Source organism: Roseivirga seohaensis subsp. aquiponti, from assembly GCF_001267955.1.
GTDB classification, from domain to species: Bacteria; Bacteroidota; Bacteroidia; order Cytophagales; family Cyclobacteriaceae; genus Roseivirga; species Roseivirga seohaensis.
Genome location: NZ_JSVA01000008.1, coordinates 230686 through 288356, shown reverse-complemented (window position 1 = coordinate 288356; position 57671 = coordinate 230686). Strand labels below are relative to the sequence as shown.

The window sequence follows — 57671 nt, the reverse complement described above, 5'->3', positions numbered from 1 at the left end:
ATCACTGAATATAACTGGTTCTTGAGTTATATACCCTATTCGCTTTTGAAGGCTTGGTAAATATAAACCCTCGTAATTATTTCCATCAAGACTAATTGTTCCAAAGCTTGGTCTAATTAATCCGCATAGTATATTAATTAGAGTAGTTTTACCAGATCCACTTTCACCAACAACAGCAATGGATTCGTTCTTTTCAATTGTAAGATCAACTCCTTTCAAAACCGTTAAGTCATCATAAGAAAATGAGACATTCCTCAACTCTATATCTCTGCTAAATTTATCTACAACCACTTCTCCGAAACTCTCTTGTGAATTACGCAACTCATCTCGAAACTCAACCATTTGATCTAAGGCACCTGAATGACCTAAAAATCCATTCCATTGTTTTTGCATGGCCATCACAAAACTCAATGCCCTATACAAAAAGAGTAAGCTCAAAATTATTGACCCTAAAGAGTCACCATAAAGGTTAACTTGAATAAATATTACACCAGCAACGACTAAAATTATCAAAGGTTCACGAGCCGCTTGGAGAATGGAATCTAATATACCTAACCTTTTTTGAACTCTCTCAATTTCTTTGATTTGTTGCTTTAGCTTACCAGTGTACGGTACAATTGAGCTCGTTGATTTTAAATACTTGAAATTATTCACCATTTGCATCAAAATACCATGAAAAGAGTTAGCCTCATTAGATAGTTGGCGAGAAAGTACCTTGGTTTGTTTATAAATCCTCTTGAACAAGACATTAGTTGCAAGCCCTCCTATACTAACCAATAATGCAAAAAGCGGGTTAACACCAAATGCTAGCCCTAGATAAACAGATATCATGATTAGCGCTTGAGCAGATAAAAAATAAGTTTGAAAAGCCTGATTAACCCTTAGCACTTCGGCACTAAACGTATTTTGAATTCTTCCTGCATCAGATAACACAAAATCAGAATATTTATAATAACAGAACATATCTGCATTCTGATCCCTGATCATGCGCATGAATTTTTGTTGATAAGTAACCCTAAAAAACCCTTCAAGATATTTAAACACCCCCTTTAATATGAAAAATAGAAGTAGCACAACAACAATGGTAGATACTTCCATTGGCAAATTCAAGGCTCGCAAAAAATCCAAAACAAAAGATAAGCTCCCAAGCTCATCACCTTCCACTTCACCACCTTTATCTACAACTTCTAACAACGGGACAATCATTGCGAGTCCAAAGCCATCTAGGATCCCTACAAAAACACTTGCTCCTAAGATTATAAATATTCGATACTTAAGAAAGGCATAAAAAAATCTAAAGCTTTTTGTCAAGCCCAATAAATAATTCATCAAATTAGTTTTCAATCCCATTTATTCTAGGAAGTAATCACTCATTAATCTCATAACTTAAAATCGATTCTACTTGTTGTTCAAATAAAGGCAAATCAGTATGATAAAGAAGAGATAGTCTCAATGTTGTCAATACATCTAATGCTGTATCCCCAAAACTGAAGGTTATAGACGCAGCTTTGTGGCCGATCTCATAATCTTGCATGTTAAAAGCTTCCATACGGCCTTCATAAGTTGTCTCTCCAATTAAATATGAATCATATTCCTCTTGCTCTATGATAAAAAATTGCTGTAATCCAGTAGCCTTCTTTGCTATTCCGTTATAGTTATAAAATGCAATATCTCTAGAGGTTGCGTTATACACTTTTGTGCTGTCATGAACAATAATCAAGCTGGCTGTATCTTCGGTCAATTCCTTTGCAAAAATGCCATGTATGGCTTCTTGTTTTAACCATCCCTTTAAGTATTGTAATTGAAAGGCGAGAGTACAAGTAACAAAAACTGAAATTGTTACATAAAAAAATAGCCTCCGAACCACATTATTTTTAATTAAAAGCAAAAACCCAAACATTAAAAGAGAGAACCCCAAGGACAACAAAACTTGATGTCTGGTTTCATAACCTTCGAAAGAAGGAATTTTCTTAACTAAAATATAGGGGAGACTCCCTAATAAAAAAACAATAAAACCTACCACAAGAAATTTCTTGGATGATTCAACCCTACTTTCAACTCTAGCGGCTCTATTAGAAAAAATGAATTTACTTGAGATAACCCCAACCATTAATACCCCTATAAATAACAAACCATAAAATAAGTCTATTGCTATGTAGCTGTAGAACTCAGAAAAAACTCCCAAGAAAGAGTTCTTTACCGTCTCTAAAAAACGTAGTGGGAACTTCAATAGAGCTTTTATACTCAGTTCATTGTAACTCTTATTGAGATAGGCTCCTCCTAATGGAAAAGCCAATTTCTTAACTACCCAAAAAATAAAAGGGAGCAATAAAAAATCTAATATTTTTAAATATTTATGCGTCCTTAGGAAATCAATGTAATAAGAAATCTTAAAGTCAAATAGTTTTTTAGGACTACGGTCACTCACCAAAAAATAAATTGGAACAGCATAAAAAACCAGTAATGAGTTCAATGAAAAAGAAACAAAAAAGAGCATCAATGATAAAAGTCTAAGGTATAAAAGCTTTTGGCTCAAATAGCGCATCAATAGGTAGAAGGCGAATATAAAAATAGCATAACTCAAAGTAGCTGGAAGCATTATTAACGTAACCTTAGATGCATAGAATGGAACTAAGGCAAAAAGCATTAAAACATAGAACCTATCATATTTGTCAGTGACCCGGATATAAACAAGAATTCTGTTCAAAATTAGCACTGATGCAATTTGCAAAGACAGCGTTATAACCCTATACATAAAGACAGGATTATCAAAACTGTTAAGGAAGTTGTGTAATACACCTATATATGGTGCCCCTACATCAGTAAAAACCTGTAGCACAGTTGATTTAGGCATATCATAAAGAATCCAGTCATCCCAAAAAACACCGCCATTAATAAGCATCAAAAAGTTAGATAGAACATAAATGCCTATAATGGTAAAGAGGAATGGTGACCTGTGGTGTTTCAATTTAAGCCTTGCCATATAACCTTCGCTTATGTTTTATATACTGAATACAAAATTCATCTTTTAACAGCCACTACAACCAAGCTACTCCCCAAGCTGTACTTCTTTCCTGATTTTACATTGGCGAGCTCTTTCTTCAGCATTTTGTTTATGAACCTTATCATCAAACCGCCTTCGGTGCCATGTTCATTGGCTGAATTTTCTGGGCTATTTTTTCTTAGCCCTAGTTTTGAAGGAATAGTGCGCATTAAGTAAATAGGGAAATGCAGGGACTTAAATAAATAGTTATCATAAATCAGTTCAAAGCCTGTCTTTGATAGCAATTCCGCCATTGATTGCTTGGTATATCTTCTGTAATGGCCTGCATCAACATCTTCTTTTGACCACAGATACTGAAAAGAGGGCACTGTAATAAATAGTTTCCCATTTTCTGCTAAAGCAGCATGTATTGTATTCAAAAAACCTTCATGGTCTTCTATATGTTCTACCACATCGAAAGCCCCAACATTTTGCAATTCACCTTCCGCCCAATCAATGTCTTCTAATCTGGCACAGACTACATTTTCAATACCTCGTTTCTTGGCATTTAAACAACCCGTCTCACCCGGTTCTACCAATACTACCTTATGTCCATTCTTTTGAAGCATAGCACTTACAAAGCCATTCCCCCCACCAACGTCTGCAAATATGCCCTCGTTTGAGTATTTTTTTATCAAATAGGAAAGGCAGGAGTTTCGATGGGCAAACCAATAACTCTTATCTTCTAACTGGTAACAAAGTGAGTTACCTTCTTCTGGATATGAAATAACATCTGTACCTGGGCTGTACCAAATACCGCCTTCCTCTTTTAATTGTGATAAGAATTGCAAAACTGAATGATTAGTTGTGTGATTTTAGTAATTTGGTTAGCTTCCAATTGATAGTAAAGCGGTAAACGGACTAGGTTTTCTGAATACCTATCCGTCTCTGGCAATTCCCTTCCATCGTGTTTGTTTAGATAGAACGGGCTTTTATGAAGTGACAAATAGTGGAAAACTGCATAAACGCCAGATGTTTTTAAATGATCAATAAGGCCTTCTCTAAACTGGCTGCTTTCACACAACAAATAGAACATGTGAGCATTATTGGAGGCGAAGGGTGGTAGCTGCGGCAGTTGAATCCCTGTCAGACCTCCTCCTTTGAGTTCAGATTCATATTGAGTCCAGTGTTGTTTTCGTTTTTGTTGAATATCATCCAAGTTCTCTAATTGAGCATATAAAAAAGCCGAAATAAGCTCAGATGGCAAAAAAGATGAGCCCACATCCACCCAACTGTACTTATCTACCTCTCCACGAAAAAAAGCAGAACGATTAGTGCCCTTTTCCCATATGATTTCTGCCCGCTTTGCAAATTCTGGCGCATTAACAACCAACATTCCTCCCTCTCCGCTAATGATGTTTTTGGTTTCATGAAAAGAAAAAGCCGCCAAATGACCAATACCGCCTAAAGGGCGACCTTTGTAATAGCTATCAATGGCCTGCGCTGCGTCTTCTACTACATACAGATTATGCCTGTTAGCAATATCCATTACCAAATCCATATCACAGGCAACTCCATCATAATGAACCACTACTATCGCCTTAGTTTTGAGTGTAATTAAGGCCTCAATTTGTGACTCATCCATGCCTGGATGATCAATTCTAGAATCACAAAAAATAATTTTCGCACCACGAAGTACAAAAGCATTGGCCGTAGACACAAACGTATAGGAGGGCATAATCACTTCATCGCCCTCCTTAATATCTAAAAGAATAGCAGCCATCTCTAAGGCATCTGTACATGAGGTAGTCAACAGGCACTGCTCAAACCCATATTTATCATTAAAGAACTCATGACATTTCTTGGTATAGATACCATTGCCTGATATTTTCCCTGAATAAACAGCTTGATAAATATAATGTGCTTCTTTACCAGTTAGATATGGTTTATTGAATGGGATATTATTCATCACTTTTAATATCAATTGAGACCCAATATTTCTTGCCATTTCTACCGATAAAATAAGCAGAAGAGGTACCGTCTTTAAAAGTATATCCCCTTAAGATATTTAGAATATCACCTATCTTCATATTCTCTTGTAAAGAGAGTTTTGCTTTTTCATTAAACTTAATTCTTGAATAATAAGCAGACTCATCTGGCAAAACATTAATAAAACAGATATTTCCAGACAATATCTGTTCAGTAATTATTGCTTGAAATAAATCAAAAGCAATAATATCTAGTTTTTGTAATAAGCTATAAGAAGTATCATTCTCAACAATATCTACTTCTCGTTGAGCCAACAGATGTCCTCTATCAATACAGTTATTAATAGAATGAAATGTAACTCCTGTTTTTTCTTCACCTTCAATTATCGCCCAATTAACAGGATAAACACCTCGAAACTTAGGCAAAAGACTATAATGAAGGTTAATAATAACATCATAATGGTTTACAAATGATTTTGGCATTAGGTATTTCCAAGAAATTAGAAAAACAAAGTCAATATCATCAAATATGAAATCATCAATAGGCTTATCCGGTTCAAAAATCAGGATTGATTTTTCAGAAGCAAGGCTGGCAAGAGATGGCCACCAATTATTTTCATTATTAGAGGTAGTAACCAAAAATGGAATTTCTACTTTACCAATTCCCTCTAAATGCAATAAATACTCCACACAATCATAACCAATCTTATGGTCTGCAAAGGGTATAATTCTCATTTCCTAACAATAATGGTAAATTCATAAAGGTCATAATCATGTAAGAGGGCAACATTTTTAGAGAATTTTGTTTTACAATAATTAAATAACTTATGTGGGTCAGCATAAAATAGATAGTCTTTCATGAACTCTGGATCTGAATATGATGTGAGAGCGTTAAAAGCAAAACCTTTTTCTGAATAATTATCCAATGTTTTTATAGTTTCTAAAATATAATCATACCAAGTTGAGTCATCGGTAATATTTAACCTAACATTAAACAAACCACTTGCAATGGCATAGTCATGTTTCAAGTTACTTAAAGCAGACTCAAATTGAACACCTTTCAAATGACCAAACGATGTCTCCGCTTTGAGAATCATTTCTCTGGAAATATCATAGCCGGTATAGCTAATTCTACAGGAATCAATGTTATCAGCACCAATAAAATTCACATACTCACCATAGCCGCAGCCATAGTCGAGTATAGAATAGTGCTGTGCTTGAATTACTTTGCTTAGTTGTTCAAAACGTAAATATTGAGACTCTTTAGAGTTCCAATCAACTCCTAAGGCTGTCCCGCCATGTTTAACTACTTTTTCCGTATAGTAATCATTCACAGCAGATAGAATATTATCCTTCATAATTCAATTCTTCTTCTATAATGAAAAGCGGTCTATCCTTAACTTGATCAAAAGTTTTACCGATGTAAATGCCAGCAATTCCGATACTCAATAAAATAAGACCTGTTGAAAAGAAAATAACAACAATCAAGCTTGGCCATCCTGGTTGGAATGACCCGATAAAAGTAGCAACAAGAATAACCAGTGAAGAAACAAATGAAAAGAGTGCCATGAAGAAACCAATATAAACGCTCATTTTCAAAAGCTTATCCGAATGCGAAGTCCAGCCTTGCAAACCCAGCTTAAGTAAATCCAGAAACTTATAACTCGATTTACCTGAATATCGAGGTTCGTGTTCCACTTCTATGGTCGTATTGCGAAAACCGAGCCATTTAAAAATTTGTAAATAAAGTCTATCCTTGTCTTTTATTTTCAGAAACTCAAGACCAATCCTCTTGGTAAAAAGTATTAATGATCCTGCATTCACGTCATATCTTCTATCCGAAAACAGTCTAAATAATAAATTATACAAATTAGAATTGACGCTTTTGAAAAAGCCATGCTTACGTTTTTCCCTTTTTGTAAATACAATATCAAAACCAATTTCGGCTTGCTCAATTAATAATGAAAAATATTTTGGGTTATCTTGTAAATCACAATCCATGAGTATAATGTAATCACCTTTTGCTCTTTGGATTCCTGCAGTTATTGCGTAATGCTGCCCGAAGTTTCTACTTAGTTTAATTCCAACAACATGTGAATTGTGTTTACAATGATTCTTGATTTTTGACCAGCTATTATCTGCACTCCCATCTTCAACTAAAAGTATTTCAAAGTCATCAGTGATTTTAGATGCCTCTTGAGTAATCCTCAAAATGAGTTCATCAACAATTTCTTCAGCTTGGTATACAGGGCTTATAATTGATAACTTCATGATTGGATCTTTAAATAATGTCTAGTCTCATCACCCAGATTGAAAATCATATCAAGAATACTAACACCATGTTCAAAACCACCATGTAATTGTAGGTACTCGGGATAACCACTATAATCAAAATAGTTTAAGCCAATACCAGCTTCTTCAAAAAGGCCTTCGTTCATATATGCCCTTGCTGCAGCTCCAGTGTAATATTGTTTACCATCTAGCTGTTTACAAATATGTATCAATCTTTCCGTCTTGTCTTCAAGCAGTTCAAAATCTTTAGAGAATAGAAATTTCGTTTTGAATCCCAAAAAATCGGAAATTCCACGGAGAAAAATCAAGTTTACCTCAGTAATAGTGTTCGCTAAAGCGGCTTGCTTATACCAGTCCTCAACCATTTCCTTGGTTTGTTGAAAGAAAGGCGCTTTGGAGTAATTATGACATATACTTTTCCAATGTAAAGATGTCCAACTCGAATCCACAACTGTTGTTTCATTGATTTTCTGATAGAATTTACCCTTTACTTCAACAGGAACTGTTAGCCATTTCAACCCTTGAGGGGTCTTGATTTTGTTACGATTCCTCCAGTCCCTACGGGTATATTGCATTTCATCAAAAACCACAAAATAATCAGCGATCGCTATAGCGTCAAAGTATCCTTTCCAAGGAATATAGTTCGATTGTGTAATTACGATATTCAAATGTTAAAACTTAAAAGTAACAATTACCCCTAACCCAATTAATAAAAGTCCAACCAATTTCCCATGTGAGTAACTCTCATTCAAAAACAAAATACTTAAGAAAAACACTAACGCTGGCGCCAAACTCATTACAGGGTATGCTTTGGAAAGTTCAAGTTTAGTCATGGCTGCCATCCAAAGTACAGAGGCTAATAAGGCAGCGAAAAAACCTGATAAAATATATGGATCAAGAAATAGCTTAAATAAAAATAGAATTTTTGGTTTTAATTCCTCTGGTAAACTTCCATATTTCAAAATTCGCCACTTCAAAATAAGCTGACCATATACCGTCAAGAATAGTGTAACAATAACTGCAAAATAGGCGTTCATTACTTTTTGGTTAACCTTTTGATCAAACCCTTTGACTTACTATTAGGCGATTCTTCATAATACCCACCACCATATTGATTTCCATAGCCGTAACCATAACCATAACCGTAACCATAACCATAGCCGTAGTTATAGCCATAACCGTAACCCGTACGAGATTTAAAATCGTTGAGGATTAATGCCATATTTTTGATAATTCCTTTTTCTACATACTCGTTAAGTGGTTTTAGCGAATCTTGTTGGGTATAGAGGTGGCGCACTAAATACAAACTAATATCGGCATATTTAAGCAGGTTAAAAGTATCGGAAACAATACCAATTGGAGGGGTATCTATGATAATGATTTCATACTTAGACTTTAAGTAAGCCATCAGTTTTTCCATTTTCTGCCCCATTAAAAGTTCCGCAGGATTGGGTGGTACTGGCCCTCCAAAAATAACATCTAAGTTATTGAATTCAGTGTGGATAATAATATCCTCCATTTCAACAAATCCCCCAAGGTAATTCGAAACTCCTATATCGTTGGTTAAGCCGAAATCGTCAAAAAGTTTAGGTTTCCTTAAATCCAAACCTAGCAATACGGTTTTCTTGCCGCTAATGGCCATAATAGAAGCTAAATTGGTAGAACAGAAAGATTTACCCTCGCCCGATGAGCCAGAGGTAACTAAAATGGTTTGCAGCTCCTTTTCACTACTAAAATACTGAAGGTTAGAACGCAAGGAACGGAAAGTTTCTGCAATAATAGATTTAGGCTTATCAAATATGGCCAAATTAGATTTTTGCTCGTTATGCCCAATCACCCCTATAATAGGAATGGAGGTAATGCGCTCAATTTGGCCTCTGGTTTCGATTCGGTTGAACGTAAGTTCTCTGATAACAATAAACAATAATGGAAGAATCAAACCTAATGCGCCTCCCACCAAATAGTTTAACTGATAATTAGGAAAGAATGGTTTTGAAGGTAAAACAGCAGGGTCTACCACTTCAGAGTTGGCCACATTCGAAGCCGATACAATCGCTGCTTCCTGCCTGCGCTGAAGCAAGTTGGTGTAAATTCCATTAACAATATTAAACCTTCTCTCAATTTCCAAATAACCTTGTTCTATTACAGGGTAATCTTTAAAGTCAGATTCAACCAACTTATTCTCATCTTGATAGGCCTTGAGTTGTCCTTCAAGCTCCTCAATCTTAAGCTTCACATAACTTTTCAAGTTCCTTTTAACTTGGTTAATTTGTTCATCTAAAGTTTGAATTGCACTGTTATATGGTTCTAGGTATTGAAGTAACCCCGATCGCTCTAAGGTAAGCTCACTGATTTGGTCTGTAAACTGATTCATGTATACATCCTCAATACCATATAGAGACGGAGAAATCAAATCTTGAAGGCCATCGTTACTTTCAATTTTATTAAGCGACTCATTTAAAAACTCAACCTGACGCTCCAACTTCCTTATCTCAAAATCGGATTCATTTATCTTTGACAATAGTTCAGTACCCTTGCTTCCCAAATCTAAAAACCTGTTATCAATTCTATACTTAGATCTTTCTTCGCTTAAAGTCGCCAATTGACCTTCAAGGGTATCCATTTGGCTATCTATAAATTCTATGGTTTTCTCTGCCTTACTGTTTTTCAAGGCAAGTTCCCTTTTCTGGTATACTTCCAATAGTTTATTAAGAAAGTCAACACCCTTCTGTGGCACATCTGTAGTAAGCGTAAGTACCGCAATGGAACTAAAGGCTTTTAAATAGGTTACATTCAATCGACTCTGAAAGCTATCAATCAGGTTTTCTGTACTATGAATTTTGAAATAGTAAGTCTTACCAGCTAAATCAGTATAGTTTTTAAATTCCAGTTTGAATCGATATTGGCTGCTCTCAATCCAACCATCGGGACGGAATCTGATAGGAGATTCTTGAACCTCTTCTCCAGCTTTAGATACACTAAACTGGTTTCCCTCGTAGAAAGTAAGTCTCCATTCCTGGTCATAAGGCTGAGGATGACTCTTATCGTAATGTATAACAAAAGGTAGGGTTCTGTATTCTTCAATCGTTTTTATTCTACCCTTAGAATAATAAGACACATCAAAATTAAGGCTATCTAAAGCATCCCTTGTGAGTGGTTTTGATTTTAGAATTTCAATTTCATTTAAGAAAACTGCTCCGAAATCGAAACTAAACTGGGCTAAAATACTTTGGTCAATATCTCTATTCTGTTCAGGAATTAAAATGGTATTGCTTACACTGAACTTCTCTGTAGTATACCTATGATAGATATATACAGTAAGTAATAGCATAAATATGGAGATGATAAAAAGAGGCCATAAGCGGATGTACTTAAAAACCACCTCTTTTGGGTTAAAAGCTGCCGTTTTTGTTTTACTCTCTCCCTGACCGAAAAGGTCTTCAAAATCTTCCATGCTGCTAGTTACTTGTTAAACTGATAAGAAAAATTCCAGTGGAAATCAATCCAACAACCACACCCAATTGGGAAAGAAAGTTATCTCCAGCTCCAATTTCACGCAATTTTAAAGGAGGTGCATAAATAATATCTCCAGGTTTAACGTACCAAAACTCTGTAAGCATTAAATCTCTTTGGGTTACATCTATCTCATGCCATTTCACTCCCCCCTCATAATTTCGTAACACTTGCACTTTCTGCCTGTCGGCATTAATGGTAAAACCTCCAGCATTGGCTATGGCTTCCAAAAGATTTGCCTCACTCCCTACTATTAGCTGTTGTCCTCCTCCTATTTCACCGGTGGTAGTATACCTAATACCAGCTAAACTCACATTCACAGAAATATCTTTCACACCCTTAACTCTTCTAATTACACTTTCTAAGCTATCCTTCAAAGCTTTGGTTGTTAAACCGCTAGCTCTAAGTGGTTCTAGCGTGTTGATGAGTAAAAACCCATTATTATCAATAACAAAAGTCTGCCCTAATGACTGACGACCACCTTGCGCCCCCCCCTGTCCGCCTCCTTGCTGACCTTGACCTGAACCTGTAGTTGCGATAACATCCGCAGTGGATTGCCTAAAAGGCTCCACAGCTGTTTCTACATTAGAGAAGAAATTAATGGAAAGAATATCTCTAGGCTGCAAATAATATTCAGACCTAGGTGGAGTAATTAATGTATCTAGTCCTAGTTCATCAACTCCTTCCTTATTTTGAAAAAGAATAATCTTCTCATTCGGAATACAAGAAGACACAATCGCTATTAATACAACCAAACCTAAAATTTTCTTCACCATTTGTTCAGTTTAATCAATTTATAGAATGGTATTATTTAGACTATTGCCGTACTCAAAGCCTGTTTTAAGCATTTCCATAAAGCCTTTCATTTTATCTAACGGAATTAAATTTGGCCCATCACTTAAGGCCTTTGAAGGATCTGGGTGAGTTTCGATAAAGAACCCGTCTACACCAGTGGCTGCCGCAGCACGGGCCAAATAGGGAGCAAACTCTCTTTGGCCTCCTGATTTTCCATTCATTCCTCCAGGCTGTTGTACACTGTGGGTAACATCAAAAATAACAGGAGCAAATTGACGCATAACAGGAAGGGAACGCATATCTACTACAAGGTTATGATAGCCAAATGAAACACCGCGTTCGGTTAAGCAAACCTTCTCATTACCAGTAGATTTCACCTTGTTCACAGCATATTCCATATCTTCTGCAGCCATAAACTGACCACGCTTTATTTTGACGGTTTTACCAGTCTCACCAGCAGCTACCAATAGGTCGGTTTGTCTACACAGGTAAGCGGGAATTTGCAACGCGTCCGCCACTTCACTCACAGGAGAAGCTTGATATGATTCGTGAATATCAGTCACAATTGGTACGTGGTAATTTGCTTTGATCCTTGCTAGTACGTCTAAAGCCCCTTCGAACCCTACTGATCTAAATGAATCAACAGAAGTTCTATTGGCCTTATCAAATGAAGCTTTGAATACGTACTGGATATCCAGTTCAGAGCAAATTGCTATTAAGGTCTCCGCAATTTGTGCACAAATATCATAACTTTCAACTGCGCATGGTCCAGAGAACAGTACCATCTTGCCATTCCCTACTTCTACACTATCACTTAAGCGAAAACCTTGTTCAAACTTATTCATTTCTTAACTGTCTTTCAATAATTAACTCATAAAAACCTTGAGACTCTAAAACCAAATCGGCCAGTTCTCGTAGTGCTCCTTCTCCTCCTTTGGCTTGAAGCACCAAATCAACGTGTTCTTTCACTTTGTAGTGCCCATCTGCTGGTGTGGCAGCTAACCCACACTGTATCAGTACAGGAAGATCGTTAATATCATCACCTATAAAGGCCACTTCATCTGCATTTAGCCCGAATTCCATCAAAATATCATCAAACTTTTCTCCTTTTCTTTTCACCCCGTGGTAATGGAAATCAAATTTTAGCTCGTTGCATCGATTACGCACCACCTGAGAATCGCGCCCAGTGATAACACCTGTTAAGATTTCGTGAAGTTTTAAATGTTGGATAATCTGACCGTCTTTCACATTGAATTCCTTGGACTCCATGCCTTCATTATTATAAATGATACGGCCATCGGTAAGTACGCCATCAACATCGAAAATAATGGCTTTTATTTTTTTTGCTTTCTCAGCAATCTCAGTGGATATTCTCACAGCTTTAGATTTAGACAAATGTAGAAGGTTTTTTTTGTCTGGCATAATGCTTCGATTTTGAATAAAGCCGTAAAAACACTTTAAAACCATTGCCCTACTCCTCTTCTGAATCCAACATTAACTACTAACCTGAACTCGACTTTAAATACAGCAAGAACCGTATAGTTAAAACCCTCCAAAAGTTCTTATTCATAATACAGATGAACTCATTTGTTTTTCAATGAGAATATAGCGCCAACTTTTGGAGGGTCGTTCAGCTATAATATAATTTATGGCTATTTTATTAATCGGGTTCAGGCCACTATATTTAAAGTCTACATCAATTCACTACTTTATGAAGTCAGTCAAGTTTTTAGTCAGCTTACTTTTTACCCTTGGCATTTTTTACGGACTAAACACCAAGTTTGGAGATATTCCCCCGATGGGGAAATTTCTAAGTCCGAACCAAGGTTTCTGGAAAAACGAAGTCACTGAATCTGATGTGGCAAAAGAAACTTTAGAAATTTCTGGACTGAAAAGCCCTGTAACTGTGCATTATGATGAATCTCTGATTCCTCATGTATTCGCTCAAAATGATGAAGACTTGTACAGAGCTCAAGGTTACATCACGGCCCAACACCGACTCTGGCAACTTGAATTCCAGACCTTTGCTTCGGGTGGTAGACTTTCAGAAATAGTAGGCGAAACGGCCATTGAATACGACCGCGGCCAACGCAGAAAAGGAATGGGCTTTGGAGCTGACAATGCTTTAAAGGAAATGATGAAGCACCCTGAAGAAGTGAAACTACTTGAAGCTTACCGAGATGGAATTAATGCATACATCGAAAGTTTGAGTGTAGGAGAACTTCCGGTGGAGTACAAAATATTAGATTATCAGCCCGAACCTTGGACGACCAAGAAAACTGCCCTTCTACTGATGTACATGACGGACATGTTGGCTGGACGCGATGTAGATTTGGAAAATACGAATTTCGTGAAGCTATTTGGGCAAGAAACTTTCGATTTGCTCTTCCCAAATTTTTATGCTGACCAAGACCCTGTAATACCCCAAGAAAGAGATTGGAGTAGTTTTGATTTGGAAACCGTAGAAAAGCCAGACGTTGACTTCCCTAGTGATTTCATTAAAGAAACCATGGACAAGCCTAATCCGCACAACGGAAGTAACAACTGGGCTATAGCGCCATCCAAATCAGTTTCTGGCAATCCAATTTTAGCCAATGACCCGCATTTACAACTCAACTTGCCTTCGATCTGGTATGTAATGCAATTGGCCACTCCTGAGAAAAACACCTTTGGCGCTACACTTCCTGGGGCGATGGGAATCATTATTGGCTTCAACCAAAACATAGCTTGGGGCGTAACCAACGCCACCCGTGATGTAAAAGATTGGTACAAAATCGAATTTCAAGACGAAAACAGAAAAGCGTATAAATATGATAACGAGTGGAAAGCCACTACTGAGGTAATCGAAGAGATCAAAGTAAGAGGTAAATCTACGGTATACGACACAGTGACTTACACCCATTATGGCCCTGTAACCTACGACCACACTTTTAAAGGAAATGGTGAGAAAGTAGGCTACGCAATGAAATGGACGGGCCATTTGCCTAACAATAACCAACAGACTTTTCTGGATTTAAATAAGGCCACAAACTATGCAGAGTATGCGGCAGCACTAAAGCATTTTACCGCACCAGCACAAAACTTTGTTTTCGCTTCGCGCGAAGGCGATATTGCTCTCTGGGTTCAAGGAGAATTGGCCAATAAATGGCCAGAACAAGGTAAGTTTTTAATGGACGGTGCCGATTCTAGATATGAATGGCAATCATTCATTCCTCAAAACCAAAATGCTTATGTAAAAAATCCTGAAAGAGGTTTTGTGAGTTCAGCCAACCAACACCCCACCGATGAAAAGTATCCTTATTATGTATATGATGACGGTTATGAAACCTATCGTAACCGCATAATCAATAACTTTTTCAGAAGTAAGAAGAAATTCGATATTCAAGATTTTAAAGATTTACAAGCCAATAACTTTAATCTAAAGGCAGCAGAGTTAATTCCTACCATGCTCGACAATATGGACAGAAGTTCGCTTACTGCCAATGAAGAACAGATGCTCTCTACAATAGAAGATTGGGACTTCAACAATAACATAGATGCCGAGGGCGCTTCGATTTCGGAAAAGTGGTGGGATAACTTGTACCGAATGACTTGGGACGAACTGTACAACCTCGATGTCGCTATCAATCGCCCAAGCGATTACCAAACCATATGGTTACTAAAAAATCAGCCGAACCACCCTTGGTTCGATAGGAAGGAAACGTCAGAAATAGAAACCGCTAAAGACCTTTATTTTCAGTCGTTTAGAGATGCCGTGCAAGACCTAACCGTTTGGCAATCTAGAACAGGAAAGTCCCTGAAATGGGTGGATTATAAAGGTACTTTTGTTGGGCATTTGCTACAAGCGCTACCCGCTTTTTCAAGGTTTGATTTACCTATTGGAGGAAATTCAGGCATTGTAAATGCCACGAGTGAAAATCATGGCCCTTCGTGGAGAATGATTGTAGAATTAGGCAATGAGCCCAATGCTTTTGGAATTTACCCAGGTGGACAATCTGGAAATCCTGGCAGTAAATTCTATGACAATATGATTGATCGTTGGGCAGCTGGAGAATATATTCCACTCTTCTTTATGAAGTCCGCTAACCAAAGTTCAGACCGTATCATTTTTTCTCAAAACCTAAGCCCAGCCAAGTAATGAAAACGTTCATCAATATTATTCTAACTATAGTTATCGCCTTTATTTTAGGTCTGTTTCTTCCTTGGTGGTCTGTGATGATTGCTGGCTTTATTATGGGAGCCGTTGTAGGACTAAAAAAGGCCTCTTCTTTCTTTGTTCCCTTCTTGGCAATCGCCTTACTTTGGATCGTAAACGCATGGTTTCTGGCGCAACCCAACGATTTCACCATGACCAAGAAAATAGCGGTACTATTACCATTAGAAGGAAATACCTTTTTGCTATTTCTGATTACTGGAATTGTTGGGGGAATTGCTGCTGGAGTGGCCGGTGTTTTTGGTAACCAATGCAAGCAATTAATCGCAGGGAAAAAGTAGGATGAAAATTGAAGAGGACGAAAAACAGTATTTTGTAATTGATTTTGACAGCACATTTACTCAAGTAGAAGCACTTGATATTTTAGGGGAAATCTCACTTTCTAACCATCCCGAAAAGAACGCTCGACTACAGAAAATTAAAGACATTACCGACTTAGGAATGGCTGGAGAAATGTCGCTACGTGAATCACTCATTGCTCGTATTCAGTTGTTGAATGGCAATAAAGCACACCTTCCAGAATTAATCTCCCGTCTATCGAAACTGGTATCAAAGTCTATTGAAAGAAATAGTGTTTTCTTTAATGAGCATCCTGAAAACACTTTTATTATTTCGAATGGATTCAAAGAGTTTATAGTGCCTGTAGTCACCAATTTTGGCATTAAAGCCGATCATGTTTTTGCCAACGATATGGTTTTTGATGAAGATGGCAACATTATCGACCTTAACCGCAACAATGTTCTTTCCATAAATGGAGGAAAAGTAAAGCAGATTGAAGCGCTAAAATTAAAAGGCCAAATCAATATGATTGGCGATGGTTACACCGATTACGAGGTGCGTAAAGCCGGAATGGCCAATAACTTTTATGCTTATACCGAAAATGTAGAACGCGAACCCGTAAAGAAACATGCCGATCACATTGCCCCAAGTTTTGACGAAATTTTATACCATAAGAAAATGAGCGGAGCCCTATCCTACCCCAAAAACCGAATCAAAATGCTTTTGCTAGAAAGCGTTCATCCCAATGCGCTGGCCAAATTAAAAGAAGAAGGATTTAGTGTTGAGAGCTACCCTGCGGGTTTAGACGAAGATGAGCTTTGCGAAAAAATTAAAGGCATTCACGTTTTAGGGCTGAGGTCGAAAACACAAGTAACAGCCAAAGTGATTAGAGAAGCCGATAAATTGATGGCCATAGGTGCTTTTTGTATTGGCACCAACCAAATTGACACTGAGGCAGCCTTAGAAGCTGGAATCCCTGTTTTTAATGCCCCTTTCAGCAATACACGCTCGGTAGTAGAATTGGCCATAGCCGAAATGATTAGCCTGATGCGTGGCATTTCTGACAAGAACAGAGATATGCACCAAGGCATTTGGTCGAAAACGGCTAAAAACAGCTATGAAATTCGAGGAAAGAAATTAGGTATTATTGGTTACGGAAGTATTGGCGCACAACTTTCTGTTTTGGCCGAAAACCTTGGAATGGATGTTTACTATTACGATTTGGTTGAAAAACTAGCGCTAGGTAACGCCACAAAGTGTGATACCATAGAAGAATTACTATCCATTGCAGATGTTGTTTCTTTGCACATTGATGGCCGACCAGAAAACGGAAACTTCTTTCTAAGAGAGCATTTTCAGATGATGAAGGATGGCGTTATTTTCTTGAACTTGGCCCGTGGCCCAGTGGTTGATATTCTTGCCTTGAAAGAAGCCATTTTGAGTGGCAAAGTAATTGGCGCGGGAGTTGACGTTTTTCCAGAAGAACCTAAAAGCAATAACGATCCTTTTACTTCGGAACTCATGGGTTTACCCAACACCATTCTTACCCCACATATTGGCGGAAGCACTTTGGAAGCTCAAGAGAACATTGCTGATTTTGTGCCGCGTAAAATCATGGACTACATCAATACAGGAAATACAGAAAACAGTGTCAACTTTCCGAACATTACCTTACCTCCACTGAAAGATGCGCATAGACTTATTCACATCCATAAAAACAGGCCTGGAGTGTTGGCTAAAATCAATAATACTTTGGCCGAATTTGAAGCCAACATTGTAGGTCAGCACCTAAAAACCAACGAAACCATAGGTTACGTAATTACCGACATTAACAAACAGTATGGCAAAGAACTTAGCAAAGCCATGAAAAAGATTGAGCACACCATAAAATTTAGGATGCTCTATTAAATCTCCCTTAAAAGCATCATAGGTTTCAATACGGATAAAAGTCAATTTGCAACTGGCAAGGGAAAATGTACGATTTTAGATGTTTGAAGTACGAATGTCCAAAGCCCCGTACATTGTATATCCAACATCGTATATTCTATATTCTATTTAAGAAGCCAAAGTGAAATGCTCTAAAGCCTATAGCTTCAACTCTTATTTGTGGCTAAAAAAATGGCTTAGAACCAAAAAAGTCTGGCAAGCCAGACTTTTTTGGTTCTATTTAAAAGAGACTAATTACTTAGCTCTCCAAGCTTCTTGTTTAGCATTTTCACCAACCGTTACCAATAAACGGGTTGGGCCTGGCACTAATACCAATTTCACTTCTTGGTTAGGAAAATCGTCTACCTCTACAGGCACTCCTTCACCAAATTCAACATCATATCCGTACTTACCATCTTTATCTCGTTGCAAACGAATATAATTTTTGGCAAAATAGGCGATAGGCAGAAGCACATCATTATCAGGGCAAAATTCATCGTGCACTAAAGCAATGGCTTCTTCAAGTTCAGAACCGAACTCTTCGATAAACGCATCTTCTAGATCATGGAGCTCTTCCTCCAAGTCATCGTAACGTTCATCACTATAATCCATGTCGTCCAACTCATTGATTTTCTCTGCAATGGCAGCAAAATCATCATTCAGTTTCTCTACATTCATATTCTAAATACTAGGCGTAGCACAAAGAATGTAAGTTCAATTAAAACATGCAAGGCATAACAGAAAAAGGTTTACTAGAGGTCAATTTCCTTTTTAAAAGCAAGTAGAAAACCTAACTTTACCCAACGTATTTCTTAATACCATACTATTACATCTCACCTTAATTAATTATGACAACCAACATTCAAGACAAGGTAAATACTTGGTTAAATAGTAGCATTGACGAAGCCAGCAAAGCGGCCATTCGTTCGCTTCCTGCTGAAGAATTGAACGAAGCTTTTTATAAAGATCTAGAATTTGGCACTGGAGGTTTAAGAGGGATTATGGGAGTTGGTTCTAACAGAATCAACAAATACACTATTGGAATGGCTACTCAAGGCTTGGCCAATTACTTAGTTAAAACCTTTCCGAATGAAGCTATAAAAGTAGCCATAGCACATGATAGCCGTAATAACAGTCGATTCTTTGCAGAAACTACCGCTGCGGTTTTCTCAGCTAATGGCATCCACGTTTACCTTTTCGAGAGCCTCCGCCCAACGCCAGAACTTTCATTTGCCATCAGAGAATTGGGCTGTAAAAGTGGTGTGGTACTCACAGCTTCGCATAACCCAAGAGAATACAATGGCTACAAAGCCTACTGGGACGATGGTGCGCAAGTAATTGCCCCTCATGATAAAAATATCATAGCCGAAGTGCAAGCCATAGCCGGAATTGAAGCGGTGAAGTTTGAAAAAGACGACAGTAAAATTGAATTAATTGGGCACGAAATAGATGAGAAGTATCTGAATGCCATTGAGAAGTTAACCTTGGCACCAGAAGCCATCAAAAACCAGAAAGACCTTAAAATTGTATTCTCCCCTATTCATGGAACTGGTATTACTTTGGTACCCGGAATACTAAAGCGAAAAGGTTTTGAAAACGTATTCGTGGTAGAAGAACAGGCCGAACCCAATGGCGATTTCCCTACCGTAGTTTACCCAAATCCTGAGGAACGGGAAGCCATGACTTTGGCACTGAATAAAGCCAAAGAGTTAGATGCCGACCTTGTAATGGCCACCGACCCCGATGCCGATCGTGTAGGGATGGCTGCTAAAAACGATGAAGGTGAGTTTGAATTACTGAACGGAAATCAAGCTGCTAGTCTTCTGATTTACTACTTACTTAGAAAGTGGAAAGAGAATGGCAAACTCAATGGCAAGCAGATGATTATTAAAACCATCGTTACCACTGATTTGCTTACCCGAATTGCAGAAAAATTTGAGGTAGATTGCCCTGAAACGCTTACAGGCTTTAAATACATTGCCGCACTTATAAGACAAGAAGAAGGTAAAAAAGAATTCATTGGCGGAGGCGAAGAAAGCTATGGCTACATGATTAGCGATTTTGTACGCGATAAAGACGCTGTTGCTTCTTGTGCCATGCTTGCCGAAATGTGTGCTTGGGCCAAAGATCAAGGAATGTCTGTTTTCGACCTTCTAAAACAGGTGTATATTGAAATCGGATTCTACCTAGAAACACTGGTTTCAATGACAAAAAAAGGTATGAAGGGCGCAGACGAAATCAAGCAAATGATGGTGGATATGCGTGAAAAAACACCAACTACAATAGCAGGAAGCAAAGTAATTAAAACCATGGACTACCAGAGCTCGGTAGAAAAAGACATGATTTCAGGCTCGGAAAAAGCGATTGATCAGCCAAAATCAAATGTGCTACAATTCTATTTAGAAGATGGTACTAAAATCTCGGCTAGACCTTCTGGTACCGAACCAAAAATTAAATTCTACATCAGTGTGAACACTCCCCTTGCCTCAGCCGTTGACTTTAACGAAACAAAGCAATTTTTAGAAACTAGAATCGAAACCATAAAAGAAGCCCTAAATTTATGAGTATAGCAGCCCAATCCATTTCAGAATTAATCAACCGTGATTTAGATCGCCTTTCGAAAGAAGTAGAAGCTTATTCGAAAGAAGAAAATTTATGGATTACAGATGGAGAAATTACCAATACGGCAGGAAATTTAGTGCTTCATCTTTGCGGAAACTTACAGCATTTTATAGGAGCAGTTCTGGGGAAAACAGGATACGAAAGGAATAGAGATTTTGAGTTTGCAGGTAAAAATATAAGTCGTGCAGAGCTGCTTGGTTCAATTCAAGAAGCAAAAACTGCTGTAACCGACACACTCCAACGTTTGCCGGAATCGGTATTAAATTACCCCTACCCGCTGCGAGTTTTTAATAATAAAGAAATGAGCACGCTGTTCTTTCTTATTCACCTTCAAGGCCATCTAAACTACCATTTAGGACAAATTAATTACCATCGCAGGATTCTAGATAAATGATTAAACTAGAACAGAACGTTTCCCTCAAACCCTTCAATACCTTTGGATTAGAGGCCAAAGCTGCCCATTTTATTGCATTCACTACGGTAAACGAGTTGCTAGAAGCACTCAAAATGATTGAGTCTGACGAACCATTAATGGTTTTAGGGGGCGGTAGCAATATTCTACTCACAAAAGATTTTGAAGGCGTTGTTCTTAAAAACGAACTTCAAGGAATAGACCTTATTGATGAAGACAGAAACCATGTTTGGGTCAAAGCTATGGCAGGTGAAAACTGGCATCAATTTGTTTTACATTGTATTGAAAATGGCTGGGCTGGCTTAGAAAACCTTTCTCTTATTCCTGGAACAGTGGGTGCAGCACCTATGCAGAACATTGGCGCGTACGGAGTAGAAATTAAAGATGTTTTCCACTCCTTAGAAGCGGTTGAAATAGCATCAGGAAAATACCAAGAATTTACAGCCGAGGAATGTGAGTTTGGCTATCGCGAAAGCGTTTTCAAAACTTCCTTGAAAGGAAAATACATCATTACTTCCGTAGTATTTAGGTTAGATAAAACCCCAACCTTTAACACTTCTTATGGTGCTATTCAGGCTACTTTAGACGAAATGGGAGTAACCGATTTGAGTATTAAAGCCATTAGCGATGCAGTTATCAAAATCAGGCAAAGCAAACTTCCCGACCCTGTAGAAATTGGTAATTCTGGCAGCTTCTTTAAAAACCCTACCATCGACAATATTGACTATCAAGGCCTTAGGGCTGAATTTCCAAGTATTCCGGGGTACAAACTACCTGAACAAAAAGTAAAAATTCCAGCAGCTTGGCTCATTGAACAAGCAGGATGGAAAGGAAAAACCTTTGGTGAAATTGGTGTACACAAAAATCACCCCCTCGTTTTGGTAAATTACGGCAATGGAAAAGGAGAAGACATCAAGAAACTAGCTTTGGAAATAAAGGCCTCTGTTGCTTCTAAATTTGGAATCGAAATCACCCCTGAAGTGAATATCATTTAATCCTTCTTCAACTGGTTTCAATTCCATAAATTCGACCCCTCAAATTTATCCAAGATGTCGAAACGTACGCCCGCCATGCCGTTTATTTTGGCAACCATTCTGATTGACATTATTGGAATTGGAATTGTTTTGCCCGTAGTGCCTACGCTTATTTTAGAGTTAGGGGGCGAGTCCATCAGCGAAACAGCCAAAATCGGAGGTTTACTCGCCTTATCCTACGCCTCTATGCAGTTTGTATTCTCCCCTATTTTGGGAGGGCTGAGCGACAAGTATGGCAGACGCCCGATTCTTCTTATCTCATTATTTGCATTAGGCATCGATTATTTTATTGCGGCCTTATCACCAACTTTGGCTTGGCTTTTTCTGGCAAGAATTGTAGCTGGTATTGGCGGAGCAAGCATTACAACCGCCATGGCCTATATTGCTGATGTAAGTCCTTCAGAAAAGCGAGCTCAAAACTTTGGCATGATTGGAGCAGCCTTTGGCGTTGGCTTTATCATTGGCCCACTGACAGGAGGTTTACTTGGTGAAATTGGCCCCAGAGTACCCTTTTTCGTAGCATGCTGCTTAGCACTTCTCAATTGGCTGTATGGCTATTTCATCCTTCCAGAATCGTTAACTCCTGAAAATAGAAGACCTTTTTCGTGGAAACGGGCTAACCCAATTGGTTCATTAGCACAACTAAAGAAATACCCCGTCATCATGGGTTTAGTATTTTCTTTGGTATTGATCTACATTGCCGCCCATGCCGTGCAAAGCAACTGGTCGTTTTTTGTGATTGAAGAATTTCAATGGTCAGAAGCCCAAATCGGATACTCTTTGGCATTTGTAGGACTGATGGTAGCCTTAGTACAAGGACTGCTTATTCGCGTGGCTGTACCTAAGTTAGGACAGAAGCGCGCTGTTTATATTGGCATTACCTTTTATGCTTTGGGTTTATTACTCTTCGCATTCGCTAATAAATCATGGATGATGTATGCCTTTATGATTCCCTATGCTTTGGGCGGTTTGGCTGGGCCAACACTTCAAGCCATTATGTCGTCACAAGTACCCGCCAATGAGCAAGGTGAATTACAAGGCGGTTTAACCAGCTTAATTAGTGTTACCTCAATTATAGGCCCACCTTTAATGACAGGTATTTTTGCCTACTTCACAACCGAAGGCAACTTCTATTTTGCGGGAGCCGCCTTTTTGCTTGGTGCAATTCTTACATTTCTGAGTGTAATTTTTGCTTACCGAACCCTACGCAAAACTAACTTGAGTTAGGTTTACCTTTAAAATTCATAACCAATACCGCTATTCCTCGGTTATACCTAGGGCATTAAATCATTAATTCCGATCTTAGAATTTTATAACCAAAAGGCAGATTTATGAGTGAAGTTGAGTTCACTACTTCAGAAACAGAAAGCAAATACCTTAAGCTAAATGTTAAAAATGAAACCGACAGGCTTGAAGCCGTGGTTTTAGGCATTGGCACTGATTTAGGAGAAGAATCAGAAATAAACCCAACCAGTAAACACCATAAGGAAGAAGGAACATACCCAACGGAAGAGGATATTCAACATGAAATTTCAACTTTTGAAAAAGTGCTTAAAGCTTTCGGAGTGGAGGTGTATCGCCCAAAAAACATCGAAGGCCTAGAGCAGGTTTTCACACGTGATATTGGGTTTGTAATAGACAACACGTATGTGGTAGCCAGTATGCAAGAAGAAGTTCGGCAATTGGAACTTCCTGGGGTAAGGCATATCACCAATAAAATAGATCCACAAAATATTATTCACCCGCCAAAAAACGCCAATGTTGAAGGAGGTGATGTCATTCTATGGAACGATCATATTTTTGTAGGAATTAGTGCTCGCACCAATTGGGAAGGTTATGAATTCGTTAAAGCCTCTTTCCCTCATAAACAAGTACACGCTATTCCTTTAGTGGTTTCCGAAGATCGGAAGAAGAACATTCTCCACTTGGATTGTACCTTTCAACCCATCGGAACTAAAGAGGCCATCATCTATGAAAATGGCTTTGCTGAGTACCCACAAATTATCTATGACCTTTTTAAAGAAGAGGATATGATTAAGGTAGATCAGGCTCAGATGAATAGAATGTTTCCTAATATTTTCTCGCTTTCACCAAAAGATATCGTAGTAGAAAGATCATTCAAGGCGCTGATTGCTGCTTTAAAAGAGCGAGGTTACACAGTGCATGAAGTAGACTATACTGAGAACTCAAAACTTAGCGGTCTGCTCAGGTGTTCTACCATGCCACTGAGACGTTCCTAAGATTCGAGTTTATTTCCATAAATGAAAAGAGGCGATCAAATTGATCGCCTCTTTTAGTTGTAGTAACCCAATATATGGTATGTTATTTTTCAATGAATGATAGCTCTACCCTACGGTTAAAGGCCCTACCTTCTATTGTATAGTTTGTTGCAATAGGTGTGTCTTCACTAAAGGTTTTCACTTCTAGCTGACTTGGATTTACTCCTTTACTTATCAAGTAATTATATACCTCGGTGTATCGTCTGATACCAAGCGCTACGTTATACGGGTTCGTTCCGTATTCATCAGTATGGCCAGCAACCATCACTCTCAAGTCTCTGTTTTCTACCAAAAGTGCCGCAGCCTCATTTAAGCGTTGGAAGAATTCTGATTTGATGTTATGCTTATCGAAATCGAAGAATACATTTGGAAGCTTAATTTTCTTTTCGACTGGTGCCGCAGCAATAATTTCTTTAGGCTCTTCTGCTGGAGGCGCTACTTCCTCTACTACTTCTTCTGTCACTTTAGGTTTTATGCCTTCAATCGATGGCGGGTCAACAGGCAAGTTGGTAGGGTCAAGATCGAAACCGTTAATCATTTTCACATAAATGGTTTCATCATTCTTTTCACAACCCACATAGAAATTTTGGTCTACATCAAATTGATCTCTGAAAAGCACACGAATGGTGTGTTTCTTCTCATAAATTGTTTCTCCATTCAGCACCGCTCTTAAATCGAAAGACCTTTCGATAGGCATCACCATTTTATAAACTCCGTATTCATCTGTAGTTGTTGAAATCGGCCCATCTTCGCCTTCTACAGTAATTGTAGCATTGGCCACAGGTGTTACCCCATCGCATTCTAAAAATTTACCTTGAATCTGAGATTGATTGAACATAAGAATACGGTAAATATCTACTTGTCCATAGCCTTCAGGGCGGCTAGAAGATAGATATGCAAAACCGCCATACATTGTAAAGAAGGTGTCGTCATTGGGCAAGTTTATTGGAGCACCCATATTTTCAGGCGTGTTAAATTTACCGGTAGCGCTATCGTATTTGGTTGAAAAAATATCATACCCTCCCATTGAGTCATGTCCTCTTGAAGAAAAATAGAATGTACCATCTTCAGCTACAAAAGGAGCATCATCATTTAATGGTGTATTCAATTCAGTAATTGGTGCAGGTTTGCCCCATTTTCCTTTTTCATCTTTATGCATAATGTATAAATCAAGGTTTTCAACCTCATGATTAATATCTGATGCATAAATCATTGAATTACCATTATTATAAATGAAAGCGTGTGAATCCCATCGTTTTGAGTTAATAGGCAAAGGCTCTCTTTTACTCCAAGTGCCATCCTTTTTCTTTTGCGAGATGAATAAATCTTCATCATAGAAAGTGATTAGAGTGCTGTCATTATTAAAAAGTTGAATTGGCGCTTCGTTAGCCGTTGTGCTGGCAAATCCTTCCAATGGATTGTCTTTATCCCACTCATCAATATCATTCATGTCGGCAGTAAGTACCTGCTCATAGGCCTCTCCGTCATCAGCTACTTTAGCAGTACCCTTTCTTCTTGCTGTGAAATAAATACCTCTTTGATCGCCAGTTACTACCTGACTATATTCATTTCCGTCCGTATTGATATTCGGCCCAAGGTTTTTAATAATAATGTCTCGAGGGTTGGGTAAATACTTTTTCGCATTTTTGATATTACTACTCACCAACAGGTAGTCTGGCCTTAAAAAATCATCCAAATCCTGCATTCTAACTCTTTGAATGGTTTGTTCGGCTTCGTCTACTTGTTCATTCAACAAGTAAGCTTTAGCAAACTTTACCCAAAAATAAGGCGAATCCTGAGCAAAGGCCGTAGACTCATTGAAGAGACCAATGGCTTCTTCTAGCCTATATCTTTCAGTATGGCATATAGCTGCCAAAAATTTTGCTTCATTGTTCTTCGGGCTCTTTTTAATGATAGGTTCTAGCATTCCCAATGCTACTTCCCAATCGCCCTCTTCCATAGCCGCATAGGCTTTATTGAGGTTTTGTGCTTGACTCACAGTAGTCAGGCACAATAACAGGAATGAAAAAATTATGGCACTCTTCATAATCTAAAGTCTATAGTTAGTTGTGTACTAGAAAAAGCAAAGTCAGTCGGAAGAATGGTGATTGGATTGAGGCAATGGCTGGTAAAACCATCGTGACGAAGTTATGAAGAATTTTCTATATTAAAAAAGAACAAGATAACTCTAAATGACTAAGATATTGTGACCATCGACATAAAAGGGTAGCTTATCTCCAATTTTCAATTGATTTTTAGCAAACACATCAACCGAATGATTACCAACCTTCAACTTAATCAAGTACCCATTTCCCTTAAAAAAAGTAGCTGAAACCACCCCTTCAAGCTTTAAAGCACCAACTTGGAATTCCGTTTCAAAACTTTCTGAACGAACAACAATTTGCTGCCCCTTTTTAATGTTCATTTTTTTATGGAAAACACTTAAAAACTCAGCTTTACTAAAAATATTGACGCTTCCGAAAAACGCTGCAATTTCAACGCTTTTTGGCTTGTTGTAAATATTCAATGGAGAATCAAACTGTAGCAATTTACCGTCAGACATAAAGCCAACCTTATCTGAAAGCATTAGTGCATCTTGAGTATCATGCGTTACCATAATCAAGCTCAATTGTTGATTTCGGATAATTTCACTCACTTCAACAATAAGTTTACTCTTAACAATAGGATCTAGATTGCTAAATGGCTCATCCATTAAAAGAAGCTCAGGTTCTTCGGCAAGTGTTTTAGCCAAAGCCAAACGCTGCTGCTGGCCACCAGAGAGTTCTCGCGGTAATCTTTTTCTAAATTCTTGAAGATGACAAATCTCTAAGAGTTCTTCCACTCGATCATTTTGATAGTCTTTATCAAATAATAAGAGTGGATATTTAATATTTTCCTCCACGGTTCGATTTGGCATTAATCGCAAATCTTGGAACACCATTTTTATTCCTTCTTGGCCAGGAATAAGCTTATCTTCTGGCTTATCCAATTCCTTTCCTTGAAAACAGATGGTTCCTTTTTCTGGCGAAATCAATCCGCCTATCATTTTCAATAAGGTAGATTTACCTGAACCACTGGCGCCTACAAAGGAAATGATTTCGCCCTTCTGCATTGAAAAAGCCAGATCAGAAACCGCTGGCTTTTCACTACCCGAATAGGTTTTTGATACTTTATTTACTTTAAGAAATTTCAATAGCTTCTTATTTACCTTTGGTTTCCAACAGGTTATTTTTCATAAGAAATACGATAAATCACACCAGCAACATCATCAGAAACTAGAATAGAGCCATCAGGCATTTCTAAAATATCTACAGGCTTTCCCCAACCCTTATTGGTTTTTTGATCTAACCAGCCAGAAGCGAAAATTTCACTACTTATTACCTTATCTCCTTCTACCTGAACAAAGCGCAACTGGTAACCAATATGCCCTGCATCTAGCGAGCGATTCCATGAACCATGTTGAGCAACAATAATATTGTTTTTATACTTGGCTGGAAACATATCTCCTTGATAGAACCTTAGGCCTAATGGAGCAGAATGCGGTTCAAACTTATATTTTGGCTCTGTGAAATTCGTTCTTGGAAATTTATCGCCAAAGTCTGGGTCTGGAATATCGCCTTGGTGCCAATAAGGAAACCCAAAATTCATCCCTTTTTCTGGAGCAAAATTAAGTTCACAAGCTGGGATATCATCCCCCATCATGTCTCTTCCGTTATCGGTAAACCACATTTTTTGGGTCTTTGGATCCCAAGCAAATCCTACACTATTTCTTACCCCAGTAGCATATATTTCCATGTTCGAACCATCAGGATTCATTCTGGTTATCGATGCATAAACTTCCTTTTCGCTCTCGCAAACATTGCAAGGCGCTCCTACTGGAACGTAAAGCTTGCCATCAGGACCAAAGGCAACAAACTTCCACCCATGATGAGCGTCTGTTGGGTAATCTTCGAAAATCACCTCTTGTTTTGGGTCATCCAAATTATTCATGATATCAGGAAAACGGAGGATTCTGTTGACTTCGGCCACATATAAATCTCCGTTATGATAGGCCACACCGTTGGGCATATTCCAATCCTTACCTGTTTTTGATGCCCATTTGTACGTCTTATCAGCTACCATGTCTCCATCAGTATCGGTAAGCGCATACACATTCTTTCTTCTTCTGTTTCCAACAAACACGGTTTTCCCATCAGGAGTACTGCTCAATGAGCGTGCGTCTGTAATTCCTTCTGCATAAATAGAAATCTTAAACCCTTCAGGGAGTTTGATTTTCGACAAATCAATTTCGCTTTGCGCCCAAACATTGACGTTAGCGCCCATTAGCGTGAGCAAACCAATTGAAAATATTCTTGAAATACCCTTTATCATATCCATTTCATTTAGTCGCGAAAGGTAGACTATTAACCGCTAAGAGTTAAAAAAGATTTGACAAATGGATATCTACCAATAATACTTTTATAAACGTTTGAATTGGCTTTACAAACACTAATTTTGCGGCATGATTGCAATCAACAACTTATCGTACCTTATTGGAGGGCGAGCCCTTTACGAAAACGCCTCACTTCATATTAAGTCGAAGGATAAAATCGGTTTGATAGGCCTTAACGGAAAGGGTAAGTCAACACTATTGAGAATTATCGATGGGGAGTTCCCTCCTACTTCTGGCGATGTAAGTAAAAGTAAAGATTGCAGCATTGGGTTCTTAAATCAAGACCTTCTCTCTTATCAGTCTGAAGAAAGTATTTTAGCCGTAGCCATGCAAGCCTTTGGTAAAGCGAATGAGCTTCAAGCTACCATAGAGCGGATTCTAAAGGAAATGGAAACCAACTATCACGATCAGTTGGTAGATGAATTGGCCAAAGCGCAAGACCAATTCGAAACGCTTGGTGGCTATTCTATGCAGTCGGATGCCGAGGCAATTCTGGAAGGAATTGGTTTTAGAACGGAAGACTTAAACCGTCCGTTGAAGGAGTTTTCAGGAGGGTGGAGAATGAGGGTAATGCTGGCCAAGTTACTCCTTGAAAAGCCTTCGTTATTAATGCTCGATGAGCCTACTAACCACTTGGATTTACCTTCCATTCAATGGATAGAAAACTATTTAAAAACTTATGAAGGAGCGGTAATAGTAGTTTCTCACGACCGTTCCTTTATCGATAATGTTGCTACTTCAATTGTAGAAGTTGCTAACCAAAAACTGACGCAGTATAGCGGTAATTATTCCTTTTATATGAAGGAAAAACAAATGCGTGAAGAAATTCAAAAGAATGCATTTGAAAACCAGCAACAGCAAATTAAGCAAACCGAACAGTTTATTGAGCGCTTTCGATCTAAAGCCACAAAGGCTCGTCAGGTTCAATCTAGGGTGAAATCTTTGGAGCGAATGGATAAGATTGAAGACATTGTTGATGATTCAATGGTGATGAATTTCAAGTTCGGTTTCAAACAAAAGTCTGGGCGATCTATCATTGAATTGGATAATATTTCGAAATCCTATGGCGACTTAACCATTCTAAAAAATACCACCGCCAAAATTGAGCGAGGCGATAAAATTGCATTGATTGGCGCCAACGGAAAAGGTAAATCAACTTTGCTCCGCGTGATTGCTGGAACAGAAAAAGTGACTGGCGAGAGAAAGGAAGGCTTTAATGTTTTGACTACATTTTATGCGCAGCATCAGTTAGAAGCCTTAAACGTTAACAACGAAATTCTTCAGGAGCTTTCTCAGGCAGGTAGTGAAAAATCAGAAATGGAGTTAAGGGCGATTCTTGGTTGCTTTTTATTCTCGAATGACGATGTTTTTAAGAAAATTAAAGTACTCTCTGGGGGCGAAAAATCAAGAGTGGCTTTGGCTAAAACTTTGATTTCAGAGGCCAACTTCCTGATGATGGATGAGCCTACTAACCATTTGGATTTTCTATCTGTTAATATCCTCATTCAAGCCTTACAGCAGTATGAGGGCACTTTCCTAATCGTATCTCACGACAGGCACTTTATTTCGCAAATCGCGAATAAGATTTGGTACATCGAAGACCATCAAATCAAGGAATACCCAGGTACCTATGATGAATACGTGTACTGGCAACAGAAAAAGGAAGCAGAACAAAAGCCGAAAGTTGCTGAAGTTAAAGTGCAAAAAGAAAAGCCTACTCAGCAACAAAGGCCGCCAAAAGATCCAAATCTACAGGAGTTGAAGAAGCTTCAAAACCAGCTTGGGAATGTAGAAAACGAGATAGAAAAGTTAGAATCGAAAAAAGGAGCTTTAGAAGCTGAGATGGCTAAACCAGAGATTTTTGGAGATTTTAATAAGCTGCAAGAAAAGCAATCGGAATACGATGAGTTGACTAAAAAACTAGAAACGGCTCAGAGCAGTTGGGAAGAAATTGCCGAAATGATTGATACGATTGAGGTGAATTAATTTAATTCTATTTTAATCTTCACCACCTTTTCATCATTTAGGCCAGTGGTAGGGTATGGATTTACCTCAACTAAGGTGACCAAGTACTCTTCCACTTGCACATGGATGTATTCAACATCATTCAAATCAATATCATAAATTTCGTTTCTCGTCCACTTTATTTTCACGGCCGATCTGCCTTCCCATATACAATTTGTATTTTCTGGGCAACGAGAATCTTCAACCCCCACCAGTTCAAGCACCGAGCCATCAATCAATCTTTTAGGTTGATTTAACCTTAGAGAGAATTCACCGCCTTCAAACACCTCGTACTCCTCATCGCAGGAAAAAACCATGGAGGAAATAAAGATTAAAAAAGCCACTAAAATTCTCTTATCGATCATCATAACCTGAAACTAAAGTTCAACTATTACACATTTACCATCCACACAAGTTACTTCTGGAACAGCCATTATGCTACAATCACTTATCAAGCCAAACCTACGATTTACTTCATCTTGCAATGCAGTGTATTCATTACTTTTCTTTTCTAAAAGAGCCTCATCAACATTGCTGCTATAAATCACATAAGTTGAAGGACCACCGCAAGCTTTTTTTCCATAAGCTAATACTTTGCAGTCACCTCCACCATTGCATGACTTATCTGCCACCATACCTTCAATATCACTCTGAATGTCTCCTAACCTAACTAAGGCTTCCTCCAAGGTTGCATTCTTATCTAAACCAAATTCATCAATTTTAGAGCAACTTATTAGTACGTACGCCCCTAGAGCAATGCCAAAAGCAATAACTAACTTTTTCATATTAATTCTATTTACGATTTAAAAAATAATTTAAGCTAAAGCCTACGCCCACCACAGATGGACTAGATGGAGATGAAGTTTCTTGATTGGTAGAGTTTAAAAACTTCCTGTAATAGCCTTCGGCAGAAATGCCCCATTCTTCGCTCAACTTGTAATTTAATGCCAAAGCACTTAAGCCAGCCACATTAAAACGGTCAAACAAACCATCATTTGAAAAATTCACTTTACGAACCTCAAGCGACTCTAATTCACCTTTTATTTGATAACTCAGGAAATAATCTGCACTGAGCCCTGCCTTCATTTGCATATTGAATTTACCTAATTCTAATAACTTAAATGATGCTTGAACCGGAATAGAGATACTCTTAATTGTATTGGTTATATCATAATTACCCGTAAAATACACTTCGCCAGAATAGCCTGCGGGAATATAAATAGGGTAAGAAACGCCATTTTCAACAGAGTAAGCATTTGATTGATTGGCAAAACGATACTCAGAATACCGAGCCCCTAAATTCAAGCCCCATCTATCTGTTAGTTCAAAGCCTAAGCCCGCGCCAAAACCCAATGAGCCTAATTGTTTATCGCTACCATTACTTACTGAAGATAAAGCCACATCGTTAGTACCAGTAGGAGAATCAGTCCTTGAAAACATATCTAATGAATTACGTGAAGGATTTGGGTTAAAGCTTCCTCCACTCAAACCTCCAGTTAAGGCTAAAGCTTTCGGTTCATTTTCCATGAAACCTTCAGTTTTATAATCTTTCAAATCCAATGAAGCTACCATATGCTTCATGTCCCATAATCCCTTTAATATATGAATACTGCGCTGCGGGGCTCTCAGTTGAGCATAATCTAGCTGCTCACTATTTCTTTTAAATTCAGACGATTGAACCAACGCCAATACCGTATTTTCTTCTTTCTGAAAGGGTTTTGAGCTAGGGTATAACTCAGAATTATGGCTTGAATTTGAAGCTTGGAGCCTAGTACTTATTTCCTCATCCAACTGGTCATTTGTTGAAGGTTTATCAATAGGTGCTAAAACACCATCTTGATCCGTGGTGTTTTGTTTATCTGTATCACTTTCAGATGACTTATTCTGTACCTCAGCTTTACTTTCCTTCGTTAGACTTTGTTCATTTCCCTTAAAGCGATCAGAAAAAAGAAAGCCAAAACTTAAAATCAAAGCTATACCAGCCGCTATACCATAAGTTTGCCAATAGAAGAACACTCCTTTCTTCTTTTTAGCTTTTAAACCAGCTTCAACACCAGCCCAAACGCGATCAGAGGGCTTAAACTCAGCCCCTTCAAACATTTCCTTTAACCCGTTCTCAAAATCGCTCATCTGACAAATAATTAGTTTGAACAACTTTATTGGCATCATCAATCATTGATCTTAAGAGCACTCGTGCTCTAGAGTATTGTGACTTAGATGTGCCTTCACTTATCTCCAACATTTCTGCAATTTCCTTATGCCCATATCCTTCAATTGCAAACAGGTTAAAGATGGTTCTTGACCCCACTGGCAACTTCTGCATCATGGCTAGAATTTCTGTAAAATGCATATTAGAGAGTGTCAAATCAGACTCAACATGCATTAGAGCCACTTTCTCTATATCTAGCATGGGTTGCTGATACATTTTCTTTCGGTTATGATTTATGGCCGTATTGATTACAATCCTTTTTAACCATGTAAGAAATTGTGCTTCCTTTCTAAAAGAATCTAAACTGTTGAAAATCTTAATGAATGCATCTTGCAAAATATCCTCTGCATCTTCTTGAGACTTGGCATAGCGCATTGCCATGGGCATTAGTTTTTGCGCATACCGGTCATAGAGCTCTCGCTGAGCCTTATGATCCCCTTTTATGCTACGTTCAATTAGATTTTCGTCTAGGTTCATTTATGCAGAAGTACCGGTTTCCTTCTTCCGATTTGTTAGACACCAAACACAAAGTTAGGGTTGTAAACGTTATGTGGTTAAAGCTTAAAAATTAAGAACGGCACAATCTTCGCACCAAAATAGACAGAAACTCTAATTCAATTAATAATTTATGTTGAAAGCGAATGATATGTTAATTTGCATCAAAAGCATCACTTTGAAATTAAAATCAATCTTAGTTTTAGTATCATCTGTTCTCCTTCTGCAACCCTTAATGGGTTTTCAGGCAAAGAAGGAGTTGAGATTTGAGGACGAAACGTACGAAAGCACAATTAAAACTGTCCGGATGTATCCTGAAGGCAGCTCCATTCAAAGCAGCCTTGCTCCTGCCATTGCTGAACTAGATCAAACCACAAAACTCTTACTTGAATTTGATGACCTAAGAGATGATGCCGATTATTACTTTGTGCAATTTATTCATTGCAATTCCGATTGGACGCCCTCTGATTTAAGACCAAATATGTATCTGAATAACTTCAATGAATTTGAAATTGAAGATTTCGAGTTTAGTAGCGAATCCAAAATCAATTATGTCCATTATAAATATCGATTGCCTCAATTTCAGTCTACCGGTAATTATATAGCCGTTGTTTACAGAGACAGAAATAAAGAAGACATCATTTTAAGCAAACGATTTAGAGTTTATCAAAATGAAGTGGGTGTGGGTGGAAATATATCTCGCTCTAGTTCGGTAGGCGATAGATTAACCCATCAGCGCATAGAAGTGACCATAAACTATGGCAACCTTAACAGCATTGACCCAAGAGAAGATTTCAAAGTGATTGTTAGGCAAAATCAAAGGCCAGATATGCAATTGAAGCTTAACCCCACTTTTATTGATGAAAACAGCAAGGTAATCCGTTATCAAAACTTAGGTAGCGAAAATGATTTTCCCGGAGGAAATGAGTTTAGGTATTTTGACCTAAGTACGGTAAACTTTAAGGGTAGAAATGTGATAGATGCAGGTTTTGAAAACAATAAACCATTTGCTCAATTGGGAATAGATGAGATGAGAAAAGATGGTTATTTCCAGAATCTGGATCTTAATGGTCAATACTATATTCGTGATTTAGAAGGAGGTGGCACTTTTGCAATAACTTCGGAGTATATAGCTACCACCTTCAGTTTAAAAACCGAAAAACGGCTTACAGATATTTACTTGCTTGGCGCCTTTAACAATTGGAAGAGAGATCGTGAATCGAAACTAAAATGGAATACCCAAAAAGAAGTTTACGAAACAGAATACCTTCTGAAACAAGGCTGGTATGACTACTCCTATTGGAGCGCAGACCCAACAGCGCCAAATGAATTTGAACAAAGCTTTTTTGAAACCGAAAACCTCTACGAGATTTATGTTTACTTCAAACCCATTGGTGGACGTGGAGATATTTTAGTCGGATATTCTAGAATTGATTACAACGGCAGACGCTAATCCTGCTTGGCAGAAATATTCTTTGAAAAGGTATACTGTGTTGATCTATCAATCGGATTTGCATTGGCCAAGTCGACCATTCCAAAACCCTTGTAAGTATAATTTCCGATTCCGCAATTAAATATAAATTCTTGCACTTCCTTAGCTGCATATAATTTAAAAGGCAGCGTATATCCTCTTACTTCGTACTTTACATCCATATCGAATAAAGAGTAAATTCGAGCAAACTTCTTGTCCTTCTCCCTTAGTTTGTTCAAGTATTCTTTATCCGGAACAGCCTGAAATTTATTAAAGCCCTCAATTTGCTCAATATTATATTGGCCAGATTCTTCCATTCTTTGTACAGTAGAGTCAAATAGAAAGTCAGAGAACTCGTCCTTCTCGGGTTCAATAAAACGCTTTCCTTCAGGACCATTGTAAGTGGCAGTAACAGGAATAATTGGGGATATACATATATACTTCATCTCTGAAGTAAACTCCGGAAGTTTCTCCAACTCCGTGTTCTGGGGAATCAATTGAAGATTACCCAATTCAAACTGGTCGAACTTAAAAATTTCGGTGAGCACATAATCGATAAATTCCTTATTAGGTGACGACAAAACAAGTGTTACCAAATTTGAAAAATAATGCAAACCTGTTCTACTTACCTTAGTTTGGCCCTTCAACCCCGAAAAACTGTAATATGGATAATCAATAAATTCCTTCGATCCACCATTCACAATCACGCCCTTTATAAACTGAGCTAGAATATATTGGTGATGAAATGGAAGAACTGCCCCTCTATTCTTAAGTTTAAAAATAATCCTTACTCTCACAACAACTCAACTTTAATTAAAAAACACTCAATGACTTATACGGCTATAAATCAATTGGGTATAGCGATAACTTAATGTCGTCAAAGTTTGTTCAATGACAAGCGAAATTTTTATTGAATTGTTTTATAGCTGCAATTAAACATTGAATCTAAAGTGCATCACATCACCATCTTTAACAATGTATTCTTTGCCTTCGATAGACATTTTACCTGCTTCTTTTACAGCCACCTCGGTTTTATACTGCTCATAGTCAGCAATCTTAATTACCTCAGCTTTAATAAAGCCTTTCTCAAAATCGGTATGAATTACACCTGCAGCTTGCGGTGCAGTCCAGCCTTTTTTGATGGTCCATGCCCTCACCTCTTTAACACCTGCTGTAAAGTAAGTAATTAGGTCTAAAATTGAATATGACGCACGAATCAACTGGCTTAATCCAGATTCTGTCAATCCATATTCCTCAAGGAACATCTGTTTTTCATCTTCTTCTTCCAGTTCAGCAATTTGAGCTTCAATAGCAGCAGAAACAATAATCACCTCAGCGTTTTCTTCCTTCACTCCTTCGCGAAGCGCATCAACAAATTTATTACCAGAGTTAACTGACGCTTCCTCCACATTGGCTACATAAATTACTGGCTTAATGGTAAGTAATTTCAAATCACTTACTGCGGCTAAATCTTCTTTAGTAGCTTCTACAGCCCTAGCGTTTTTACCGGCCTCTAGTGCTGCTTTAAATTTCTCTAAAATTGCGAGTTCTCTTTTGGCTACCGCATCTCCTGATTTCGCGATTTTCGAATTCTTCAGAATTTTCTTCTCAATCGACTCAAGGTCTTTCAGTTGTAATTCTGTATCAATTACTTCCTTGTCGAACATAGGGTCTACTGAGCCGGCCACATGCACTACGTTATCGTCTTCAAAGCAACGCACTACGTGAAGAATGGCATCTACTTCTCTAATATTGGCCAAGAATTTATTTCCTAAACCTTCACCTTTTGAAGCCCCCTTTACCAAGCCAGCAATATCTACAAACTCAATTACCGTAGGCAACACTCGTTGTGGATTTACCAATTTTTCTAACACCTTCAACCTCGGGTCTGGCACGGTAACCACCCCTACATTGGGTTCAATAGTACAAAAAGGAAAATTTGCTGCCTCTGCTTTGGCACTGGATAATGCATTAAAAAGGGTGGATTTGCCCACATTTGGCAATCCTACAATCCCACACTGAAGTCCCATGGTAATTTGCTATGATCTGAAAATACTGTACTGTTTATATCCCCTTCTAAGTTCGACTACCGACACCCTGATAATAGTATATGCAGGAATAGCAGCGATCATTCCGGAGATGCCCGCTATAGAAGCGCCCGCAAAGATAATAACAAATATTTCTAACGGATGTACTTTAACAGATTTGGAGAAAATCAATGGCTGAAGTAGAATATTATCTGTAAGCTGAATTACAGAGAACACCGAAACAACTTTTATAATTAAGAACATATAATCATTTGAAGTGACTAAGTCGGGCGAAGTAGAAAGCCCTACAATAATACCAAATGCCGAACCCAATAGCGGCCCAGCATAAGGGATAAGGTTGGCCAAAGCTGCAAAGAGAGCAATAGTAAGAGAGTATTTAATGCCCATAATTGTAAGCCCAATAGAAGCCATAGTAAAGATGACAATTACTTGAAAAGACAGGCCAAGAAGATAGTTTGAGAGTAGCTTTTCAATTTTATCTAAGGCTGCAATAGAAACTTCAAAATACTTATTTGGTATGGCTACAATAATACTATTCCTTAAAAGTCCCTTTTCATAAAGCAATAGGAAAGTGATAAAACTTAGTGCTAGCAAGCCTACAAAAAAGCTACTCAAAAACGACAAAATAATATTGAGAATACTCTGTACCTGAATCTTACTTATAGCTTCAGTAATGGTATCGCGCAAGCCCTCCACCAAAAAACCTGGCGATTCATTCGACAACCTTTTTTCAAGCAAAAACTCTTCGAACGACCGAATCGGCTCAAGAATGCTCTCGGTAACAGAATCGATATCTAATGTAGAAAGTAAGGATATTTGATCATCAATTAGCGGAATGAACAAAATAACGAATAAGGTAAGTACCAAAATCATAGCGCCAAAAGCCATCAGAATAGCTAGCCATCTTGGTACTTTGAGGTTGAAAAATCTAGCACCACTAATTTTTTCAACCAAAGGCCTTAAAATAGAAGCCAACACCAACGACAATACCAAGTAAGTAAAAATGCTGGTGAAAAAATATATGAACAGAAGCAAGGCTGCTATAATCAGAGCGATATATATGGCTGTTCTTTTCATATCAAAAAAAAGAGCTCCTGAGAAATCAAGAACTCTTAAGTCTTCTTATTTAAAATTTCCTTAATCCCACTTCAAATCAGATCCCTCAGAAGAAGACTCGACCAATGCTTCATCTTCTTCGTTATCAAACTGATCAAAGTCAAATTCGGGCATTAGTTCGGTTTTTACATGATCCACCGCAGAACCAAATGCCTCCATAAATTTATTAAAGTCTTCTTTGTAAAGGAAAATCTTATGCTTTTCATAAGTAAAACCATCGTCCTTATACTTCCTTTTGCTTTCCGTAATGGTAAGGTAATAGTCGTTTGAGCGTGTTGACTTTACATCAAAAAAATAGGTTCTCTTACCTGCCCTTACCCTCTTCGAAAAAATCTCATTCTTGTCACTATCCTTGTTCTCTTCCACTATTCAACATTTAGTTTGGTAAATTACCACGTAGATATAACGCTAAAAACTTATCCAATATAAGCCAATAATAATTACTATTGCAATAGCCGAATGTATAATTCCGTAAACTTAATATATAGAAAACAGTACTCTATTTGGCATGAAGATTCGCATAAAGGCGTATTTTAGACCTTAATTCAATTTTGCTTATGAAGTTTTCTCTAGATGACGTAAAACAATTTACAAACATTGAACTCCTTGCCAAACAGATGGTTGAAGGCTTTATTACGGGACTTCACAAATCGCCATACCATGGTTTTTCGGTAGAGTTTGCAGAACATAGGCTTTACAATACAGGGGAAAGTACGCGCCATGTAGATTGGAAGATTTTCGCTAAAAACGACCGTTTATATACAAAACGATACGAAGAAGAAACCAACCTTAGATGCCAAATCGTAATAGACCAGTCGTCTTCCATGTATTACCCTGAGCACAATTATGGAAAAATGCGATTTAGTGTGTTGGCTGGTGCGGCCCTTACTTACTTGCTACACAAACAACGAGATGCTGTTGGGCTACATACATTCAGTGACAAATTAGAATTAGAAACCCCAGTAAAATCGTCTGCTTCACATATTCATAAGTTGTTCATTCAGTTTAATAGTTTGCTTGAAAAGCAGAAAACCGAAAAACGAACCAATGTCGCTACCATTCTCCACCAGTTGGCGGAAAAAGTACATAGAAGATCGCTGATTGTTATTTTCAGTGATATGTTCGATAATGAAAATAATGAGGCTGAAATATTAGCAGCGCTTCAGCATTTAAAGCACAAAAAACACGAAGTTCTGCTCTTCCATGTTACAGATCATAAAACAGAATTCGACTTTGATTTTGAAGATCGCCCTTATGAGTTTATAGATTCAGAAACCAAAGAAAGAATAAAACTCAACCCAGCCGCCATTAAAAAGGACTTCAAAATTCAAATGGACAGCTATTACAAAGAACTCTACTTGAAGTGCGCAAAACTGAAAATCGACTTGATTGAAGCCGACATTAATTTGGGTTTCGATCAGATTTTAAATTCATACCTAATCAAGAGAAGAAAAATGGCTTAGTGTTCAAAAAATAAAGACACAAAAAAAGCCTTCATTTCTGAAGGCTCTGACTATATTTTAACAAAGCAACGACTTAAACGTGTAACCACTCTTTTTTGGCCATTAACTCTTCTTCCGTTTCTCTATAATCTGGGTCATCTACACAGCAATCAACTGGACAAACAGCCGCACACTGAGGCTCTTCATGAAAACCAGTACACTCTGTGCATTTTCCTGGAACGATATAATAGAATTCGTCTGAAACAGGCTCCTGCATATCATTAGCGTCCAACACAGTTCCATCTTCTAATTCTACTTCACGAAGGTCAGTACCGCCTGCCCAGTTCCATTCTTGGCCACCTTCATATATAGCAGTATTTGGGCATTCTGGTTCGCAGGCCCCACAATTGATACATTCGTCAGTTATAATAATTGCCATTTCTGATCTCCTTTGTAGTTTGTAATCAATTCATAAACAAAAACTATCTGACGAAGTTTCTTCGCCAAAGGTTTTTATTTGCTGCAAAACTAATCACTATTTTGACTTTGAAGTAAACATAAGGTGTATTTTTGCCCAAGATTTACAGAATATGATACTTAAGGAAAGAATTCAGGCCTTTGCCCAGTTAGGAGAACGAATCAAATCGCTAAGTGATACAGAAATCGACAACTTGTGTTTTCGTGCAGGTAATGAAAACTCGTGGTTTACAGCGGAAAGCGTTCAACAGGCGCTCAATGCTTGGAGCGAATCTCTAACAGAGGAATCACTTTCTACTTGGGTTAAGGATTATGTACTTGAGCCCTCCACCCCGAAAAAAGTTGGTTTGGTAATGGCAGGCAATATTCCATTGGTCGGTTTTCATGACCTGCTTTCAGTACTTATTTCTGGGCATATCGCCATGGTAAAGCTGTCTTCTCAAGACAAAATCTTGATGCAGTTTATGATTTCAGAAATCAACGTCATCTCTGAAACGCTCGGGGTTAACATTATTCATGCTGAAAGAATGAATGAAGCGGACGCCATTATTGCTACGGGTTCCGATAACAGTGCCCGCTATTTTAAACACTATTTTGCTAAACATCCGCACATAATCAGGCAAAACCGCACGGCTGTTGCAGTGATTAAGGGTGACGAAACGGCAGAAGAACTCACCAATTTTGGTAAAGATTACTTCCAATATTTTGGTTTAGGCTGCAGAAACATCTCTAAAATATATGCGCCCAAAGGTTATGATTTCGTAAAATTGATCGATGCACTTATGGGTTATGAAAAGGTGCTCGACCATCATAAATACCGTAATAATTACGATTACAATAAATCTATCTATCTCGTAAATGGCGAACCACACCTCGACTCTGGTTTCTTTCTAATGAGAGAAAGTGAAGCGTTGGTCTCTCCTATTTCAGTGCTCTATTATGAATATTACACCAGCCAAGCAGATCTAGACCTAACCCTTGCCCAACATCACAACAAAATTCAGTGTGTGGTTTCTGCCAATGGCTGGTATGAAGGCAGTATCCCCTTAGGAAAAGCGCAACAGCCCGAACTTTCAGACTATGCCGATGGGGTTGACACCCTAGAATTCTTGAGTGGCATATAAAGCCGTTGTAGGTTTCAAACAAAAGGATTAGATTCATCAGCAAAATCAATTCTTAACTATGAAAACCACTTCTAAACTCCTTTGCCTAGGGCTATATCTTTTGCTCACGGTACTCTCTTGCAATTCAGCCGACACGGCAGATGCCATTTATACCAATGGACACATTTACACTTCAGATATTAACAACTCTAAAGTTGAGGCGGTTGCTGTAAAAGATGGGGTGATCGTAGCCACAGGAAGTCTGACCGAAATTGAGGCTATGAAAGGCAAAGAAACCAAAGTAATAGACCTTAATGGCAAAACCATGACTCCAGGCTTTATCGAATCTCATGGGCACTTAATGGGCATTGGCTATAACAAACTAGAACTGGATTTAATGTATGTTAAAACCTATGATGAACTGGTGGAAAAAGTGGCAGAAGCAGTTCAGAAAGCTAAGCCAGGCGAGTGGATTACGGGCCGTGGCTGGCATCAAGATAAATGGATAGAGCGCCCCGACAATATGGTAAAAGGCTTTCAAACGCATGATAAATTAAGTGCCGTTTCACCAGATAACCCCGTTTATCTTCGACACGCCAGTGGTCATGCCACCTTTGCTAATGAAAAAGCGATGCAGCTGGCAGGTGTAAACCGCTTGAGTATTGAACAACTGTCAAGTCAAGTAGAAGGTGGCGAAATAATTAAGGATGACCTAGGCAACCCAACAGGAGTATTTACAGAACGTGCCTCTGGTTTGGTAGGGCGTTTAGTGCCTGGAACTACCGAAGATAAAGACGACCAAGCTTTAGAAATGGCCATTCAAGAATGTTTGGAAAAAGGAATTACTAGTTTTCACGATGCTGGCTCAGGCCAGAACTTTATCGATAGATTAGAGCGATTTAAGACTGAAGGAAAGCTTGGAATCAGAATGTATGTTATGCTTACAGGAAGGTCGCCAGAACTGCTTGAACGATGGTATGAAAGAGGTCCTATGATCGATCCAGACCATTATGTAACTGTCCGCTCTATCAAATTAAATTGCGATGGCGCTTTAGGCCCTCGTGGTGCTTGGCTTTTAGAAGATTATACCGACAGAGCTGGCCATACTGGGCACGAAACACTGCCAATGGAGATGGTAACTGAAGTTTCAGAAAAAGGGCTTCAGCATGGTTTTCAGGTTTGCTCTCACGCCATTGGCGACCGTGCTAACCGAGAAATCCTAGATCGCTATCAAGCTGCTTTTGAGAAACACCCTGATTTGGCCACAGATCACCGTTTTAGAATTGAGCATGCACAACATTTGAGTGGCGCAGACATTCCTCGTTTCGGGCAATTAGGCGTTATTCCGGCCATGCAAGCCATTCACATGAGCTCAGACCGACCTTGGGCAATTGACCGACTGGGTAAAGCTAGAATAGAAGAAGGTGCTTATGTATGGCAAGACTTACTTAAATCTGGGGCAATTATTCCAAACGGAACCGATGCACCAGTAGAGCCTGTTGATCCCATCCCTTCTTTTTATGCATCAGTTTCTCGAAAAACATTAGCAGGTTTACCCGAAGGTGGATTCGAGCCTAATCAGAAAATGACACGTGAACAAGCCTTGAAATCATTTACCATTTTTGGGGCTTATAGCGAGTTCGAAGAAGACTTTAAAGGCAGTATTGAGGTGGGAAAAGTAGCAGACTTTACTGTTTTCGATAAAGACATTATGACTATTCCCGAAGCAGAAATTCTAAAAACCAAAGTTGCGATGACCATTGTAGGTGGAAAAATTCTTTACGAAGCCAAACAGTAAGCTGATCAATTAAAATGGATACAGAACCTAGAATTGTAAGGATTGAGCAAAAGAGAATTGTTGGTAAGCGACTAGAAATGTCGCTTGCCAATAATCGAACTGGGGAACTTTGGGGCAGCTTTATGCCCAGACGAAAAGAAATAGGGAATACGCTCAACTCCAACCTCATTTCTCTGCAGGTATATTCTGAACCTTTAACTCTTGGTCGGTTTGACCAAACCTTTGAAAAATGGGCTGGGGTTGAAGTTTCTGACTTTAATACTATTCCCGAAGGAATGGAAAGTTTTATGTTAGAAGAAGGGCTTTATGCAGTATTCGACTACAAAGGCTCAAGTACAGATCACAGCATTTTTGCTTACATCTTCGGAACATGGTTACCTAAATCAGATTACAATTTAGACAACAGACCTCACTTCGAAATTTTAGGAGCTAAGTACAAAAATGCAGACCCCAATTCTGAAGAAGAAATATGGATTCCAATTAAGCCAAAAAACTAAGTTATAGGCCGGGTTTGCCCTGTCAAATTATTCCTTTTTCCATTGAAAAGGAGATCAACTCCGCGGTGTTTTTCACTCCCAGTTTGTGCATGATGTTTCTACGATGGGTTTTAACTGTATGCTCACTAATAAAAAGCGCTTCCGCAATGGCCTTACTGTTCATTCCCTTGCCAATACAGCCAATAATTTCCTTTTCTCTATCTGATAGTTGATCTACTAAGTTCCCCTCGCTGGGGTTTTTATTACCTCGTAAATAGTCAAAAATTTGATTATTGATTTTTGGGTGAAAATAGTTTTCTCTTCTACTTACCTTTTCAATAGCTTCTGTCAACTCTGATTTTGAAGCATCTTTAAGAATATAGCCTTGCGCACCTGTTTCCAATGTTCTTCTAATGTACTTCATGTCTTGGTGCATGGTGAGCATTAATACAGGAACATCCAAACCGTTCTTTTTCATCAACTCTAAAACCCCAACGCCATCAATCAATGGCATACTAATATCCATTAGAATCATATCAACCTCTATTTCAGAAAGTATGGATGGAACGTTATTGCCGTTGGTAGTAATTTTCACAATTTCAATTCCATCATTGGAATTAAACATAGAGCGAACTCCTTCACCAAATAATTGATGATCATCTACAAGCAAGGCGCGTATCATACTTTTAACAGGGTTTGTTCAATAGATATGGGTAAATCAATAATAACCGTAGTTCCTTTTTCAGGTCTGCTGTCTACTTCAAATTCCCCATGCAATTCGGTAATTCTTTCTTGTAAACTCTTAAGCCCCATTCCTTGCGAATTCTTAATTAAAAAATCAGCATCGAAACCACGACCGTTATCTTCTACAATAATGTTGATAATATCTTCTAAGCAGGTTAATTGAATGGTAAGCTTTGTGGCCTTTGCGTGTTTCAACACATTACTTACAAGCTCTTGAATTACTCTATAAGCCGTAATTTCAATGGTAGAATCTAGTTTTTCTGCACAGTTAGAAGAATGAAATGACACTTGAATTTTCCCTGATTGAGAAATGGAATTGGTCAAGTCCTTTAACGCAGGCACCAAACCAAAGGCTTCTGAAATACCTACATGCATGGAATGAGAAAGGCTTCGAATGTCTATACACGCTTGATCTACAAGTTTGGCCAAATGCTGCATTTGTTGCTCGCTTTCGGGTGTAATTTGCTTATTAGCCGCCACCGTAGTTAAATTCACTTTTACCGTAGCCATTAAGCTACCAAAATGATCATGTAGTTCTTTGGCGATTCGCTTACGTTCTTGCTCCTGCCCTTCTACCATTGCCTCTAGGGTTTTGGTTTGTTGTTGAATCATTAGTTGATTTACTTCCTTGTTTCGCGATTCCTTCTCTTCATTTATCTTCAATTTAGTCAACACAAGGCGCTGCCTAAAATAGAAGTAAAATATGAGTACCAAAACAAATAGAGCAATCGCTAAAATAATGAACACTAACTTATTTGCTGCTTCCTTTTGGGCCAATGCCGCATTTGCTTCACTTTTTGCATTTACCACTTCGTTCTCAAGTTCCAGTTGCGAAATCTGCTTGTCCTTCTTTTCCGACTCATAGATTTCTCTGATCTCAGCCAGTTGACTCGCCTTTTCAACATTATCCAAACTATCCTTCACCACTTCGTATTGAAGACGATAGTCGTAAGCTTTGGATGAACGACCTAAAGCTTGATTAACTTCTGAAAGCCCTAATAAAGACCTACGAATTAGCGAAGGCAGCTTAAGCTCCTTACCAATATCATAAGCCTTCTGATAATTTCGTAAAGCTTCGGCATACTCTTTCGTATCGTAATTGGCTATGGCTAAACTGTTGTAAGTTTGACCTAGAGCATCAGAATCCTTTAACTCTTCTTTCCTCAAAATACTTTCCTGATAGTAAGCTTTGGCCTTGTCGTACTCGTTTAACTGCTTGTATGCAATTCCATAACCATGTTGAACCATAGCCAAATCGCGGGTTCTGTTTCTATCTGTATAAATCTCTTCACTCAACTTTAAGTACTCCAAGGCCTCACCCGGTGAATTTTGAAGAAGGTAAACATCAGCCATACTTAAATAAACTTGCGCCTTATCAATTTCACTATCTAGTGATTCATAGATGGCCAAACTTTTATCGAAGTACTCTAAGGCAAGCGGTAAATCAGACAACCTTTTATACAGCAACCCAATATTGTGTAGAGTGCTCGCTTCATTTGCTTTTACATCTTCCAAAGACCTATATATTACCAAGCTTTTAAGGTAAAAGTTGAGCGCCAATTTAAAAAAGCCCATATTATTATAGCAATTACCTATATTATTAAAATTATTAGCTATCCCTTTCTGGTAATTGGTCTTTACATGAAAGACATTGGCCTCATTGTACTTTTCAATTGCCTTTTCGTAGCGCCCTATTTCAGAATAATAAACCCCAAGGTTAGTAATAGTAATACCGAGCGATACCGTATCTTTTAATTCCTGCTTTATATCAATACTTCTTTGATAATAAATAAAAGCACTATCTGTAGCTCCTGTATCTCTAAAAATATTCGCTATGTTTTGGAGCGTTTTGGCCATTCCTGCAGAATCTGATAACATTTGCCTATTTTCCAAACTCTTGCGATAATGCGCTTCAGCTAAGCTAAGGTCGCCATTTCTCTTCTCTAAAACCCCCATTAAGTTATAGGCCTTAGCTAGCACTTCGTAGTTTTGGGTATTAGTAGCTTTTTGAATGGCTGTTAAGGAGTATTGCTGCGACTTGACATAATCCTTTAATGCATAATAAGTCTTTGCTTTTACCCATTCGCTTTCGGCCTGAACATTTTCAAGGGTTTTAGGAGAAGCTAAATTCTCTGCCATTTTTAGCAATAGCAACACTGAATCAATATTGCTTTTACCCATTTCTTCTGCCTGGGCTTGAAGAGCGGTTATTTTTGATTGATCTTGATAAGGACTTGCCTCTATTAAAAAAGTTAAAAAAAAGGCCATGAGACCTAGCGGTAACGTAAAAAATAATGGCCGAAACATATGCCTTAATCCCATGGTCTAAATTTACAATTAATCTACTTCTTCCTCTCCATCGTCAGTTGCTTTACCAACCTCACCCTCTTCTGGGTCTCCGTGTACGGGAATCACAAAAATATTTCTCTTTATCAGTTTTCTTGAAAACTCTTTGGTAAAACACACTTTAAAATTAAAGCACTGAAGCATACTATCTGGAGTACCTTCCTCACTTAAATTTATAAAAACAAAAAGCTCTGTTCCCATGTAAGTACACACTATGGCTGATTTAGCATCGAGCACAAAGTTAGAGGGGGCATAAAACACTATGCTGAGCTCAGAACATTTTGTAGTTGCATTCTTTACCAATTTTAAATGTGGTGCAAAAACCTTAGGAACTCCGAACCCTCCTCCTTGAACATTCTCAAATTGTAACCCTTTGGCTACAAGGCATTCTGCTGACCCATAGACACCATTGGTGCCTAATGGGTATGTGCTTACTGTTGACATAATTATACTGGTTTTAGTTGAAATCTCTCTTCAAAAGTACGCCTACTAACATTTTGGCCGATACCTCTAAAGTGGTATCGTGAAATTACTACTTACAGCCGATTAAACCCTTCTTTTAATCCCCCAATTTTGGAATGTCTTAAACATTAGATCATCCATATTTCTTCAAGTCTATTTAAGTAGCTAAGCAAGAAGATTTACTGATTTATCTAAAAAACCACAATGGGAACTACTGAACTAATAATTATTAACGACTGGACAGAAGAGGTAAAGGTTTACCTTACTTTAGACGAGGGGGAGGAGTACATCTCTGACATTAGTAAAATACCCTTTGTTAAAGAAACAACAAGTTCAAATCAAGGTTACTTTGTTTTAGGCCCTGGTAAATTCATTTCGTACAATTCTCCGCAAGGCAAAACATTTAGTGGCAATATCGCATTCAATTCTCCACCGCTTAATTGCCCAACAGACGATTTCCCTATGGGGATTAACTTGGCCGAATTCACTTTAAATTCATACAGTACTAACCCAAAAAGTTGGGAAACAGTGGATATAAGCAATGTATCAGGAGCAAACTCTTACTTAAAATTTCTTTTAACAGATGGAGAGAAATGGAATGCAGGACCAAACCATCCAAATGTAACAAAGTTCAAAAATGCAGCGCTTGGTAAAAACATTGGGAATATTGGCGTTTTTCCATATGGCTGCGATATATGTACAGCAAGCGTAGCTCCTCCAATATGTGGCAATAAACCTATAGGCGCTCCCTCTTCCCCTATTCCACAAACTGATGCCATTTGTAACGTTCAAAGAGCCGCATCAAACGCAGGGGGTACAGTATCACTTTTTTACATGGGGCCTATACCAGTACATAAAGTATAGATTAAAGATTTTCGCTAGCAGTTGGATTAAATGGTTATCCAATCATAGTGGTGTTTAGGAGAGGAAGGGTGCCGTACGGGCACCTTTTTCTTTTTATAGCTATTTACAAAATTAAGACCAGCAAAGCCTAACCAATCACCTACATCTCTGGCCTAAAATTTGGTTAGCTGAACAGTCAGTTTGTTTTATAATCTCCAAATCAATTACGAACTTTGGCCTATGCGTAAATTACTCGTTCCCCTATTCACCATTCTACTTAGCATAAGTTTAATTGGACAGACACCAATTAAAGTAATGACCTATAATATTCGCTATGACAACCCGAATGATGGAGAAAACCATTGGGAATTGCGTAAGCGCTGGCTTGCAAACCAAATTAACTTTATCGAACCAGATGTTTTGGGAATTCAAGAAGGGCTTGCACATCAAGTTACTTTTTTAGAAGATGCTTTACCCACCTACAATCATATTGGCGTAGGCCGAGATGATGGTAAAGAAGCAGGAGAATACACCGCGATTTTCTACAAAAGTGAAAACCTAGAACTGATCAATCAAAATACATTTTGGCTTTCGGAAACTCCAGAAAAACCTAGTGTAGGCTGGGATGCCGCACTCGAAAGAATTTGCACCTATGCCTTGTTTCAGCATAAAGTTACCAATCAAAAATTTTGGGTTTTCAATACCCATTTCGATCATGTAGGAGATACCGCAAGAGCAAACAGTGTAGATCTTATTACAACTGAAATAAGAAAACTGAACATGGAGAATCTACCTGTCTTTTTAATGGGAGATTTAAACCTAGAACCAGATTCTGAACCTATTCAAAAACTCAGTTCTAGAATGAACGATGCTCGCCACTATAGCACTGACTTAGTTTTTGGCCCCAAAGGTACTTTCAACGGATTTAAACATAATGAGCCTGTAACCAGACGAATCGACTATATTTTCACCAACCCTTATAAAGTTGAAGTAAGAAAATATGCCGTATTAAGTGACTCTAAAGACAAAAAATACCCTTCTGATCATTTACCAGTTGTGGTAGAGGCAATATTAAAACAATAGTATTAGCCTAATAAATACCCTAAAGTGGAAGGCTGGTATAATAGCCAGCCCGTTAAACTATAGCGATTAACTTGAGTTTTCATAACCTCATGAGGAACCGTATCACTTTTAAACATGACGCATCTACCTGCTAAAGGTTCAACCAAGAGTTCTCCACCGTTTTCCTTAAAAATCTTAAGCTCCCCGCCATCTCCTGGTTTCCACCCCACATTTAGGTAGATAATCACTGAAATCAGTCGGTTACTCCTGCCTTTAAACTGGTCGATGTGTTTTTTGTAAAAAGCACCAATGGGGTAATGGGCCAAGTGAAATTCGCAGCCTGAAAGACTGAGGTAACAAAGCTGGTTAAGCTGTTGAATCAATTCATCTGATAGCTGGAAAAAAGATTCCATTTCAAGGTCGTTCTTCCGTTCCAGCCAATATATTTTATCTCCGCGAATTGATTTCTCTAATTGTTTATGGTTTAATGCACCAATAGCCGCATCAGAAAAACCATCCATCTCTAGGCGATCGAGAAAATAAGTTCGGATGCTCTCAAACAATTGCTTATCGAGAAAATCATCAATTACTACAAAATCATTTTGTGAGAGCTGATCAACCCAGTCGATCCACTGCTCTTCCGAGAACTTAGTCATTTGAAAAAAGCCTGCGAAAGTAATCAAGTTTCAATAAACATAACTCACTTATTTTTAATAGTTAAGCATTACAAATCATAAAATTGCTGCTATACTTCCCTTTCCCATTTGATCGCCTTACCTTTGCGGCCTTAAAATACGGTCGCTATGATATCAACCCAAAATGTTTCCCTTGCCTACGGTAAAAGAGTATTGTTCGATGAAGTAAACATAAAGTTTACTGGCAACAACTGTTATGGTGTAATTGGAGCCAACGGAGCAGGAAAATCCACCTTCTTAAAAATACTTTCTGGTGAAGTTGACCCCAATTCAGGTCAAGTGATTTTAGAACCAGGTAAAAGAATGGCGGTATTAAGTCAGAACCACTTTGGCTTTGATGAACATACGGTTTTAGATACCGTAATGATGGGACACACCACGCTTTGGAACCTGATGAAAGAAAAAGAGGCTATTTATATGAAGCCTGATTTTTCTGAAGCTGATGGCATTAAAGCCTCTGAACTTGAAGGCCAATTTGCTGAAATGGATGGTTGGAATGCTGAATCAGACGCAGCCTCATTGCTAAGTGGTTTGGGTATTACAGAAGACCTTCATTACATGTTAATGAAAGACCTTAACGGTAGCCAAAAAGTGCGTGTACTTTTAGCCCAAGCCTTGTTTGGCAACCCAGATATTTTGATTCTAGATGAGCCTACCAACGACTTGGACATCAACACCATTTCTTGGTTAGAAGACTTCTTACTCGAATTTAAAAACACAGTAATCGTAGTATCTCACGATAGACACTTTTTAGATACAGTTTGTACCAACATTGTTGATATCGACTTTAGCCAAGTTAAGTTATACACTGGTAATTATTCTTTCTGGTATCAATCTAGCCAGTTGGCCTTATCACAAAGATCTTCGGCCAACAAAAAAGCAGAAGAGAAGAAAAAAGAACTACAAGAATTTATTGCCAGATTTAGTGCAAACGCCTCTAAATCTAAGCAAGCTACCAGTAGAAGAAAATTATTGGAGAAGATTAACTTAGATGATATTCAACCTTCTACCAGACGATACCCTGCCATTATTTTCACTCAAAACAGAGAAGCAGGAGATCAAATTTTGGAGATCAAAGGCTTGAACAAAAAGAGTGAAGGAAAAACCCTCATTAACAACCTAGATTTGTTTGTAAACAAAGGAGACAAAATTGCCTTCTTAAGCAAAGACAGTATGGCTACCACTGCCCTATTCGAAATATTGACCGGTGGCATGAAAGCCGACTCCGGTGAATTCAAGTTTGGCCAAACAATTACCCATTCTTATTTACCAAACGACAATGCCGAGTACTTTGAATCTAGCGACAACTTAATTGACTGGTTAAGGCAATATTCGGACGGAGAAAAAGATGAGGTTTACATTCGAGGTTTCTTAGGTAAAATGCTTTTCTCTGGCGAAGAAGTTTTCAAAAAATGTAGAGTACTATCTGGAGGAGAAAAAGTTCGATGCATGCTTTCTAGAATGATGCTGAAGCAGGGCAATCTTTTAATTATTGATGAACCAACCAACCACTTGGATTTGGAGTCTATTCAAGCCTTTAACAACGCTTTGAAAGACTTTCCAGGAACAGTGTTATTCACCTCTCATGACCACGAATTTACGCACACCGTGGCGAACAGAATTGTGGAATTAGGACCAAATGGTTTCCTAGATAAACTAAGCACCTACGATGATTACATCGAAAATGCCACTTGGGCAGAGCAGCGAAAAGCCATTTATTAAAAAACAAGAAAGAGGATTGCTTCAAACAATCCTCTTTCACTTTTGTTCTGTTCTCAATTTCTTTAGGTTTATTTAAATCAATTTTTCGATCTACCCCTAATTCAAGTAAAGAATGGAGTACAAACAAGCTTTTTCAAATACCTGTGATTTCCTCTCTAAAATAAACGATCCTGGCAAGGTAGCTTCCTACATTCCAGAATTGGGATCGGTAGACCCCAACAAATTTGGAGTACACCTTACTACATTAAATGGAGAAAATTTTAGCCATGGAGATTTCAATGAGAAGTTCTCAATTCAAAGTATTGCTAAGGTTTTATCATTGGTATTGGCCTATGAATTGGAAGGAGAAAAACTCTGGAAACGTGTTGGTGTAGAGCCCTCAGGAACGGCCTTTAATTCTCTAGTGCAGTTAGAACACGACAAGGGAATTCCTCGAAATCCGCTCATTAATTCAGGGGCATTGGTTGTTTGCGACATCCTTGTAGACCACCTCCAAAATTCAAAACAGACATTTATAGAGTACATCAGAAAAATAGCCGACAACCACTCTATTAATTACAACGAAAAAGTAGCTCAATCAGAGAAAGAACATGGATATAGAAATGCTGCTCTGATCAACCTGATGAAAGCTTATGGCAACATTGATGGAAATTGTGACGAGGTATTAGACTTCTATTTCCACCTTTGCTCTATTGAAATGACTTGTTCTGAACTATCTAGAACCTTTATGTTTTTAGTGAATGATGGAGTTGACCCATTTACTGAGGAGCGAGTAATCAGTACCGAAAAATCTAAACGAATTAATACCTTAATGCAGCTTTGTGGTTTTTATGATGAAGCCGGAGAGTTTTCATTCAAAGTGGGAATCCCTGGAAAAAGTGGTGTGGGCGGAGGAATTATAGCTGTGCTTCCAGAACATTTTAGCGTAGCAGTATGGAGTCCACCATTGAATGAGAAAGGAAACTCATATAAGGGAATGCGTTTTTTAGAAATGTTTAATCAGGCAACAGATTCTTCTGTCTTCTAAAAAAAATAATCTATTCCTTATGTACTTTTGCGCACTAAACTCGTAAGAGTGTTCATTATTTAAGCACCTGAAATAACCGAGAGTAAAAACAGAAAATGCAAGACAGTCCATTAAAAGATTTAAGAACAACTAATACCTTGTTGTTAATCATTGTGATTCCGCTGGTATTTTACCTGCTTAAGATTCTTTCTTTCATTTTCATTCCGCTTGTTTTCTCAATGTTCATTGCGCTTTTGTTCTTACCACTAATGCGCTGGTTCAACAAGAAAAACCTACCTAAAACCATTAGCATATCAATTATTTTCTTGATTATCGCGGGTGTACTTAAAGTCGGAATCGAATTGATACAACTTTCGAGTAGAGAAATACTTTCGGCTGAAAATGATTTCTTTCAGCAGGCTGAGTCAAAAATCATTTCCATGATTATATCTGTGGAAGAGCTTTTTGGGGTTCAATTTTTACAAGGTGAAAATCTTTTGGGCGATATTCTTGAAAAGGATAGCTCATTTAAAAACGTAGGTTCTATTCTCGGTTTTGTTAAAAACACCGTTTCAATGACCTTAATGACCGCATTCTTTGCCATATTATGGTTAGCCGAGTCTATTAACTTTCAGAAGCTTTTGAATAGCACGATTTTAAGAAAGGAATTTGCGTCAGTTAAAGCTTTTATGAAAATTGAAAAAGACCTTATTACCTTTATTAAGGTGAAATTTATAGTAAGTCTTTTCACAGGAATTGGCATTAGCTTAGCCTGCGTATTTTTTGGTGTTAGTTTCCCTATTTTCTGGGGCTTATTTGCCTTTGTAATCAACTTTGTGCAAATGATTGGCTCGTTCGTATCTGTTATACTGCTCGCCATATTTGCCTTTGTAGAAATGGATGCTAGCAGTACTTTGTTTTTCTTCATTCTTAGTATTACAGGAGTTCAAGCATTATTTGGAGGTGTGTTAGAACCTGTATTTATGGGGAAATCGTTCTCGATCAACATCATCACAATTTTAGTGATGCTTATGCTTTGGGGTTATATATGGGGTGTCCCGGGGCTGATTATGTCCATTCCATTGACGGTATTCTTTAAAATCATTTTAGAGCAATTCCCAAGAACTAGAGTAATTGCCGATTTGATATCAGGACCAAAGAAAAAACCACCAAGACTACCTAAAAGATTACGACAGGTAGGAAAAAAAACGTATCTAACTGTGGATAAAGAGAACACCAATACTACCTTCTAAAAGTCTTCCTGCGATTCATTTTCTTGCTGATTTCACTTAATCCAAACTGAAGGTTGAATTCGTGAGAACCCGTATTTACCCGGCTCAAGACTACTTTACTAGTGCTTGAACGGTAGTTCTAGTAAAACGCACCTAGTATATAATCGAAATTAGACTGACCTATAGAACAGTCCCTTAGTTACGATATAAAAGTTGAGCTTTTTGAAGTAGTATGTAGGAGGACAATTCGTTAAGAATTTTTCCAGTGGAAGAATTTAGAATTGGGCCAGCCTGTAACGTAGCCCTCGAAGGACGAAACAAAAAAAGCTCAACCTAAGTTGAGCTTTTTGAAGTAGTCCGTAGGGGAATCGAACCCCTGTTGCTGAGATGAAAACCCAGTGTCCTAACCCCTAGACGAACGGACCATTTTTTTTTCGTGGTGCAAATATAGTAGTCCATTTTAATTCCAAAAATATTTTTCGCAAAAAAATCAAATCATTTTGATGGAACTATATGCAACTTCACTCGATTGTATTGGATATAGCAGAAGGCTTAGTTACCTTTGCAGCACTTTTTAGAATCACATAAATTAACTTTCTAGATATGTCTAAAACCAAAGTAGCGATCAACGGCTTCGGAAGGATCGGAAGATTGACTTTCAAAGTATTGTTGGCCAAAGAAAACATCGAAGTTGTAGCGATCAATGACTTAACTGACACAGCAACTTTAGCCCACCTTTTAAAGTACGATTCAGTTCATGGTAAATTCGATGGAACTGTAACTTCTACTAAAGATGGTATTGTAGTAAATGGCAAAGAAATCAAAATCTATGCTGAAAGAGAACCTGCTAACCTTCCTTGGGGTGAACTAGGCGTTGATGTTGTTCTTGAGTCTACTGGTAGATTTGTGGATGAAGAAGGCGCTGGCGGACACTTAAAGGCTGGCGCTAGAAAAGTAGTTATCTCTGCTCCTGCAAAAGGCAACATCCCAACCGTTGTTTTGGGTGTTAACGAAGACAGCATGACGGGTGAAGAAACTATTCTTTCAAACGCATCATGTACTACAAACTGCTTGGCTCCTATGGCCAAAGTTTTAGACGATAATTTCGGAATCGTACACGGTTATATTTCAACTGTTCACGCTTACACTTCTGACCAACGAATTCAAGATGCCCCTCACTCTGATTTGAGAAGAGCAAGAGCTGGCGCGGTTTCTATCATTCCTACTTCTACTGGAGCTGCAAAAGCAGTGGGCTTGGTGTTACCTCACCTAAAAGGAAAACTAGATGGTATCGCATTGCGTGTTCCAATTCCTGATGGTTCATTAACTGACCTTACTGTGGTATTGAAAAGAGAAGTGACTAAAGAAGAAGTAAACGCTGCAATGAAAGCTGCGGCTGAAGGCCCAATGAAAGGCATTCTTGAGTACACTGAAGATCCAATCGTTTCTATTGATATCGTTGGAAATCCTCACTCAAACATTTTCGATTCTCAACTTACTTCAGCGCAAGGAACACTTGTTAAAGTGGTAGGTTGGTACGACAACGAGGCTGGTTACTCAAATAGAGCTGCTGACTTGATCGAGAAAATCGGTTAAGCCTCTTTATAATATTGAAGAGAAGGGTTGGGCAAATGTTCAACCCTTTTTTATTTTTCAAAATCTAAGTTTAAAGGAAACTTTTATTTCCAGAATCTGTTTAAGTACACAAATGACAACCCCAAGTCGCTATAAAATGGGATGCTCAGTAGCACAATGACGACAACCTAAGTCTGTAAAACAGGAATTGAAACCGCTCTTAACTGAGGGGTTATTTTTTTGCCCTTAAGACCATGGCGTAAACCAAATTAATGGTGATTATTTAACATAAAGAGGCTTATTTTCCTTTCCTGGCTCCGAGACTTCGGAGGAAGGATCTAATTGTATTGATTTGCATGATGCTGTTTCTAGTTCCTTCGTTTCACTCAGAATCAAAAACAGTGTGCATTCAATTATCTTTAGTTTATATCTGTCCGATTGTTAACTCAAAATATTAAGAGGAAAAGGGCATAAAAAAGCCCCACCAATTCAGAATGAACGGCAGGGCTTTACATACAGTTAAACTACTAACTTACTTTTTATTCATTTTAATCGACTTCTTTTCCGCTCCCATATAAATAGAGTTGAAAATCAATTTATAAGTCCCTCTTGGTTGACCACGGAATTGCGGACCAAAACCAAACAATACTAAATCGCCATTACCGTAGTTTACGTTCAGCATGGCTGACGTATTCGCCAAGTATTTATCTTCTCCCATGGCCCAACCACTCATAAGTAAATCTTTAGAGGCATAACGAGCTACTTCCTCAATGCCTTCGGCACCATCGTTAATCTTAAACGCACGTCCGTTATCAAACGAAGCAGCTACCTGAGATTGCATACCAAATGCAAGCGGATGATCCGTCATAATATCGGTTCTGATTAGCGAACCTGGAATAAAGAATTCTGAAGATTTAAGCTCTCTTAACACATTTGTTACTGGTAACTTAAACTCATCAATGGCAAAATTACTAGCATCATCAAAGAATATGATGGCTCCGCCATTTTTAGCATAAGCATCTAGTTTAGCCAAACCATCTTCGCCAATTCCACCTCTTAAGTTCTCTGGCATTCTATTCGAACCGTTCATGATTCCACGAGGGCTCTGAGAAGGCATAATGATAGCACTATACTGAGACAGGTCAGAATTTTTAATTTCGGCATTATGAAGAGTATCTAAATCGAATTCAAATTGTTCGAACATCCAACGGCTCCAACCTTCATCCATATTGGCTTGCCATGACTTATAAATACCAATTTTAACCTTATTCAATTCAGCAGTTTCTACGCTTGGTTTTTTATCGATACCATTAAAATTAAGCCCCATTTCTGCACTTATCTCTTTCACCTTATCGTCTAAACCTCTTTTGCTTCGCACCAAAACAGAACCTGCTTCCATACCGTCTGTGGCTTCTTTAAGAATGCTCACTGTATATCCTGCTTTTTGCAAACGGTTAATGGCTTTTGCACTCAAGTTATCCTTATTAGAGAATACATATCCGTATTTTCCATTCCCTGAAACAGTACCCGCCACTGGCTTAAGTTTTTCTGTAATATCTGATGTAGAAGCGCTGAAATTTTCTGTAATACGATCTACAGTTACCCCCATTTGCATAGGAAGCGTCCATCCGGCCAAATCATAAGGCGGCATTGGCGGCCCACCTGGGTATTGGAATTGATCTGGATATACTTGCTTCTCCATTAAATCGGCCAAATAAGGACGGAAAGACTGCGCACCGTAAAAAATCACAGAACCAGCTTCATAGCTTTTTCCATTTACACTAAATGCACTTGTTGCCATTTTTGCCTCTAAACCTCCTTGCATTAAAATGTTAGTAAGGTTGATTGCCTCGCTAGGGTTCCACTGATCTTTAGGGATTACATAAGCAAAAGCACCTTCTTTATCTTCGATCGCATCGCGACCCATGCTATAGATATTCCAAAGGAATTCATCTTTTTTATCAGCAGCTAAATCAAGTACAGCCATTGACGATTCGAGCATATAATCAACCGCCATTCTGAAAGTCATTGTTCCTCCTTTATAAGGGTAAGGGTAGAAAATCTCGGTAGCGTTGGCTGGCTTACCTCCTACAACTGATGGCATTCTGTCTTTTGGATATTCTGTTGGTGTAGGAGTTGGCTGAGCAGTTTCCGTTAAAATACCTATTTGGTTATGATAATAAGGAGTAGTTCTCATACCCCCATTCCAGAACATACTAAATGAAGTATGAGCAATTGCACCAGGCATTTTTTTCATGGCAAAACGGTTGGCCATGGCAGTACCAACTAAGTTAACCCCTGTAGTAATTCCCGGGTGAATTTTCTGGTTTACTGGGCTACGGAAAGGAGGAATAAAAATCATTGCTCCTCTTGGGGCCGTTTGGTGATGGTTATGCACAATTTGAGGATACCACTGATTATAAAGCACGGTGGTTACTGCTTTAGTTTCAGGCATATTGTTCATGAACCAATCACGGTTGTTATCGTGACCAACATATTTTTGATACAAAATTGGAGGGCTAGAGCTCTCATAAGGTGTACCTAAAGTTTTTCTATACCAGTCTACCACAATATCAA

Annotated in this window: 51 protein-coding genes and 1 tRNA gene (2 of these 52 only partly in view); 20 read left to right on the top strand and 32 right to left on the bottom strand. The window is 38.3% G+C overall.

Annotated elements, in window-relative coordinates; translation table 11 throughout:
- The 13 genes in view from OB69_RS08195 to OB69_RS08135 are tightly spaced (at most 38 nt apart) and all read right to left on the bottom strand, a layout consistent with a single transcriptional unit that may run on beyond the window.
- Positions 1–1329: the 5' portion of an ABC transporter ATP-binding protein gene (locus OB69_RS08195; RefSeq protein ID WP_221404862.1), read on the bottom strand. It extends 456 nt beyond the left edge of the window; only the first 1329 of its 1785 coding nucleotides appear in the window; the start codon lies at positions 1327–1329; the stop codon falls past the left edge of the window.
- Between the two features lie 37 nt (positions 1330–1366).
- Positions 1367–2983, bottom strand: a complete 1617-nt coding sequence (locus OB69_RS08190; RefSeq protein ID WP_053223217.1) for a hypothetical protein — start codon at positions 2981–2983, stop codon at positions 1367–1369.
- A gap of 38 nt (positions 2984–3021) precedes the next feature.
- Positions 3022–3834 (bottom strand): class I SAM-dependent methyltransferase, encoded by an 813-nt coding sequence (locus OB69_RS08185; RefSeq protein ID WP_053223216.1) that lies wholly within the window; start codon positions 3832–3834, stop codon positions 3022–3024.
- Complete coding sequence (rffA, locus tag OB69_RS08180) at positions 3813–4991, bottom strand: dTDP-4-amino-4,6-dideoxygalactose transaminase (protein ID WP_245620792.1); 1179 nt, start codon at positions 4989–4991, stop codon at positions 3813–3815. The genes OB69_RS08185 and rffA overlap by 22 nt, the downstream gene beginning before the upstream one ends.
- The gene (locus OB69_RS08175) at positions 4945–5706 is read right to left on the bottom strand and encodes a formyltransferase family protein (RefSeq protein WP_053223214.1); all 762 of its coding nucleotides are present in this window, start codon (positions 5704–5706) and stop codon (positions 4945–4947) included. Before OB69_RS08175 ends, rffA begins: the two co-directional genes overlap by 47 nt.
- Positions 5703–6329, bottom strand: coding sequence for a class I SAM-dependent methyltransferase (locus OB69_RS08170; protein ID WP_053223213.1), 627 nt, complete (start codon positions 6327–6329; stop codon positions 5703–5705). The genes OB69_RS08175 and OB69_RS08170 overlap by 4 nt, the downstream gene beginning before the upstream one ends.
- The gene (locus tag OB69_RS08165; RefSeq protein ID WP_053223212.1) at positions 6319–7242 is read right to left on the bottom strand and encodes a glycosyltransferase family 2 protein; all 924 of its coding nucleotides are present in this window, start codon (positions 7240–7242) and stop codon (positions 6319–6321) included. The genes OB69_RS08170 and OB69_RS08165 overlap by 11 nt, the downstream gene beginning before the upstream one ends.
- Positions 7239–7931, bottom strand: a complete 693-nt coding sequence (locus tag OB69_RS08160; protein ID WP_053223211.1) for a WbqC family protein — start codon at positions 7929–7931, stop codon at positions 7239–7241. Before OB69_RS08160 ends, OB69_RS08165 begins: the two co-directional genes overlap by 4 nt.
- A gap of 3 nt (positions 7932–7934) precedes the next feature.
- Positions 7935–8300, bottom strand: a complete 366-nt coding sequence (locus tag OB69_RS08155; RefSeq protein WP_053223210.1) for an EamA family transporter — start codon at positions 8298–8300, stop codon at positions 7935–7937.
- On the bottom strand, positions 8300–10717 hold the full coding sequence (locus tag OB69_RS08150; RefSeq protein ID WP_053223209.1) for a GumC family protein: 2418 nt from the start codon (positions 10715–10717) through the stop codon (positions 8300–8302). Before OB69_RS08150 ends, OB69_RS08155 begins: the two co-directional genes overlap by 1 nt.
- Before the next feature lie 4 nt (positions 10718–10721).
- A complete protein-coding gene (locus OB69_RS08145) occupies positions 10722–11552 on the bottom strand; it encodes a polysaccharide biosynthesis/export family protein (protein ID WP_053223208.1) in 831 nt (276 codons plus the stop codon).
- An 18-nt stretch (positions 11553–11570) separates the two neighbouring features.
- On the bottom strand, positions 11571–12416 hold the full coding sequence (gene kdsA, locus OB69_RS08140; RefSeq protein ID WP_053223207.1) for a 3-deoxy-8-phosphooctulonate synthase: 846 nt from the start codon (positions 12414–12416) through the stop codon (positions 11571–11573).
- The gene (locus OB69_RS08135; RefSeq protein WP_053223206.1) at positions 12409–12993 is read right to left on the bottom strand and encodes a KdsC family phosphatase; all 585 of its coding nucleotides are present in this window, start codon (positions 12991–12993) and stop codon (positions 12409–12411) included. The genes kdsA and OB69_RS08135 overlap by 8 nt, the downstream gene beginning before the upstream one ends.
- A gap of 289 nt (positions 12994–13282) precedes the next feature.
- Here OB69_RS08135 and OB69_RS08130 point away from each other — a divergent pair, with 289 nt between their 5' ends.
- Genes OB69_RS08130 through serA form a run of 3 tightly spaced genes read left to right on the top strand, consistent with a single transcriptional unit; the run spans position 13283 to position 17971 of the window.
- Positions 13283–15709, top strand: coding sequence for a penicillin acylase family protein (locus tag OB69_RS08130; protein WP_053223313.1), 2427 nt, complete (start codon positions 13283–13285; stop codon positions 15707–15709).
- Complete coding sequence (locus OB69_RS08125) at positions 15709–16065, top strand: hypothetical protein (RefSeq protein WP_053223205.1); 357 nt, start codon at positions 15709–15711, stop codon at positions 16063–16065. Before OB69_RS08130 ends, OB69_RS08125 begins: the two co-directional genes overlap by 1 nt.
- Before the next feature lies 1 nt (position 16066).
- Positions 16067–17971: a phosphoglycerate dehydrogenase gene (gene serA / locus OB69_RS08120; RefSeq protein WP_053223204.1), complete on the top strand. Its 1905-nt coding sequence runs from the start codon at positions 16067–16069 to the stop codon at positions 17969–17971.
- Positions 17972–18244: 273 nt separating this feature from the next.
- Here the strand turns inward: serA and OB69_RS08115 are convergent, their stop codons facing one another.
- A complete protein-coding gene (locus OB69_RS08115; protein WP_053223203.1) occupies positions 18245–18667 on the bottom strand; it encodes a hypothetical protein in 423 nt (140 codons plus the stop codon).
- Between the two features lie 170 nt (positions 18668–18837).
- Between OB69_RS08115 and OB69_RS08110 the strand changes: the two genes are divergently transcribed.
- The 5 genes from OB69_RS08110 to OB69_RS08090 all read left to right on the top strand — a co-directional run bounded on the left by OB69_RS08110 (position 18838) and on the right by OB69_RS08090 (position 24297).
- On the top strand, positions 18838–20553 hold the full coding sequence (locus OB69_RS08110) for a phospho-sugar mutase (protein WP_053223202.1): 1716 nt from the start codon (positions 18838–18840) through the stop codon (positions 20551–20553).
- A complete protein-coding gene (locus OB69_RS08105; protein WP_053223201.1) occupies positions 20550–21005 on the top strand; it encodes a DinB family protein in 456 nt (151 codons plus the stop codon). Before OB69_RS08110 ends, OB69_RS08105 begins: the two co-directional genes overlap by 4 nt.
- The gene (gene murB, locus OB69_RS08100) at positions 21002–22018 is read left to right on the top strand and encodes a UDP-N-acetylmuramate dehydrogenase (RefSeq protein WP_053223200.1); all 1017 of its coding nucleotides are present in this window, start codon (positions 21002–21004) and stop codon (positions 22016–22018) included. Before OB69_RS08105 ends, murB begins: the two co-directional genes overlap by 4 nt.
- Before the next feature lie 54 nt (positions 22019–22072).
- Positions 22073–23284 (top strand): TCR/Tet family MFS transporter, encoded by a 1212-nt coding sequence (locus OB69_RS08095; RefSeq protein WP_053223199.1) that lies wholly within the window; start codon positions 22073–22075, stop codon positions 23282–23284.
- Between the two features lie 104 nt (positions 23285–23388).
- Positions 23389–24297 (top strand): dimethylarginine dimethylaminohydrolase family protein, encoded by a 909-nt coding sequence (locus OB69_RS08090; RefSeq protein ID WP_053223198.1) that lies wholly within the window; start codon positions 23389–23391, stop codon positions 24295–24297.
- Between the two features lie 82 nt (positions 24298–24379).
- On the opposite strand, the gene OB69_RS08085 is transcribed toward OB69_RS08090, so the two are convergent.
- The 3 genes from OB69_RS08085 to OB69_RS08075 all read right to left on the bottom strand — a co-directional run bounded on the left by OB69_RS08085 (position 24380) and on the right by OB69_RS08075 (position 28707).
- Positions 24380–26383: an OmpA family protein gene (locus tag OB69_RS08085; RefSeq protein ID WP_053223197.1), complete on the bottom strand. Its 2004-nt coding sequence runs from the start codon at positions 26381–26383 to the stop codon at positions 24380–24382.
- 141 nt (positions 26384–26524) lie between these two features.
- Positions 26525–27529, bottom strand: a complete 1005-nt coding sequence (locus tag OB69_RS08080; RefSeq protein WP_053223196.1) for an ABC transporter ATP-binding protein — start codon at positions 27527–27529, stop codon at positions 26525–26527.
- Between the two features lie 32 nt (positions 27530–27561).
- The gene (locus tag OB69_RS08075; RefSeq protein WP_053223312.1) at positions 27562–28707 is read right to left on the bottom strand and encodes a PQQ-dependent sugar dehydrogenase; all 1146 of its coding nucleotides are present in this window, start codon (positions 28705–28707) and stop codon (positions 27562–27564) included.
- 130 nt (positions 28708–28837) lie between these two features.
- Here OB69_RS08075 and OB69_RS08070 point away from each other — a divergent pair, with 130 nt between their 5' ends.
- Positions 28838–30754, top strand: a complete 1917-nt coding sequence (locus tag OB69_RS08070) for an ABC-F family ATP-binding cassette domain-containing protein (RefSeq protein ID WP_053223195.1) — start codon at positions 28838–28840, stop codon at positions 30752–30754.
- Here the strand turns inward: OB69_RS08070 and OB69_RS08065 are convergent.
- The 4 genes from OB69_RS08065 to OB69_RS08050 are packed head-to-tail and all read right to left on the bottom strand — an operon-like array spanning position 30751 to position 33458.
- Entirely contained in the window at positions 30751–31140 is a 390-nt protein-coding gene (locus OB69_RS08065) for a hypothetical protein (protein WP_157608513.1), read from the bottom strand. The two genes, OB69_RS08070 and OB69_RS08065, sit on opposite strands and share 4 nt — an antisense overlap.
- A 9-nt stretch (positions 31141–31149) precedes the next feature.
- Positions 31150–31557, bottom strand: coding sequence for a hypothetical protein (locus tag OB69_RS08060; protein WP_053223193.1), 408 nt, complete (start codon positions 31555–31557; stop codon positions 31150–31152).
- 7 nt (positions 31558–31564) lie between these two features.
- A complete protein-coding gene (locus OB69_RS08055; protein ID WP_053223192.1) occupies positions 31565–32902 on the bottom strand; it encodes an outer membrane protein in 1338 nt (445 codons plus the stop codon).
- A complete protein-coding gene (locus OB69_RS08050; RefSeq protein WP_053223191.1) occupies positions 32889–33458 on the bottom strand; it encodes an RNA polymerase sigma factor in 570 nt (189 codons plus the stop codon). The genes OB69_RS08055 and OB69_RS08050 overlap by 14 nt, the downstream gene beginning before the upstream one ends.
- 151 nt (positions 33459–33609) lie before the next feature.
- Between OB69_RS08050 and OB69_RS08045 the strand changes: the two genes are divergently transcribed.
- Entirely contained in the window at positions 33610–34929 is a 1320-nt protein-coding gene (locus OB69_RS08045) for a type IX secretion system plug protein (RefSeq protein ID WP_082338120.1), read from the top strand.
- Here the strand turns inward: OB69_RS08045 and cas6 are convergent.
- The 4 genes from cas6 to OB69_RS08025 all read right to left on the bottom strand — a co-directional run bounded on the left by cas6 (position 34926) and on the right by OB69_RS08025 (position 38477).
- Complete coding sequence (cas6, locus tag OB69_RS08040) at positions 34926–35744, bottom strand: CRISPR-associated endoribonuclease Cas6 (RefSeq protein ID WP_053223189.1); 819 nt, start codon at positions 35742–35744, stop codon at positions 34926–34928. The genes OB69_RS08045 and cas6 overlap by 4 nt on opposite strands.
- 135 nt (positions 35745–35879) lie before the next feature.
- Complete coding sequence (gene ychF / locus OB69_RS08035) at positions 35880–36977, bottom strand: redox-regulated ATPase YchF (protein ID WP_053223188.1); 1098 nt, start codon at positions 36975–36977, stop codon at positions 35880–35882.
- 9 nt (positions 36978–36986) lie between these two features.
- Positions 36987–38072 carry an AI-2E family transporter gene (locus OB69_RS08030; RefSeq protein WP_053223187.1) on the bottom strand — a complete coding sequence of 362 codons (1086 nt, stop codon included), beginning with the start codon at positions 38070–38072 and terminating at the stop codon, positions 36987–36989.
- A gap of 60 nt (positions 38073–38132) precedes the next feature.
- The gene (locus OB69_RS08025) at positions 38133–38477 is read right to left on the bottom strand and encodes a DUF3276 family protein (RefSeq protein ID WP_053223186.1); all 345 of its coding nucleotides are present in this window, start codon (positions 38475–38477) and stop codon (positions 38133–38135) included.
- A gap of 191 nt (positions 38478–38668) precedes the next feature.
- Between OB69_RS08025 and OB69_RS08020 the strand changes: the two genes are divergently transcribed.
- Positions 38669–39574, top strand: a complete 906-nt coding sequence (locus OB69_RS08020; protein ID WP_053223185.1) for a DUF58 domain-containing protein — start codon at positions 38669–38671, stop codon at positions 39572–39574.
- Between the two features lie 73 nt (positions 39575–39647).
- Here OB69_RS08020 and OB69_RS08015 read toward each other — a convergent pair whose 3' ends face one another.
- Entirely contained in the window at positions 39648–39992 is a 345-nt protein-coding gene (locus OB69_RS08015; protein ID WP_053223184.1) for a 4Fe-4S binding protein, read from the bottom strand.
- A gap of 151 nt (positions 39993–40143) precedes the next feature.
- On the opposite strand from OB69_RS08015, the gene OB69_RS08010 reads away from it, so the two are divergent.
- Genes OB69_RS08010 through OB69_RS08000 form a run of 3 tightly spaced genes read left to right on the top strand, consistent with a single transcriptional unit; the run spans position 40144 to position 43428 of the window.
- The gene (locus tag OB69_RS08010) at positions 40144–41154 is read left to right on the top strand and encodes an acyl-CoA reductase (protein ID WP_053223183.1); all 1011 of its coding nucleotides are present in this window, start codon (positions 40144–40146) and stop codon (positions 41152–41154) included.
- A 58-nt stretch (positions 41155–41212) separates the two neighbouring features.
- The gene (locus OB69_RS08005; protein WP_053223182.1) at positions 41213–42931 is read left to right on the top strand and encodes an amidohydrolase; all 1719 of its coding nucleotides are present in this window, start codon (positions 41213–41215) and stop codon (positions 42929–42931) included.
- Between the two features lie 14 nt (positions 42932–42945).
- Positions 42946–43428, top strand: coding sequence for a GyrI-like domain-containing protein (locus OB69_RS08000; RefSeq protein ID WP_053223181.1), 483 nt, complete (start codon positions 42946–42948; stop codon positions 43426–43428).
- 22 nt (positions 43429–43450) lie between these two features.
- Here OB69_RS08000 and OB69_RS07995 read toward each other — a convergent pair whose 3' ends face one another.
- From OB69_RS07995 to OB69_RS07985, 3 genes are all read right to left on the bottom strand, one after another.
- Positions 43451–44089, bottom strand: coding sequence for a response regulator (locus tag OB69_RS07995; protein ID WP_053223180.1), 639 nt, complete (start codon positions 44087–44089; stop codon positions 43451–43453).
- Entirely contained in the window at positions 44086–46290 is a 2205-nt protein-coding gene (locus OB69_RS07990) for a tetratricopeptide repeat-containing sensor histidine kinase (protein WP_185096883.1), read from the bottom strand. The genes OB69_RS07995 and OB69_RS07990 overlap by 4 nt, the downstream gene beginning before the upstream one ends.
- Positions 46291–46488: 198 nt before the next feature.
- Positions 46489–46941, bottom strand: a complete 453-nt coding sequence (locus OB69_RS07985; RefSeq protein ID WP_053223178.1) for a hypothetical protein — start codon at positions 46939–46941, stop codon at positions 46489–46491.
- Between the two features lie 222 nt (positions 46942–47163).
- On the opposite strand from OB69_RS07985, the gene OB69_RS07980 reads away from it, so the two are divergent.
- Both OB69_RS07980 and OB69_RS07975 read left to right on the top strand, forming a co-directional pair.
- The gene (locus OB69_RS07980; protein WP_053223177.1) at positions 47164–47823 is read left to right on the top strand and encodes a hypothetical protein; all 660 of its coding nucleotides are present in this window, start codon (positions 47164–47166) and stop codon (positions 47821–47823) included.
- Between the two features lie 219 nt (positions 47824–48042).
- Positions 48043–48885: an endonuclease/exonuclease/phosphatase family protein gene (locus OB69_RS07975; RefSeq protein WP_053223176.1), complete on the top strand. Its 843-nt coding sequence runs from the start codon at positions 48043–48045 to the stop codon at positions 48883–48885.
- Between the two features lie 2 nt (positions 48886–48887).
- Here OB69_RS07975 and OB69_RS07970 read toward each other — a convergent pair whose 3' ends face one another.
- Positions 48888–49520 (bottom strand): 2OG-Fe(II) oxygenase, encoded by a 633-nt coding sequence (locus tag OB69_RS07970; RefSeq protein ID WP_053223311.1) that lies wholly within the window; start codon positions 49518–49520, stop codon positions 48888–48890.
- Positions 49521–49667: 147 nt separating this feature from the next.
- Between OB69_RS07970 and OB69_RS07965 the strand changes: the two genes are divergently transcribed.
- The 3 genes from OB69_RS07965 to OB69_RS07955 all read left to right on the top strand — a co-directional run bounded on the left by OB69_RS07965 (position 49668) and on the right by OB69_RS07955 (position 53540).
- Positions 49668–51281, top strand: a complete 1614-nt coding sequence (locus OB69_RS07965; RefSeq protein WP_053223175.1) for an ABC-F family ATP-binding cassette domain-containing protein — start codon at positions 49668–49670, stop codon at positions 51279–51281.
- A 112-nt stretch (positions 51282–51393) separates the two neighbouring features.
- Positions 51394–52308, top strand: coding sequence for a glutaminase (locus tag OB69_RS07960; RefSeq protein WP_053223174.1), 915 nt, complete (start codon positions 51394–51396; stop codon positions 52306–52308).
- Positions 52309–52403: 95 nt separating this feature from the next.
- Complete coding sequence (locus tag OB69_RS07955; RefSeq protein WP_071387158.1) at positions 52404–53540, top strand: AI-2E family transporter; 1137 nt, start codon at positions 52404–52406, stop codon at positions 53538–53540.
- A 332-nt stretch (positions 53541–53872) separates the two neighbouring features.
- On the opposite strand, the gene OB69_RS07950 is transcribed toward OB69_RS07955, so the two are convergent.
- Positions 53873–53944, bottom strand: a tRNA-Glu gene (locus OB69_RS07950).
- Positions 53945–54122: 178 nt separating this feature from the next.
- Between OB69_RS07950 and gap the strand changes: the two genes are divergently transcribed.
- Positions 54123–55115: a type I glyceraldehyde-3-phosphate dehydrogenase gene (gap, locus tag OB69_RS07945; protein WP_053223173.1), complete on the top strand. Its 993-nt coding sequence runs from the start codon at positions 54123–54125 to the stop codon at positions 55113–55115.
- A gap of 511 nt (positions 55116–55626) precedes the next feature.
- Here gap and OB69_RS07940 read toward each other — a convergent pair.
- Positions 55627–57671, bottom strand: partial view of a M14 family metallopeptidase gene (locus tag OB69_RS07940; RefSeq protein ID WP_053223172.1) — the 3' portion only. 514 nt of this gene lie beyond the right edge of the window; 2045 of the gene's 2559 nt are visible here — the last part of the coding sequence; the start codon falls outside the window, past its right edge — the gene reads right to left on this strand; its stop codon occupies positions 55627–55629.

Bases quoted from the DNA above. Each gene is read 5' to 3' on its own strand.
- OB69_RS08190 (WP_053223217.1), bottom strand. From the start codon at position 2,983: ATGGCAAGGCTTAAATTGAAACACCACAGGTCACCATTCCTCTTTACC.
- rffA (WP_245620792.1), bottom strand. From the start codon at position 4,991: ATGGCAAGAAATATTGGGTCTCAATTGATATTAAAAGTGATGAATAAT.
- OB69_RS08175 (WP_053223214.1), bottom strand. From the start codon at position 5,706: ATGAGAATTATACCCTTTGCAGACCATAAGATTGGTTATGATTGTGTG.
- OB69_RS08170 (WP_053223213.1), bottom strand. From the start codon at position 6,329: ATGAAGGATAATATTCTATCTGCTGTGAATGATTACTATACGGAAAAA.
- OB69_RS08165 (WP_053223212.1), bottom strand. From the start codon at position 7,242: ATGAAGTTATCAATTATAAGCCCTGTATACCAAGCTGAAGAAATTGTT.
- OB69_RS08155 (WP_053223210.1), bottom strand. From the start codon at position 8,300: ATGAACGCCTATTTTGCAGTTATTGTTACACTATTCTTGACGGTATAT.
- OB69_RS08150 (WP_053223209.1), bottom strand. From the start codon at position 10,717: ATGGAAGATTTTGAAGACCTTTTCGGTCAGGGAGAGAGTAAAACAAAA.
- OB69_RS08145 (WP_053223208.1), bottom strand. From the start codon at position 11,552: ATGGTGAAGAAAATTTTAGGTTTGGTTGTATTAATAGCGATTGTGTCT.
- kdsA (WP_053223207.1), bottom strand. From the start codon at position 12,416: ATGAATAAGTTTGAACAAGGTTTTCGCTTAAGTGATAGTGTAGAAGTA.
- OB69_RS08135 (WP_053223206.1), bottom strand. From the start codon at position 12,993: ATGCCAGACAAAAAAAACCTTCTACATTTGTCTAAATCTAAAGCTGTG.
- OB69_RS08130 (WP_053223313.1), top strand. From the start codon at position 13,283: ATGAAGTCAGTCAAGTTTTTAGTCAGCTTACTTTTTACCCTTGGCATT.
- OB69_RS08125 (WP_053223205.1), top strand. From the start codon at position 15,709: ATGAAAACGTTCATCAATATTATTCTAACTATAGTTATCGCCTTTATT.
- serA (WP_053223204.1), top strand. From the start codon at position 16,067: ATGAAAATTGAAGAGGACGAAAAACAGTATTTTGTAATTGATTTTGAC.
- OB69_RS08115 (WP_053223203.1), bottom strand. From the start codon at position 18,667: ATGAATGTAGAGAAACTGAATGATGATTTTGCTGCCATTGCAGAGAAA.
- OB69_RS08110 (WP_053223202.1), top strand. From the start codon at position 18,838: ATGACAACCAACATTCAAGACAAGGTAAATACTTGGTTAAATAGTAGC.
- OB69_RS08105 (WP_053223201.1), top strand. From the start codon at position 20,550: ATGAGTATAGCAGCCCAATCCATTTCAGAATTAATCAACCGTGATTTA.
- murB (WP_053223200.1), top strand. From the start codon at position 21,002: ATGATTAAACTAGAACAGAACGTTTCCCTCAAACCCTTCAATACCTTT.
- OB69_RS08095 (WP_053223199.1), top strand. From the start codon at position 22,073: ATGTCGAAACGTACGCCCGCCATGCCGTTTATTTTGGCAACCATTCTG.
- OB69_RS08090 (WP_053223198.1), top strand. From the start codon at position 23,389: ATGAGTGAAGTTGAGTTCACTACTTCAGAAACAGAAAGCAAATACCTT.
- OB69_RS08085 (WP_053223197.1), bottom strand. From the start codon at position 26,383: ATGAAGAGTGCCATAATTTTTTCATTCCTGTTATTGTGCCTGACTACT.
- OB69_RS08075 (WP_053223312.1), bottom strand. From the start codon at position 28,707: ATGATAAAGGGTATTTCAAGAATATTTTCAATTGGTTTGCTCACGCTA.
- OB69_RS08070 (WP_053223195.1), top strand. From the start codon at position 28,838: ATGATTGCAATCAACAACTTATCGTACCTTATTGGAGGGCGAGCCCTT.
- OB69_RS08065 (WP_157608513.1), bottom strand. From the start codon at position 31,140: ATGATGATCGATAAGAGAATTTTAGTGGCTTTTTTAATCTTTATTTCC.
- OB69_RS08060 (WP_053223193.1), bottom strand. From the start codon at position 31,557: ATGAAAAAGTTAGTTATTGCTTTTGGCATTGCTCTAGGGGCGTACGTA.
- OB69_RS08055 (WP_053223192.1), bottom strand. From the start codon at position 32,902: ATGAGCGATTTTGAGAACGGGTTAAAGGAAATGTTTGAAGGGGCTGAG.
- OB69_RS08050 (WP_053223191.1), bottom strand. From the start codon at position 33,458: ATGAACCTAGACGAAAATCTAATTGAACGTAGCATAAAAGGGGATCAT.
- OB69_RS08045 (WP_082338120.1), top strand. From the start codon at position 33,610: ATGTTGAAAGCGAATGATATGTTAATTTGCATCAAAAGCATCACTTTG.
- ychF (WP_053223188.1), bottom strand. From the start codon at position 36,977: ATGGGACTTCAGTGTGGGATTGTAGGATTGCCAAATGTGGGCAAATCC.
- OB69_RS08030 (WP_053223187.1), bottom strand. From the start codon at position 38,072: ATGAAAAGAACAGCCATATATATCGCTCTGATTATAGCAGCCTTGCTT.
- OB69_RS08020 (WP_053223185.1), top strand. From the start codon at position 38,669: ATGAAGTTTTCTCTAGATGACGTAAAACAATTTACAAACATTGAACTC.
- OB69_RS08015 (WP_053223184.1), bottom strand. From the start codon at position 39,992: ATGGCAATTATTATAACTGACGAATGTATCAATTGTGGGGCCTGCGAA.
- OB69_RS08010 (WP_053223183.1), top strand. From the start codon at position 40,144: ATGATACTTAAGGAAAGAATTCAGGCCTTTGCCCAGTTAGGAGAACGA.
- OB69_RS08005 (WP_053223182.1), top strand. From the start codon at position 41,213: ATGAAAACCACTTCTAAACTCCTTTGCCTAGGGCTATATCTTTTGCTC.
- OB69_RS08000 (WP_053223181.1), top strand. From the start codon at position 42,946: ATGGATACAGAACCTAGAATTGTAAGGATTGAGCAAAAGAGAATTGTT.
- OB69_RS07995 (WP_053223180.1), bottom strand. From the start codon at position 44,089: ATGATACGCGCCTTGCTTGTAGATGATCATCAATTATTTGGTGAAGGA.
- OB69_RS07990 (WP_185096883.1), bottom strand. From the start codon at position 46,290: ATGGCAGAGAATTTAGCTTCTCCTAAAACCCTTGAAAATGTTCAGGCC.
- OB69_RS07985 (WP_053223178.1), bottom strand. From the start codon at position 46,941: ATGTCAACAGTAAGCACATACCCATTAGGCACCAATGGTGTCTATGGG.
- OB69_RS07980 (WP_053223177.1), top strand. From the start codon at position 47,164: ATGGGAACTACTGAACTAATAATTATTAACGACTGGACAGAAGAGGTA.
- OB69_RS07975 (WP_053223176.1), top strand. From the start codon at position 48,043: ATGCGTAAATTACTCGTTCCCCTATTCACCATTCTACTTAGCATAAGT.
- OB69_RS07970 (WP_053223311.1), bottom strand. From the start codon at position 49,520: ATGACTAAGTTCTCGGAAGAGCAGTGGATCGACTGGGTTGATCAGCTC.
- OB69_RS07965 (WP_053223175.1), top strand. From the start codon at position 49,668: ATGATATCAACCCAAAATGTTTCCCTTGCCTACGGTAAAAGAGTATTG.
- OB69_RS07960 (WP_053223174.1), top strand. From the start codon at position 51,394: ATGGAGTACAAACAAGCTTTTTCAAATACCTGTGATTTCCTCTCTAAA.
- OB69_RS07955 (WP_071387158.1), top strand. From the start codon at position 52,404: ATGCAAGACAGTCCATTAAAAGATTTAAGAACAACTAATACCTTGTTG.
- gap (WP_053223173.1), top strand. From the start codon at position 54,123: ATGTCTAAAACCAAAGTAGCGATCAACGGCTTCGGAAGGATCGGAAGA.